This is a genomic window from Bradyrhizobium sp. HKCCYLRH3061 (assembly GCF_051168015.1).
Lineage (GTDB): Bacteria > Pseudomonadota > Alphaproteobacteria > Rhizobiales > Xanthobacteraceae > Bradyrhizobium.
Window position 1 is genome coordinate 391971 of the sequence record NZ_JBNPUE010000003.1, and the last position, 57671, is coordinate 449641.

General features: G+C 66.2%; 43 protein-coding genes and 1 pseudogene (1 of these 44 only partly in view). 24 read left to right on the forward strand and 20 right to left on the reverse strand.

What is annotated here, in order from left to right; all coding sequences use genetic code 11:
* Nucleotides 1–121 (forward strand): annotated as a pseudogene (locus ACQR2C_RS08640) (dicarboxylate/amino acid:cation symporter) (its annotated part extends 143 nt beyond the left edge of the window); the annotation flags it as partial.
* A 111-nt stretch (nucleotides 122–232) separates the two neighbouring features.
* Here the strand turns inward: ACQR2C_RS08640 and ACQR2C_RS08645 are convergent.
* Nucleotides 233–3457, reverse strand: coding sequence for an Rne/Rng family ribonuclease (locus ACQR2C_RS08645; protein WP_434880908.1), 3225 nt, complete (start codon nucleotides 3455–3457; stop codon nucleotides 233–235).
* An 805-nt stretch (nucleotides 3458–4262) separates the two neighbouring features.
* On the opposite strand from ACQR2C_RS08645, the gene ACQR2C_RS08650 reads away from it, so the two are divergent.
* The 5 genes from ACQR2C_RS08650 to ACQR2C_RS08670 all read left to right on the forward strand — a co-directional run bounded on the left by ACQR2C_RS08650 (nucleotide 4263) and on the right by ACQR2C_RS08670 (nucleotide 11470).
* Complete coding sequence (locus ACQR2C_RS08650; protein WP_315800433.1) at nucleotides 4263–5579, forward strand: N-acetylmuramoyl-L-alanine amidase; 1317 nt, start codon at nucleotides 4263–4265, stop codon at nucleotides 5577–5579.
* Nucleotides 5580–5809: 230 nt separating this feature from the next.
* On the forward strand, nucleotides 5810–8317 hold the full coding sequence (locus tag ACQR2C_RS08655; protein ID WP_315800153.1) for a penicillin-binding protein 1A: 2508 nt from the start codon (nucleotides 5810–5812) through the stop codon (nucleotides 8315–8317).
* A 127-nt stretch (nucleotides 8318–8444) separates the two neighbouring features.
* A protein-coding gene (prfB, locus tag ACQR2C_RS08660; protein WP_434880909.1) for a peptide chain release factor 2 occupies nucleotides 8445–9579 on the forward strand; the annotation gives its coding sequence in 2 pieces (ribosomal slippage) (nucleotides 8445–8513 and nucleotides 8515–9579; 1134 coding nt in all).
* On the forward strand, nucleotides 9576–10463 hold the full coding sequence (locus ACQR2C_RS08665; protein ID WP_434880910.1) for an NAD(P)-dependent oxidoreductase: 888 nt from the start codon (nucleotides 9576–9578) through the stop codon (nucleotides 10461–10463). Before prfB ends, ACQR2C_RS08665 begins: the two co-directional genes overlap by 4 nt.
* A gap of 83 nt (nucleotides 10464–10546) precedes the next feature.
* Entirely contained in the window at nucleotides 10547–11470 is a 924-nt protein-coding gene (locus ACQR2C_RS08670; RefSeq protein WP_434880911.1) for a DMT family transporter, read from the forward strand.
* An 11-nt stretch (nucleotides 11471–11481) separates the two neighbouring features.
* Here ACQR2C_RS08670 and upp read toward each other — a convergent pair whose 3' ends face one another.
* Nucleotides 11482–12117, reverse strand: a complete 636-nt coding sequence (gene upp, locus ACQR2C_RS08675; RefSeq protein WP_315800151.1) for a uracil phosphoribosyltransferase — start codon at nucleotides 12115–12117, stop codon at nucleotides 11482–11484.
* Nucleotides 12118–12170: 53 nt separating this feature from the next.
* Nucleotides 12171–13898, reverse strand: a complete 1728-nt coding sequence (locus ACQR2C_RS08680; protein WP_434880912.1) for a cation:proton antiporter — start codon at nucleotides 13896–13898, stop codon at nucleotides 12171–12173.
* Nucleotides 13899–13923: 25 nt separating this feature from the next.
* On the opposite strand from ACQR2C_RS08680, the gene ACQR2C_RS08685 reads away from it, so the two are divergent.
* Nucleotides 13924–14478 carry a DUF3124 domain-containing protein gene (locus ACQR2C_RS08685; protein WP_434880913.1) on the forward strand — a complete coding sequence of 185 codons (555 nt, stop codon included), beginning with the start codon at nucleotides 13924–13926 and terminating at the stop codon, nucleotides 14476–14478.
* A gap of 11 nt (nucleotides 14479–14489) precedes the next feature.
* Here ACQR2C_RS08685 and ACQR2C_RS08690 read toward each other — a convergent pair whose 3' ends face one another.
* Entirely contained in the window at nucleotides 14490–16640 is a 2151-nt protein-coding gene (locus ACQR2C_RS08690) for a methyl-accepting chemotaxis protein (RefSeq protein ID WP_315800148.1), read from the reverse strand.
* A gap of 876 nt (nucleotides 16641–17516) precedes the next feature.
* On the opposite strand from ACQR2C_RS08690, the gene ACQR2C_RS08695 reads away from it, so the two are divergent.
* Complete coding sequence (locus tag ACQR2C_RS08695; RefSeq protein WP_434880914.1) at nucleotides 17517–18758, forward strand: LysM peptidoglycan-binding domain-containing protein; 1242 nt, start codon at nucleotides 17517–17519, stop codon at nucleotides 18756–18758.
* 104 nt (nucleotides 18759–18862) lie between these two features.
* Nucleotides 18863–20029: a trans-sulfuration enzyme family protein gene (locus ACQR2C_RS08700; RefSeq protein ID WP_434880915.1), complete on the forward strand. Its 1167-nt coding sequence runs from the start codon at nucleotides 18863–18865 to the stop codon at nucleotides 20027–20029.
* A gap of 43 nt (nucleotides 20030–20072) precedes the next feature.
* Here the strand turns inward: ACQR2C_RS08700 and ACQR2C_RS08705 are convergent, their stop codons facing one another.
* The 4 genes from ACQR2C_RS08705 to ACQR2C_RS08720 all read right to left on the reverse strand — a co-directional run bounded on the left by ACQR2C_RS08705 (nucleotide 20073) and on the right by ACQR2C_RS08720 (nucleotide 25199).
* Nucleotides 20073–22313 carry a TonB-dependent receptor domain-containing protein gene (locus ACQR2C_RS08705; protein ID WP_434880916.1) on the reverse strand — a complete coding sequence of 747 codons (2241 nt, stop codon included), beginning with the start codon at nucleotides 22311–22313 and terminating at the stop codon, nucleotides 20073–20075.
* A gap of 230 nt (nucleotides 22314–22543) precedes the next feature.
* Nucleotides 22544–22933 (reverse strand): hypothetical protein, encoded by a 390-nt coding sequence (locus ACQR2C_RS08710; protein ID WP_315800144.1) that lies wholly within the window; start codon nucleotides 22931–22933, stop codon nucleotides 22544–22546.
* A 109-nt stretch (nucleotides 22934–23042) separates the two neighbouring features.
* A complete protein-coding gene (locus ACQR2C_RS08715; protein ID WP_316178936.1) occupies nucleotides 23043–24407 on the reverse strand; it encodes a M23 family metallopeptidase in 1365 nt (454 codons plus the stop codon).
* A 105-nt stretch (nucleotides 24408–24512) separates the two neighbouring features.
* Nucleotides 24513–25199 (reverse strand): peroxiredoxin, encoded by a 687-nt coding sequence (locus tag ACQR2C_RS08720; RefSeq protein WP_434880917.1) that lies wholly within the window; start codon nucleotides 25197–25199, stop codon nucleotides 24513–24515.
* A gap of 516 nt (nucleotides 25200–25715) precedes the next feature.
* Here ACQR2C_RS08720 and ACQR2C_RS08725 point away from each other — a divergent pair.
* The gene (locus tag ACQR2C_RS08725) at nucleotides 25716–29414 is read left to right on the forward strand and encodes a YhdP family protein (protein ID WP_434880918.1); all 3699 of its coding nucleotides are present in this window, start codon (nucleotides 25716–25718) and stop codon (nucleotides 29412–29414) included.
* Between the two features lie 49 nt (nucleotides 29415–29463).
* Here the strand turns inward: ACQR2C_RS08725 and ACQR2C_RS08730 are convergent, their stop codons facing one another.
* From ACQR2C_RS08730 to tyrS, 3 genes are all read right to left on the reverse strand, one after another.
* Nucleotides 29464–31161: a methyl-accepting chemotaxis protein gene (locus ACQR2C_RS08730; protein ID WP_316215723.1), complete on the reverse strand. Its 1698-nt coding sequence runs from the start codon at nucleotides 31159–31161 to the stop codon at nucleotides 29464–29466.
* Nucleotides 31162–31304: 143 nt separating this feature from the next.
* Nucleotides 31305–32564, reverse strand: a complete 1260-nt coding sequence (locus ACQR2C_RS08735) for an MFS transporter (RefSeq protein ID WP_316215724.1) — start codon at nucleotides 32562–32564, stop codon at nucleotides 31305–31307.
* Nucleotides 32565–32619: 55 nt separating this feature from the next.
* Nucleotides 32620–33873 carry a tyrosine--tRNA ligase gene (tyrS, locus tag ACQR2C_RS08740; RefSeq protein WP_315800138.1) on the reverse strand — a complete coding sequence of 418 codons (1254 nt, stop codon included), beginning with the start codon at nucleotides 33871–33873 and terminating at the stop codon, nucleotides 32620–32622.
* A gap of 194 nt (nucleotides 33874–34067) precedes the next feature.
* On the opposite strand from tyrS, the gene ACQR2C_RS08745 reads away from it, so the two are divergent.
* The gene (locus ACQR2C_RS08745) at nucleotides 34068–35171 is read left to right on the forward strand and encodes an anhydro-N-acetylmuramic acid kinase (protein WP_315800137.1); all 1104 of its coding nucleotides are present in this window, start codon (nucleotides 34068–34070) and stop codon (nucleotides 35169–35171) included.
* Nucleotides 35172–35252: 81 nt separating this feature from the next.
* Nucleotides 35253–35930, forward strand: a complete 678-nt coding sequence (locus ACQR2C_RS08750) for a glutathione S-transferase family protein (RefSeq protein WP_434880919.1) — start codon at nucleotides 35253–35255, stop codon at nucleotides 35928–35930.
* 156 nt (nucleotides 35931–36086) lie between these two features.
* Here ACQR2C_RS08750 and ACQR2C_RS08755 read toward each other — a convergent pair whose 3' ends face one another.
* Together ACQR2C_RS08755 and ACQR2C_RS08760 are read right to left on the reverse strand one after the other, a co-directional pair.
* Nucleotides 36087–36734, reverse strand: a complete 648-nt coding sequence (locus ACQR2C_RS08755; protein WP_008971476.1) for an alpha/beta hydrolase — start codon at nucleotides 36732–36734, stop codon at nucleotides 36087–36089.
* A 333-nt stretch (nucleotides 36735–37067) separates the two neighbouring features.
* Nucleotides 37068–37919 carry a LytTR family DNA-binding domain-containing protein gene (locus ACQR2C_RS08760; RefSeq protein WP_316215727.1) on the reverse strand — a complete coding sequence of 284 codons (852 nt, stop codon included), beginning with the start codon at nucleotides 37917–37919 and terminating at the stop codon, nucleotides 37068–37070.
* A gap of 116 nt (nucleotides 37920–38035) precedes the next feature.
* Between ACQR2C_RS08760 and ACQR2C_RS08765 the strand changes: the two genes are divergently transcribed.
* From ACQR2C_RS08765 to ACQR2C_RS08800, 8 genes are all read left to right on the forward strand, one after another.
* Nucleotides 38036–39199 (forward strand): cysteine desulfurase family protein, encoded by a 1164-nt coding sequence (locus ACQR2C_RS08765; RefSeq protein WP_434839487.1) that lies wholly within the window; start codon nucleotides 38036–38038, stop codon nucleotides 39197–39199.
* A gap of 84 nt (nucleotides 39200–39283) precedes the next feature.
* Entirely contained in the window at nucleotides 39284–40780 is a 1497-nt protein-coding gene (gene sufB / locus ACQR2C_RS08770; protein WP_434839488.1) for a Fe-S cluster assembly protein SufB, read from the forward strand.
* A gap of 114 nt (nucleotides 40781–40894) precedes the next feature.
* Nucleotides 40895–41647, forward strand: coding sequence for a Fe-S cluster assembly ATPase SufC (gene sufC / locus ACQR2C_RS08775; protein ID WP_315800132.1), 753 nt, complete (start codon nucleotides 40895–40897; stop codon nucleotides 41645–41647).
* Between the two features lie 19 nt (nucleotides 41648–41666).
* The gene (gene sufD, locus ACQR2C_RS08780; protein ID WP_434880920.1) at nucleotides 41667–42980 is read left to right on the forward strand and encodes a Fe-S cluster assembly protein SufD; all 1314 of its coding nucleotides are present in this window, start codon (nucleotides 41667–41669) and stop codon (nucleotides 42978–42980) included.
* A complete protein-coding gene (locus ACQR2C_RS08785; protein WP_434880921.1) occupies nucleotides 42977–44224 on the forward strand; it encodes a cysteine desulfurase in 1248 nt (415 codons plus the stop codon). The genes sufD and ACQR2C_RS08785 overlap by 4 nt, the downstream gene beginning before the upstream one ends.
* Entirely contained in the window at nucleotides 44221–44592 is a 372-nt protein-coding gene (locus tag ACQR2C_RS08790) for an SUF system Fe-S cluster assembly protein (RefSeq protein WP_315800129.1), read from the forward strand. Before ACQR2C_RS08785 ends, ACQR2C_RS08790 begins: the two co-directional genes overlap by 4 nt.
* Before the next feature lie 61 nt (nucleotides 44593–44653).
* Complete coding sequence (locus ACQR2C_RS08795) at nucleotides 44654–45043, forward strand: HesB/IscA family protein (protein WP_434845987.1); 390 nt, start codon at nucleotides 44654–44656, stop codon at nucleotides 45041–45043.
* A gap of 117 nt (nucleotides 45044–45160) precedes the next feature.
* Nucleotides 45161–45718: a TfoX/Sxy family protein gene (locus ACQR2C_RS08800; RefSeq protein WP_434880922.1), complete on the forward strand. Its 558-nt coding sequence runs from the start codon at nucleotides 45161–45163 to the stop codon at nucleotides 45716–45718.
* Between the two features lie 31 nt (nucleotides 45719–45749).
* Here ACQR2C_RS08800 and ACQR2C_RS08805 read toward each other — a convergent pair whose 3' ends face one another.
* The 3 genes from ACQR2C_RS08805 to ACQR2C_RS08815 form a co-directional block, all read right to left on the reverse strand.
* A complete protein-coding gene (locus ACQR2C_RS08805; protein WP_434880923.1) occupies nucleotides 45750–46817 on the reverse strand; it encodes a GGDEF domain-containing protein in 1068 nt (355 codons plus the stop codon).
* A gap of 347 nt (nucleotides 46818–47164) precedes the next feature.
* Complete coding sequence (locus ACQR2C_RS08810) at nucleotides 47165–48631, reverse strand: DEAD/DEAH box helicase (RefSeq protein WP_315800126.1); 1467 nt, start codon at nucleotides 48629–48631, stop codon at nucleotides 47165–47167.
* 132 nt (nucleotides 48632–48763) lie between these two features.
* Nucleotides 48764–48931 carry a hypothetical protein gene (locus ACQR2C_RS08815; protein WP_315800125.1) on the reverse strand — a complete coding sequence of 56 codons (168 nt, stop codon included), beginning with the start codon at nucleotides 48929–48931 and terminating at the stop codon, nucleotides 48764–48766.
* A gap of 179 nt (nucleotides 48932–49110) precedes the next feature.
* Here ACQR2C_RS08815 and ACQR2C_RS08820 point away from each other — a divergent pair, with 179 nt between their 5' ends.
* Complete coding sequence (locus tag ACQR2C_RS08820; protein WP_434880924.1) at nucleotides 49111–50607, forward strand: caspase family protein; 1497 nt, start codon at nucleotides 49111–49113, stop codon at nucleotides 50605–50607.
* A gap of 9 nt (nucleotides 50608–50616) precedes the next feature.
* Here the strand turns inward: ACQR2C_RS08820 and ACQR2C_RS08825 are convergent, their stop codons facing one another.
* From ACQR2C_RS08825 to parE, 4 genes are all read right to left on the reverse strand, one after another.
* The gene (locus tag ACQR2C_RS08825; RefSeq protein WP_434880925.1) at nucleotides 50617–51396 is read right to left on the reverse strand and encodes an SDR family NAD(P)-dependent oxidoreductase; all 780 of its coding nucleotides are present in this window, start codon (nucleotides 51394–51396) and stop codon (nucleotides 50617–50619) included.
* 14 nt (nucleotides 51397–51410) lie between these two features.
* Nucleotides 51411–51596 carry a hypothetical protein gene (locus ACQR2C_RS08830; protein WP_009027935.1) on the reverse strand — a complete coding sequence of 62 codons (186 nt, stop codon included), beginning with the start codon at nucleotides 51594–51596 and terminating at the stop codon, nucleotides 51411–51413.
* A 202-nt stretch (nucleotides 51597–51798) separates the two neighbouring features.
* Nucleotides 51799–52572, reverse strand: a complete 774-nt coding sequence (locus ACQR2C_RS08835; protein WP_316236562.1) for an outer membrane protein — start codon at nucleotides 52570–52572, stop codon at nucleotides 51799–51801.
* 238 nt (nucleotides 52573–52810) lie between these two features.
* The gene (gene parE, locus ACQR2C_RS08840; RefSeq protein WP_316215734.1) at nucleotides 52811–54874 is read right to left on the reverse strand and encodes a DNA topoisomerase IV subunit B; all 2064 of its coding nucleotides are present in this window, start codon (nucleotides 54872–54874) and stop codon (nucleotides 52811–52813) included.
* A 271-nt stretch (nucleotides 54875–55145) separates the two neighbouring features.
* Between parE and ACQR2C_RS08845 the strand changes: the two genes are divergently transcribed.
* The 3 genes from ACQR2C_RS08845 to argC all read left to right on the forward strand — a co-directional run bounded on the left by ACQR2C_RS08845 (nucleotide 55146) and on the right by argC (nucleotide 57575).
* Nucleotides 55146–55676: a DedA family protein gene (locus ACQR2C_RS08845; RefSeq protein WP_315800121.1), complete on the forward strand. Its 531-nt coding sequence runs from the start codon at nucleotides 55146–55148 to the stop codon at nucleotides 55674–55676.
* A gap of 245 nt (nucleotides 55677–55921) precedes the next feature.
* Nucleotides 55922–56572: an FMN-binding negative transcriptional regulator gene (locus tag ACQR2C_RS08850; RefSeq protein WP_434880926.1), complete on the forward strand. Its 651-nt coding sequence runs from the start codon at nucleotides 55922–55924 to the stop codon at nucleotides 56570–56572.
* A 10-nt stretch (nucleotides 56573–56582) separates the two neighbouring features.
* The gene (gene argC / locus ACQR2C_RS08855) at nucleotides 56583–57575 is read left to right on the forward strand and encodes an N-acetyl-gamma-glutamyl-phosphate reductase (protein ID WP_434880927.1); all 993 of its coding nucleotides are present in this window, start codon (nucleotides 56583–56585) and stop codon (nucleotides 57573–57575) included.
* The last annotated feature ends 96 nt before the right edge of the window (nucleotides 57576–57671 follow it).

Consider the following 57671-nt stretch of genomic DNA (forward strand, 5'->3'; position numbering starts at 1 on the left):
CACCGGCAACGGCACGGCCGCCGTGTTCGTCTCGTGGCGGGAAGACGAACGCGACCATGATCTCCTGCAGAGACGGCTCAATCAGCAGATCGATCCGTCGGATGTCGAGACGGCCGTGACGTGGCTTGAGCGGCCTCCGGTCGTCACGGCCAGGAACGATCGCCATACGCCATATGAAAAACGCCCGGCCATCTGGCCGGGCGTTTTGCATTGAAGCGTCGGAGAGCGGGGGCTACTGCCCGCCACCGAAACGGCGGGACCACCAGCCGGCCCGGCGCGGGGCCGCAGGGGACGAGGAATCGGTGGCCGCCGGCTCGGTGGCAACCGGTTCGGACGCCGCGACATCGGCAGCCGGAGCGGGCGAGCTGCTCTCGGCGACGTTGACGGCCGAAACCGCGCTCTCCGGCCTGGGCTCGGTGAGGAAGCTGACCTTCTCGCGAACCGTCGAACGCCGCGGGGTCTTCTCGGATTCCGTCTTCGGAGCCTCGGTCTGCTGCACTTCGGGTTGACCGGGAGCAGCCTGGGGCATTGGCGCGGAGGCGCCAGCGAGGGGCTCATCGGCCTCGGTTGCGGCCGACGCCTGGACCGGCGCCGCGGGTTCTGCCGGCTCTTCCTCGTCGTGGTGGGAAGCGCCGTTGCCGTCGAAATCGGCCACGGCGGCTTCTGCCTCCGATGCCGAAGCTGGCGCGAGCTCGTCGCCGATCGACGCGGCGAGACCTTCTTCCGCGCCACCGCGCCGACGGCGACCGCCGCGACGTCCACGCCGGCGCGGACGCCGCTCGCCGCCAGGCTGATCCGTCTGCTCGCCCTGGGCGAACGCAGGCTGTTCCTCCGACTCGTCGTCTTCGCCGTCGGAGTCCTCGGCTGACTGGTCGGCGGCAGGGCCCGGCTCCGCGGGCTGCAGTCCGGCCGTTCCTTCAGGCAGCGCGCCCTCGCGGGTCTCGCTGCCGCGGCCGCGCCGACGCCGGCGCCGCTTGCGACGCGCGCCGTCCCGCTCGCCTTCGACGGCGCTGCCGTCGGCCGTGTCCTCGGACAGGCCTTCGGTCTCCTCGGTCTCGACCTCGGATTCCGTCTCGATGTCGAACGGTTCTTCCTCGTCGTAGATGTCCTCGGCCGCCAGCGGTGGGGCTGAGGCCTGCGCCGCGAGCAGCGCCTTGGCGGCCTCGAGCGTATGCACCTGCTCGCCGCGATCGATGATGAAGGATTGCTGGCCGCTCACGCTCGGGTCGGCGATGACGGCGAGCGAGACCTTGAAGCTGTTCTCGAGGTCGCGCAGATGGCCGCGCTTGTGGTTGAGCACGTAGAGCGCCACCTCGGTGCGGGTGCGGACCACGAGGTTGTGGGTCGCGCCCTTCATCAGCGTTTCTTCGAGGCTGCGCAGCAGTTGCAGCGCCACCGAGGATACCGAGCGCACATGGCCGGTGCCGCCGCAATGCGCGCACGGCTCGGTCGAGCTTTCCAGCACGCTGGCACGGATGCGCTGGCGCGACATCTCCAACAGGCCGAAATGCGAGATCCGGCCGACCTGGATGCGCGCGCGATCCTGCCGCAGGCAGTCCGACAGCTTGCGCTCGACGGAGCGGTTGTTGCGCTTCTCGTCCATGTCGATGAAGTCGATGACGATCAGCCCGGCGAGGTCGCGCAAACGGAGCTGCCGCGCCACCTCCTCGGCGGCCTCCATATTGGTCTTGAGAGCGGTGTCCTCGATGTGATGCTCGCGCGTGGCGCGGCCGGAGTTCACGTCGATCGAGACCAGCGCCTCGGTCTGGTTGAGCACGATATAGCCGCCGGAGCGCAGCTGCACGGTCGGCGAGAACATCGCGTCGAGCTGGCTCTCGACGCCCATCCGCGAGAACAGCGGCTGGCCGTCGCGATACTGCTTCACCGCCCGGACGTTGGTCGGCATCAGCATCTTCATGAAGTCGTGCGCCTCGCGGTAGCCGTCTTCACCGGCCACCAGGATCTCGTCGATCTCCTTGTTGTAGAGGTCGCGCAGCGAGCGCTTGATCAGCGAGCCCTCCTCGTAGACCAGCGTCGGCGCCTGCGACTTCAAGGTCATGTCGCGGACCGTTTCCCACAGCCGCAGCAGATATTCGAAGTCGCGCTTGATCTCGGGCTTGGTGCGGTTGGCGCCGGCGGTGCGCAGGATCACGCCCATGCCCTCGGGCACGTCGAGGTCCTGCACCACTTCCTTCAGGCGCGAGCGGTCCTGCGCGGAGGTGATCTTGCGGCTTATGCCGCCGCCGCGGGCGGTGTTGGGCATCAGCACGGCGTAGCGGCCGGCGAGCGACAGATAGGTCGTCAGCGCGGCGCCCTTGTTGCCGCGCTCCTCCTTCACGACCTGCACCAGCATCACCTGGCGGCGCTTGATGACCTCCTGGATCTTGTACTGCCGGCGCGGACGGAAGGTGCGCTCCGGCACTTCTTCCAGCACGTCGTCGCCGCCGACGGATTCGACGAGCTCTTCCTCGATCTCCTCGCCGTCGTCCTCGTCGTCCTCGTGGTCGCCGGACACGGCCTCAGAGCCGTTCTCGTCGCCGGGCACGATGGTGACGCCGTGATCCGCGTGCTCGGCCATGGGAGCGACGTCATCGTCGTGATCGTGCTCATCGTGATCATGCTCGTGATGGTCGTGCTCGTGATGATCGAGCTCATCATGCTCGTGCTCGCCATCATGATGCTCGTCATGACCGTGGCTCTCATGGTCATGCTCGTCGGCGTGCTCGTCCGCTCCGAGGACGGGGCTGGCTGCCTCGGTGGCGGGCGCGTCGCCGGTCTGCGCGACTTCGCCAGTGGGCTGCTCGGCGGCGGCGTCGTGGGCCTGCGCGGCGACGGCATCATGCGGTTCTTCGGCATGGCCGTGCGATTCGTCGGCTGCGCCTTGTTGAGCTTCGCCCGGCGCGTCCTGGTCGTGGGTCTCGACCGGGCCCTCGGAGAAGCCTTGCGCCTCGGTCGCGTCGGCGTGCGGCTGATCGTCCTGCGCATAGGCGTGGTGCTCAGGCGCCTCGTGGTCGGCCTCATGCCCCTCGGTCTGGGCAGGGAGGCCCGCCTCGGCGGCCTCGACGATCTCGCTCTGGACGCGTTCGCCGCTGCCGCGGCGCCGTGAACTGCGGTGCCGGTTGCGGCGGCGATTGGAGCGGTTCTCGCTTTCCTCTTCGGCTTCGCGGTGCGCGCGCTCCTCGGCTTCGATCAGAGCCTGCCGGTCGGCGACTGGGATCTGATAGTAGTCCGGATGGATTTCGCTGAAGGCGAGGAAGCCGTGGCGGTTGCCGCCATACTCGACGAAGGCGGCCTGCAGCGAGGGCTCAACGCGGGTAACCTTGGCGAGGTAGATGTTGCCGCGGAGCTGCTTGCGTTGGGCCGTTTCGAAATCAAATTCCTCGACGCGGTTGCCGCGGACGACAACGACCCGGGTCTCTTCCGGGTGGGTAGCATCGATCAACATCTTGTTGGGCATATTGGAACTCTTGGAGGCGACGGGCGCGATTGGCCGCGAGCGCGTGGCGCGCTGTCGGATGACGCGACGGTCCACCTGATTCGGGGGTGAGGGGAAGGCCTAAACGCAGCTGGTCGCGCCGCGCCAACCCTGATGCCGGCGGGGCGATTGGCCGGGCGGGGGTCTGGCCCCGCATCGGCGCGGATCGTCCGCTGGTCATGGTTGGCAACTCAGTCTGGCGCATCAAGCGTCGGCCCGTCTGGAATATGTGGGCGGCAGCGGGTGCCGCCTTCTCTGTTGCCGAAGGCCAGATTGCGCCGAAACGCTTGCCTGGATCGAATACCCACCCTGTAACGGGCGCGGTATCAGGCTATACCGTGTCTGACCTGGTGCCCGGGCGGTCTCTGCGAGGAGGCGCCCTGACAGGCGCCACTCGGCTCGTGACCGGCTCTCCGTTGCGGCCGCGCGGGATCGCGCAGGCTTTGGTGGAGCGTCGGAAAGGCGCTGGAATCTCCGCCACGATCAAGGACTCGATACCGAGCACCCCGATCACGAAGCTTCCGGCGTTTCACCGGAGGTTGAACGCGACACAACCGGCAGTAAGGATTAGCCTTCAGCCCTTCGTACATACGAGGAATGGTCAGGTCGCGCAAGCGAAGCGTCGCGGAACCGCAACAATCGGTGGCCTTTAACGAAAATGACAAAATTTGGCGATTAACCCCTGGGATTGGTTGCGGTAAGACGATCCCGCGGAGGCATCGATTTGGCAGTTGGCCGGGCGAATTACCTTTCCTTGCTGGGATGCGCGTCACTGTGCGTCACGCAAATGTTATGCGCGGCCGCCATTCCGGCCCGCGCCCAGAGCGGGCCGGTCGGCCAGGTTCCGCCTGCCGTAGTCGGGCCCGGGTTCCCGATCGCCACCGATGCACGGGTCGCCGGCGATTCCCGACAGACCCGATTCGTGCTCGATCTCGACCGGACGGTGCCGTTTCGAGCCTTCCTGCTCAGCGAACCCTATCGCGTCGTCGTCGACCTGCCCCAGGTCAGCTTTCATCTGCCCACGGGAGCCGGGACCAGCGGCCGTGGTCTGGTGAAGGCGTTCCGCTATGGGATGGTGATGCCTGGTGGGTCCCGCATCGTCTTCGATCTCACCGGCCCGGCCCGAATCGCCAACTCCACGGTGCTGGATGCCGCCAACGGCCAGCCGCCGCGGCTGGTGCTCGAACTGGAGGAGGTCGACGAGGCGACTTTCGCCCGCGCCATCGGCAGCGACAGCCGGGCCAGGCCTGCCGATTCGGGTTCCGCGACGGCGTCCGTCGCGGTCGCAGGGAACCCCGCGCCGGCAGTCCGGCCGCCGCCGACGACGGTCGCCATCGCCACCCCTCCGACGGATGGCCCGCCGGACACCCGGCCCGTGGTCGTGATCGACCCCGGTCATGGAGGTATCGACTACGGCACGCAGGGCGGCGAGGTGCCGGAGAAGAATCTGGTGCTCGCCTTCGGCCAGGCGCTGCGCGACCGGCTGGAACGGTCGGGCAAGTTCCGCGTGGTCATGACCCGCGACGACGACACCTTCATCCCGCTCGGAGACCGGGTCCGCATCGCCCAGAAGCAATCGGCGGCTCTGTTCGTCTCCATCCACGCCGACGCGCTGCCGCGGGGTGAGGGCACTGCGCAGGGCGCGACCATCTACACGCTGTCGGACAAGGCGTCCGACGTCGAGGCGGAACGGCTGGCCGAGACCGAGAACCGCGCCGACCAGATCGGCGGGGTCAATCTGACCGAGGAGCCGGCTGACGTCGCCGACATCCTGATCGATCTGGCCCGCCGGGAAACACGCACGTTTTCCAACAGGTTCGCCCGTGTGCTGATGAACGACATGAAGACGGCGGTGCATATGCATAAGCGCCCGCTGAAATCGGCCGGTTTCCGCGTGCTCAAGGCGCCCGACGTGCCATCCGTGCTGGTCGAACTCGGCTATGTCTCCAATAAGGGCGATATGGGGAACTTGGTCTCCGACGCATGGCGGTCGCGCACGGCGGACGCAATGGCGCGGGCGATCGATGCCTTTCTGGCCAAGCGCATTGCCAATGCGGGCCCCGAGAGGCCGGACAAGCCGGTGGCGGTCCGCGCAAAGCCCTAGTTTGGCCACAGCAACATCCGTATAAACGTGCTGCGAGGCACCCGGAATCAGTGAGGATTCCTTCTCGGCAGACTTGTGATAGGCTTGACCGCTGATAGGCTTGACCATGCGTTTCTCTGGCATGGGTCACGCGGCATTGCAGCCGACCGTGTGATTTTTGGCGGTAGCGCCCGTGGGTGCGCCGCGTCCGAGCCGAGAGACGAAACAAGAGTTGGAACGGATATTCGCCGATGCGCTTTCTGGTGCGGTTTTTGGGCTTCCTGTTCGCGGCCGGTACCGTCTTGTTCCTGGTCGGTGTGGCAGCAGCGGCCGGCCTGATCTGGCATTTTTCCAAGGATCTGCCTGACTACTCCCAGCTGCAGGATTATGAGCCGCCGGTGATGACGCGCGTGCACGCGGTCGACGGCTCGCTGGTCGGTGAATATGCCCGGGAGCGCCGGCTGTACCTGCCGATCCAGGCGGTTCCCAAGCTCGTGATCAACGCCTTCCTCGCCGCCGAGGACAAGAACTTCTACGAGCATGGCGGCATCGATTTCACCGGCATGGCGCGCGCTGCCGTGGTCTACGCCCAGAACTTCGGCTCGAATCGCCGTCCGCAGGGCGCCTCCACCATCACCCAGCAGGTCGCCAAGAACTTCCTGTTGACCAACGAGGTGTCGTTCGCCCGCAAGATCAAGGAAGCGCTGCTGGCGATGCGCATCGAGCGCACCTACTCGAAGGACAAGATTCTCGAGCTCTATCTCAACGAGATCTATCTCGGCTCCGGCGCCTACGGCATCGCCGCGGCGTCGCTGGTCTATTTCGACAAGTCGGTCAACGAACTGACGGTGGCCGAGGCCGCCTATCTGGCGGCTCTGCCGAAGATGCCGGGCAGCCTTCATCCGATCCGGAACCGCGACCGCGCCATCGAGCGCCGCAACTACGTCGTCGATCGTCTGCTCGAGAACGGCTGGATCAAGCAGGCCGACGCCGACAAGGCGCGCAAGGATCCGCTGACGATCGCGAGCCGCAACACCGGCGCCCACATCTTTGCGGGTGAATATTTCGCCGAGGAAGTGCGCCGTGACATCTTCGAGCGCTATGGCGAGAAGAAGCTCTACGAGGGCGGCCTGTCGGTCCGGACGACGCTCGATCCGAAGATCCAGGTCATGGCGCGCAAGGCCATGGTCGCCGGACTCGTGAGGTACGACCAGGAGCAGGGCTATCGCGGAGCCGTCTCCAAGCTCGACACGTCGGGTGATTGGGGTGTGAAGCTCGCCGATATCAAGTCGCTCTCCGACATCTCGCCCTGGCGGATGGCCGTAGTGCTCGAGACCAGTGACCAGTCCGCCCGCATCGGCTTCCAGCCGCCGCGCGAACTCGGCGGCGCCGTCAGCAAGGAACGCCAGACCGGCCTGATCACGCTTGACGGCGTGAAATGGGCGCGGGCTGCGACGGCCAACGGCCGCGGCAAGGTGCCGACGTCGGTCGCCCAGGTGCTGCAGCCGGGCGACGTGATCTATGCCGATCCGCTGTACAAGGAAGGCAATCCGGTCGAAGGCCAGTATCGCCTCGAGCAACTGCCCGAAGTGTCCGGCGCGATGGTTGCCATGGACCCGAACACCGGCCGTGTGCTCGCGATGGTCGGCGGCTTCTCCTTCGACCAGAGCCAGTTCAACCGCGCAACGCAGGCCTACCGGCAGCCCGGATCGTCATTCAAGCCGATCGTCTATTCTTCGGCGCTCGACAACGGCTATACGCCGTCGACCCAGGTCGTCGACGCACCGATCGAGATCGACCAGGGGCAGGGCGGGCAGGTCTGGCGCCCCGACAACTTCTCCAACGGGAAATATCTCGGGCCCACGACCTTGCGCAACGCGCTGCGTCTGTCGCTGAACACGGTGACCGTGCGTCTCGCGCAGGACGTCGGCATGCCGCTGATTTCCGAATACGCCAAGCGGTTCGGAGTCTATGACGAGCTGCCGAATTACTTGTCCTACGCCCTCGGCGCCGGCGAAACCACGGCCATGCGCATGGTCACCGCCTATTCAATGATCGCCAATGGCGGCCGTCGGGTGAAGCCGACCTTGATCGACCGCATCCAGGACCGCTACGGCCACACCATCTTCAAGCATGATGCCCGGGAGTGCCGCGGCTGCGACGCCCCGGACGGCTGGAAGAACCAGAGCGAGCCGCAGCTGGTCGACCGCCGGGAGCAGGTTCTGGATACGATGACGGCCTACCAGATCACCTCGATGCTCGAGGGCGTGGTGCAGGCGGGCACGGCGACCGTGCTGAAGGAGGTCGGCAAGCCGATCGCCGGCAAGACCGGCACCACCAACGAGGCCAAGGACGCATGGTTCGTCGGCTTCTCGCCCGACCTCGCCGTCGCGATCTACATGGGTTACGACAAGCCGCGGCCGCTCGGTCGGGGTAACGCTGCGACCGGCGGTCATCTGGCCGCACCGATCGCAAAAGACTTCATGAAGCTCGCGCTGGCCGACAAGCCGGCCACGCCCTTCAAGATCCCGGCCGGCATCAAGCTGGTCCGTGTCGATGCCAAGACGGGCATGCGCGCAAGCCCTGGCGACGGCGGCCGCACGATCATGGAAGCATTCAAGCCGGGTACGGCGCCGCCGGACAACTACTCCGTCATCGGTGTCGCCGACGCCGATGGACGCGTGATGCCGTCGCAGAGCGGCGGCCAGCCTGATGCTGGCAGCTTCATCATCCGTCCAGGCACGGGAAGCCTCTATTAGGCTATTGGGCCGGCTGAAACTGATGCCGTTGCGGCGCGGAGCGATTGCGCTTTGCGCCGAGCGCCGTTACATCCCCCTGTGAGAGACGATGCTGCGGCGCTTGGAGCCGTGGCCTGAAGAGAGCGACATGCGCGCGGAAATCGAGAAAATCGTAGAAGAGATCAAGCAGTCGGTCGGGCTGCTGAGGAGGCATCTTTGACGTCGAGACATCGACGGCAAGGCTGGCCGAGCTGAATAAGCTCGCCGAAGACCCCAATCTCTGGAACGACCCCCAAAAAGCTCAGCGGCTGATGCAGGAGCGGACCTCGCTGGAGGACTCGCTCACCGGCATCGGCAAGGTCGAGCGTGAGCTCAGCGACAACATCGAGATGATCGAGCTTGGCGAGGCCGAGAGCGATCCCGGCGTCGTCACTGAAGCCGAGAATGCGCTGAAGGAGCTGAAGAAGGAGGTCGCGCGGCGCGAGCTCGAGGCGCTCCTGTCCGGCGAGGCCGACAAGTTCGACACCTATCTCGAGGTCCATGCCGGCGCCGGCGGCACCGAGAGCCAGGACTGGGCGCAGATGCTGCTGCGCATGTACACGCGCTGGGCCGAGACCCACGGCTTCAAGGTCGAGTATCTCGAGGAATCGCTGGGTGAAGAGGCGGGCATCAAGTCCGCGACCATCCAGATCTCCGGGCACAACGCTTATGGCTGGCTGAAGACGGAAGCCGGCGTGCATCGCCTGGTCCGGATCTCGCCGTTCGATTCGAATGCGCGGCGCCACACCTCGTTCTCTTCGGTGCAGATCTTCCCGGTCATCGATGACAGCATCAAGATCGACATCAAGGAGTCCGACGTCCGTGTCGACACGATGCGGTCGGGCGGCGCCGGCGGCCAGCACGTCAACAAGACCGAATCGGCGGTGCGGCTGACGCACATCCCGACCGGTGTCGCGGTGGTCTGCCAGGCCGGCCGCTCACAGCACAAGAACCGGGCCCAGGCCTGGGACATGTTGCGCGCGCGGCTCTACGAGATCGAGCTGAAGAAGCGCGAGGAGAAGGCGGCGGCGGATCAGGCGGCCAAGACCGAGATCGGCTGGGGCCACCAGATCCGCTCCTACGTGCTGCAGCCCTATCAGATGGTGAAGGATCTGCGCACCGGCGTGCAGACGTCGGACACCGCGGGCGTGCTCGACGGTGATCTCGACGAGTTCATGGCCGCGACGCTGGCACAGCGCGCGTTCGGCACGACGCCGGGCGCCGCAATCGAGGACGTGGATTGAGCGCGGCGCGCGTTGCCTTCATCGGGCTCGGGCGGATGGGTCACGGCATGGCCGGCCGCTATCTCGATGCCGGCTATTCCGTGGCGGTCTGGAATCGGAGCAAGGCAAAGGCCGAGGATCTGATCGCGCGCGGCGCGCGCTGGTCGACCTCGCCGGCCGATGCGGCGATCGATGCCGTCGCCGTCGTCACCATGGTTGCGGATGACGACGCCTCGCGCGCGGTGTGGCTCGGGCCGGATGGCGCCGCCGCCACCATGCGGGTCGGCACGATTGCGATCGAATGTTCGACCGTATCGCGTGATCATACGCTGCGCCTGTCGCGCGAGCTGAATGCGCGCGGCGTGACATATCTCGACTGTCCGGTGACCGGGCTGCCCGACGCGGCCGCAAGCGGCAAGCTGACCCTGCTGATCGGCGCCGACGCCGCCGATCTCGACCGCGCCCGGCCCTATCTGGCGCCGATCGGCTCGACCATTCGCCATTTCGGACCGGTGGGCACCGGGACCGTCTACAAGCTGATCAACAACCTGCTTGGCGCGATGCAGATCGCGGGTCTCGCCGAGGGGCTCGCGATCGCCGAGCAGGCCGGGCTCGACATGAAGCTCGTGCTCGAGGCGATCCAGGGCGGCGTCGCGGCGAGCCCGCAGGTGCTGCGCCACGCCCCGCGCATGGTCGCGCGCAACTTCGCCGACGCGAGCTTCACCGCAGCACTCCGTCACAAGGATGCAGCCTATGCGCTGCAGCTCGCCGAGGAACTGCTCGGTGAGCGCCCAGTCATGGCCCAGGCGGCCGTCGATGCCTATGCGCGGGCGAAGGCGGCGATGCCGGATGAGGACGAAGGCCGCATGATCGAGCTGATCTCGCGGCCGAAAGACCCGCCGTAGAGCGCGACGCTGACGGAAAGCGGGTGGATCACGCTCCGCCTTGTTTGCAACGTTCACGCCGACATTGAACCACGGTTGCCGTGATGACATCCCAGAATGAGAGCATGGACGCGCGGGACTGGTCGCTGCTCGGCCTGCTCTCGCTGCTGTGGAGCGGGTCGTTCATCTTCAACGGCCTCGCCTTGAAGGAATTGCCGCCGCTGACGCTGGTGCTGCTGCGCATCGTGCTGGCGGCTGCTATTCTGCTGCCGGTGGCGCGCCTGCGCGGGCTCGGTTTTCCCAGGGGGATGGTCGGTTGGCTGCCGTTCCTCGCCGTGGCGCTGTTCAACAATGTCGTGCCGTTCTGCTTGATCGTGATCGGCCAGACGTTCATCACCTCCGGTCTTGCTGCGGTGCTCAACGCGACCACGCCGCTGTTCACCATCGTGGTAATGGCTGCCGCGGGGGATGAAAGGCTGTCGGTCCGGCGGGCTGCGGGCCTGATCGTGGGCCTCGTCGGCGTCGTGATCCTGCGAGGCGGATCGGGGCTCGGCGGCTCGGCCGGCGGCTACGGCATTCTGTTCGGTCTTGGCGCATCGCTCAGCTACGGCATCGCCGCACTGCTGGTGCGCCGCCATCTCGCTCATTCGCCGCCGCTTGCAACCGCCACCTTCCAGCTCTCGGCTTCGAGCGTGATGATGCTGGTTATCGCCGGCCCGGTCGACCAGCCCTGGCGTCTTCCACTTCCCGGACTTCAGACGTGGCTCGCGGTCATCGGGCTTGCGGCGCTGTCGACAGCGTTCGCCTACATCGTGTTCTTCCAGATCCTGCGCCGCTCCGGGGCGACCAACGTGATGCTCGTGACGTTGTTGATCCCGTTGACGACGATCCTGCTCGGGTCGCTGGTGCTCGGCGAAAGCATCTCGTTGCGGGAGATCAGCGGTGCGCTGGTGATCGGGAGTGCGCTGCTGGTGATCGATGGTCGCATCCTCAGTGTCATTCGCCTTTCACCGCGACCGTCCTGCTGAACCGTTCACGATCACTTCGTGCCGAACATCCGATCGCCGGCATCGCCGAGACCGGGCACGATGTAGGCGTGGTCATTCAGCTTCTCGTCGATCGCTGCGGTCCAGATCGGGATGTCCGGATGCTCCTTCTCGAACTTGGCGATGCCTTCTGGTGCCGCCAGCAGGCAGACGAAACGGATGTCGCGGGCGCCGCGCGTCTTGAGCAGCTCGGCAGCCGCGCAGGCGGAGTTGCCGGTCGCGAGCATCGGGTCCATCAGGATCACCGTGCGGTCGCTCAGGTCCTGCGGCGCCTTGAAATAATACTCGACGGCCTGCAGCGTGTTGGGATCGCGGTAGAGCCCGATATGGGCGATGCGCGCGGACGGCATCAGCGCCAGCATGCCGTCGAGGAAGCCGACGCCGGCGCGCAGGATCGGCGCCAGGGTGAGCTTCTTGCCGGCGATCTTCGGCGCCTTCATCGGGGCGATCGGCGTTTCGATGTCGACGAGCTCGAGCGGCAGGTCGCGCGTGACCTCATAGGCCAGCAGCATGCCGATCTCGTTCAGGAGCTCGCGGAAGCCCTTGGTCGAGCGGTCACGCTCGCGCATCAAGGAGAGCTTGTGCTGGACCAGCGGGTGATCGACGACGTGAACGCTCGTGTTTGCCATGATTCAAGTCCAGCGGGATCAGAGATTGTGTCGGAGATGGATACGCGCCCGGCTCATGGCAGCACCTCGCGGCGGTCGGCGAGCATCGCCTCGGCCTGGCTGCGGCGCTCGGAGAGGAGCCCGGCGCTGGCGTCCTGGATCAGGTTGAGCAGCACCTGCGCATCGCTGAGCCGCGGCACGGTCACATAGTCGGCGCCGGCATCGTAGAGGTCGTTGACGTCGGCGAGCAGGTCGGCGGTCGCGACGATCTTGGCCGTTGCATTGATGCTGCGCACGTGGCGCACCAGCTTCTCGTTGTTGGCGCCCTTGAGCAGCGAGTCCGGGATGCTCAGGATGATCAACTCGGCCTGGCCGACCCCCGCGTGAATCAGCGTGTCGACATTGCTGATGTCGCCATAGGTCACCTGGATGTCGCGATCGGACAGGGTGCGGAAGACCACCGGGTTGAAATCGACCACGCCGATCTGTTCCAGCAGCGCCGGCTCATTGCGCTCGATCTCGCTGAGGAGGGCGCTGGCCGTGCGGAAGAAACCGAGGAGAACGATCGGCCGTCCGGCGCCGTGCCCGCCCTCATGGCCGGCCTCGCCGTCCTTGCTCGAATCAAGGTCGCGCAGGCCGATCCGCTTGAGCAGCGGGATGCTTCGCCGCGCGATCGGGTCGGAGCGCACGATGACGAAGGTCGAGAGCACCGCGAGCAGCACGAAGGCGAAGGACGCCGCGCTCGACGTGCCGTTCTTGAGGTGGCCGGCGGCGGCGCCGGTCTGGATCACCACCAGCGAGAATTCGCTGATCTGGGCAAGGTTGAGCGCCGGCAGCAGGCTGGCGCGCAGGCCCTGCCGCATCATGTAGAGCGGCGTAAAGGTGGTGAGCAGCCGGCTCGCCACCGTGAAGAGCGCGATCACCAGCGCCAGCCCGACCACGGACAGCGTCGGGATCGGGATGGTCATGCCGAGCGCGACGAAGAACAGCGTGATGAAGAAATCGCGCAGCGTCGTGACCTTGGCGGTGACGTCGAGCGCGTAGGGGAAGGTCGACAGCGAGACGCCCGCAACCAGCGAGCCCATCTCGCGCGACAGGTGCAGCCTTTCCGCGATCTCGCCGATCAGGAAGCACCAGGCCAGCGCGCCGAGCAGGATCAGCTCGGGGGTGCGCGCGATGCGGTGGAACACCGGCGGCAAGACGTAGCGGCTGAGCAACAGGGCGATCGCGACCAGCGTGCCGGCGCGGGCGAACGACAGCAGGATCACGCTGACATGGAGGTCGTCGAGGCTCGGCTGCACCGCCAGAAACAGGATCGCGAACACGTCCTGCAGAACCAGCACGCCGAGCGTGATGCGGCCGGGCAGGGTGTCGAGCTCGCGCTTCTCGTACAGCACCTTGACGATGATGACGGTCGAGGACAGCGCGCAGGCGACGCAGAGATAGAGCGCGTCGTAGCTTTCGGCACCCATCCGCATGCCGATCGCGACGAAGAACAGGATGCCGAGCGCGGCACCGCCGAGCAGCTGGACGCCGCCGGCAATCAGAATCACCGGGCCGGCGCGGATGATCTTCTTGAGGTCGATCTCGAGCCCGATCATGAACAGCATGAAGATCAGGCCGAGTTCCGAGATCACGGAAATCGACTCCTGGGACTTGACCCAGCCGGTGCCGAAGGGGCCAATGGCGAAGCCCGCGACCAGATAAGCGAGAATCGAGGGCTGGCGCCATCTGTGCGCCGCCAGTCCAAGCACCCACGCAAACAGGATGCAGAGCGTGATGTCGCCGATCAGTTCATGCATGAAGCAACCCCCGAGGCGGCAACTTATGTCGGGCCGCCGCGCAAGGAAACCCGCAATCTGTCACATCCGGACCGGCGCATTCGCGCTGCTGCTCATCGCAGCTGTTGCGGCCGGCGCGGCGCAGGCGGCCGACGACGTGACCACGACTTTCGCGAGCTCGCTGACGCCAGTTCCGGCGGAGCCCGTCACGGTCACGGGCGCCGTCTACGTCCCCGTCTATTCCAGCGTCGCGATGACCCCGGGCCGGGTCCAGGCCGATTTCTCGGTGACGCTGAGCATCCACAACGCCTCCGAGCAGCGGCCTCTGATCGTCCGGCGCATCAACTATTACGACACGGCCGGCACGCTGGTGGAGGCGCATCTGCGCGAGCCCGTCGCCTTGAGGCCGTTCGCGACCGTCGAGATCTTCGTACCCGTCAAGGACACCCGCGGCGGCACCGGTGCCAATTTCGTCATCGACTGGGCCGCGACCGGTGAGATCGCCGAGCCCGTCGTCGAGGCGCTGATGGTCGGCGGCATCGGCGCCGGCCATTACGCCTTCATCAGTCAGGGCCGCCCGATCCGGCTGACCGGGCGGTGAGGCGGGGCGGCTCAGGCCGCCCGCACATTGTCGAGGAATCTGTCGACCTCCTGCCGCAGCCGGTCGCTCTCCTGCGACAGCGACTGCGCCGCCGACAGCACGCTTCCCGACGCGGAGCCGGTCTGCGAGGCGCCGCGCTGGACGTCGACGATGTTGGTGTTGACCTCGGTGGTGCCGCGCGACGCCTCCTGGATGTTGCGCGAGATCTCCTGCGTCGCCGCGCCCTGCTGCTCGACGGCGGCGGCGATGGTCGAGGAGATTTCCGACAGCCGCTCGATGGTCGTGCTGATCTCCCGGATCGCCGACACCGATTCCTGCGTCGCCGCCTGGATGCCCGAGATCTGCTGGGCGATCTCGCCGGTCGCCTTCGAGGTCTGCTCGGCGAGCGCCTTGACCTCGGACGCAACCACCGCGAAGCCGCGGCCGGCATCGCCGGCGCGCGCCGCCTCGATGGTGGCGTTCAGCGCCAGCAGGTTGGTCTGGCCGGCGATGGTGTTGATCAGCTCGACCACGTCGCCGATCCGCGCGGCCGCCTTCGACAGCTCGTTGACGCGGTCGTTGGTGGTGCGCGCCTGATCGACGGCGCCGTTGGCGATGCGCGCCGATTCCTGGACTTGCCGGCTGATCTCGGTCACCGACGAGGTCAGCTCCTCGGTGGCCGAGGCGACCGACTGCACGTTCGTCGCGGCCTGCTCGGACGCGGCGGCCACGGTGGTGGCGAGCTCCTGCGAGCGCGTCGCGTTCGAGGTCAGCGTGCCGGCGGACGTCTCGAGCTGGGACGAGGCCGAGGACACCGTCTGCACGATGCCGCCGATCGCGCTTTCGAATTCGCTGGCGAGCTTGTTCATTCCGGCCTTGCGCTTGACCTCGGCCGAGTGCTGCACAGCCTTCACTTCCTCGCTGTTGAAGCGGACGATGGCCTGCACGGTCTGCAGGTTGCGCAGCGCCTCGCCGATCTCGTCGTCGCGCTCTACCGGAATGCGGTTGTCGAGCTTGCCCTGGCTGATGTTCTGCATCGCGTCGTTGAGCACCTTGAGCGGCCGCAGCACCGCGCGGATGCTCTGCAGGCTGAACGTGGCGCCGATTCCGATGCCCGCCAGGATCATCACCGAAATGATCGCGAGCACCACCAGATATTGACTCTCGGCCTCCTCGTAGAGCGCCTTGCCTTCCTTCACCTGGATCTCGACGAGCTTGTCGAGCTCGTGCTTGGCGGCCTCGAACAGATCATGCCCCTTGGTGGCGATATGCTGGCTCGCTTCGTCGAACTTGCCCTGCTCGAGCAGAGCTAGGCCTGGCCTGATGCCTTCCTCCAGATAGGCCTTGCGCCTGATCGCGAAGGCATCGGCGACAATCTTCTCCTCCGGGGTCAGGTAGCTCGCCATGTAGTCGGCCCAGACCTTGGTGATCCTGGCGCTGTTTCCGTCCACCAGCGCCCTGATGCCGTCAATCGGCTTTCCGGCCTTGCCGTTCGCCGCCGCGGACTGTTGCGACGACATGTTCTGCAAGGTGCGATCGTTGATCTCGAACAATTGCGCCAGCGGAATCGTGCGATCCTCGTACAGCGACTTCATGGCGACATTGGTGGAGCGGGTCGAAATCAGGCCGGCTGCGCCGATGATCAACATGAACACGCCCAGCACCGCGGCCAAGGTCGTCAGGCGCGCTTTGAGCGTACCCGTGAACAGCGACAGGCGGTCGAACACCGAGCGGCGGCGGATGATGCCCGCGCTGATGGTGTAGTCCTGCGCCTTGTTCTGGTTGAGAAGCCCGTACACCTTCTCGGCCTCGGCGCGCTGCTCAGCCGGCAGCTTGGTGCGGATCGAGGTGTAGCCGGTGATCTCGCCATTCTCGCGGATGGCCGACGCGGTCGCCTGCACCCAGTAGAAGTCACCGTTCTTGCGGCGGTTCTTGACGGCGCCGGCCCACGGCTTTCCTTGCTTCAGCGTGTCCCAGAGGTTGGCGAAAGCCGCCTCCGGCATGTCGGGATGGCGGATGATGTTGTGCGGCTGGCCCATCAGCTCGTCGGGAGTGAAGCCGGCGGCATCGACGAACTGCTCGTTGAAATAGGTCAGCTTGCCCTTCAGATCGGTGCGCGAGACGATGAGCGTCTCGTCGGTGATCGGGTATTCATGGGTCGTGACCGGTAGATTCTTGCGCACGGATATCAACTCCACCTGCCCATTGAATCGGATTCGGAATTTGAACTTCGGACGAACGCGAGAAGGCGGTCCGATCGTTAAATGTTGCGTAAAAGATGGGCACCGTAAGACTACGCGTTGTGCATTGCGATGGTTCGAGAGCCGGATACCGTCTCAAGCAATCAGCAATAGAGCATGCGAAATCCCTCGTAACGCACGGGCGTCCGAGCTTTCGGCAGCGAGCCCTCGAGACGAGGGTGCAGGGAATGCCGGGTGAAGGCCTCACCCATGGCCCGCCTGCGAAAAAAATGCAGGCGGCAGGTACCACAGGCAAAGCCGTAACCGGCATTCCCTGCGCGATGGTTTTAACGACTTATACGCGATCTCCCCGGGGACCGGGCTTTCTTGCCCCCGTCATCCGCACCAGCGCATCTGCACCGGCACGAACTTGGCCTCAGCATCGGGAGGTCAGGACCACGCGACTTCATCGTTCGCGGCCGCCATGCCCGTCGTGCATCGCAGCCCACGTCCACCGCATCCCGCCCCAACGTCCGTGACGACGCGTACGCCCCTCGCAACGAGGCGGGATGCGCGGATCATACACGACTTCTGGAAAAAAGAAATAGGAAAGTTTGTGATTGTCGGGCTCTGCCGCATTCTCAGACATGCTCTGCAACGGGGGCCTGGTTCGACACTGCGGGCTCGCGGCTGATTGGCGCTTTGCCGATGCGCGGGGAAGTCACACCTCGCAAGTTGACTGGGAAGTTGGGCGGCTCGATCGCTGCCCCCAGCCGCGGGGCAATGGCATTCCGCCCTGTATGATGCTATGTGCAAAGCAAGATTCCCGCTGACGGAGCCGTCGTCTCCGCGCCTCGTTTGCACAGGACGGATCACCGCATGAGCATCGGAAACGGCGGACGATTGATCTGGGGTGGCGGCGCCGTTGCGGCGCTCGCGATCGCGGGCCTGGCCATTGCGTTCGCGCAGGGCTTCGGTCTCGACCTCCCGATCTTCAAGCGTGAGGGGACGTCTGCGAGCCGGACTGGCGCGACCGCGCCGAGCGCTCCGACAGACGGTCCGCCCGCTGCTCCGCAGCGCGCTGCGGCGGCTGAGCCGGGTGCGGCAGACAAGGGCGGCGCGAGCCAAGCCGCGGCAGCGCTCGCCAGCGCGCAGCAACAGGCCAGCGGACTGGCTGCGCTGCTGGCGCCGGTGGCGCCGCCGGCGGCCGAGAGCGATGGGCCGTCGTTCGACGTCGTCAGCGTGGAGCCGTCGGGCGACACCGTCGTTGCCGGCCGTGCGGCGCCCGGCGCCACTGTCGAGTTGCTGCGCAACGGCGAGCCGCATGCGCGAGTGGTGGCCGATCGCTCGGGGCAATTTTCCATGGTGCCGCCGCCGCTGCCCGCCGGGACGTTCGAGTTGACGTTGCGGGCCAAGCAGCCGGACGGCCGCGAGATCTCGTCCAAGCAGAGCGTCGCGGTGGTGGTCGAGGCCGGCAAGCGCCCGGCCACCGTCGCGGTGATCGCGCCGGACCAGCCGACACGCGTGCTGTCGAAGCCGGCCGCATCGGTGCCGCTGGCGGTCGCGGTCGAGGCCGTCGACTTCGAGCCGAACGGCAATCTGCGCGTCGGCGGCCGCGCACGGCCCGGGGCCACCGTCCGGATCTATCTCAACGACCGGCTGGTCGACACCGCGACGGCCGGTGCAGATGGCCGCGTCGCGACGACCATCAAGGATGCCGCCTGGGCCGGCAAGGACCGGCTGCGGCTCGACGAGGTGGATGCCAAGACCGGCGCCGTGCAGGCGCGGGCCGAGGTGCCGTTGAATGTGCCGGAGGCGCTGACCACGGCCTCGCTGCCTGCGGCGGGGGGCCAGGGGCAGGGAAGCGGCGGTGCTCCCGGCGCGCGCACGCAGCTTGCATCGGCGTCGCCGGCCGACCTGAAGGACGTTGCCGCGTCACCCGCGCGCAGCGGTGCGAGGACGATCACCGTGTCACGCGGCGACAGCCTGTGGCACATCAGCCGCCGGCTCCTCGGCGAGGGCACGCGCTACGCAGTCATCTACCGCGCCAATCGCGAGCAGATCCGCCGGCCGGATCTGATCTATCCGGGCCAGGTGTTCGTGCTGCCGGCGAAGCGCTAGCTGCGCAGCACAAAGGATTTCGACTTCTGTACGTGCTTGCACCTGAGCGCGCTGCTCGCGCCGTTGCGCTAAGATGGCCGTCAGCATTGTCTCACGAGGTTTCCATGCACGATCTCACCCGCTGCGTTCAGCACCCCGCCGTGTCGCACGACGGCTTCAAGTCGCTGGCGGTTCCGACCCATCGCGCCTCGACGATCGTCTATGACGAGCCGCAGGACTTTGCGCGGCGCGCCGAGCGTGGTCTCGACGGTTACACTTATGGCCTGCATGGCACGCCGACGACGCGGACCCTGGAGGCGCAGATCAGCGCGCTGCATGGTGGCGAGCGCACCGTGCTGGTCCCGTCTGGACAGGCCGCGGTCGCGATCACGATGCTCGCCGTGCTCAAGCCCGGCGACAAGGTGCTGATCCCCGATCACGTCTATCCGCCGGTGCGTCATCTGTGCGCGAACTATCTCGCCGCGCGCGGGATTTCGCATGAGGTCTACGACCCGCTGGTCGGCGGCGGCATCAGCGATCTCATCGATGCCAGCACGAAGCTGATCTGGCTGGAATCGCCGGGCTCGGGAACGATGGAGGTGCAGGACGTTCCGGCCATCGCGCGGGCCGCAAAGGTGCGCGGCGTGCTCACCGGCTGCGACAACACCTGGGCGAGCCCGCTGTTGTTCAAGCCGCTGGCGCATGGCGTCGATTTCGCGGTGGAGGCGCTGACCAAATATGTCGGCGGTCATTCCGACCTGCTGCTCGGCTCGATCACCGTCAAGAACCTGAGCTTGCGCAAGGCGCTCAAGGACGTGCTGGGCGTGCTCGGTGTCGGCGTGTCGCCGGATGAGGCGGCGCTGGCGCTGCGCGGCATCGAGACCATGGGAGTCCGCATGGCGCATTCGGGTCGCGTCGCGCGTGAGTTTGCCGAGCGGCTGCAACAGTCGCCGGCGGTCGCGCGCGTGCTGCATCCGGCGTTGCCGTCCTGTCCCGGCCACGAAATCTTCGCGCGCGACTTCAAGGCTGCGAGCACGGTGTTCAGCGTCGTCATCAGGCCGGAGTTTACCGCGCGGATCTATCCGGCGCTCGGACATCTCAGTCTGTTCGCCATCGGCGCCTCCTGGGGCGGCACCCACAGCCTGATTGCGCCGATGGATGTCACGGCCGATCGCACGGTGCACGCATGGAATGCCGCGGAGGGATTGGTGCGGCTGAGCATCGGGCTGGAGGAGCCGGGCGATCTGTGGGAGGACCTGTCGCGATTCCTCGACGCGCTCGAAACCTCCTGAGACATGCCGGCCCGCGGTGTTCGCGCCGCGGGCCGGCCCGTCGTCAGAAGTTCACGCTAAGCCGCGCATTCAGCGACCGGCCAGGGCCCTTGACGGCGTAGCCGTAGGCCGCGGATGAGCCCATCATCGACACCACTTGATAGTCGACCAGATCGGCGCCGCCGAGCGGCAGGTCATAGGTCCGGTTGAACAGGTTGTCGACGCCGAGATCGAGCCGCACGTGCTGCCACTGGTAGCCGGTGCGCAGGTTGACCAGCGCGTAGGACGGCGTGGTCAGCTCGTTGCGGACCTGGCTCACGACATTCTTGGAGCCGACGAGCTGCAGCTCGACCGAATTGGTCCAGCCGCCGAGATGATGATCGAGCGCGAGCTTCGCGTTGACCGGCATCATGTGGTAGAGGTCGACGCCGTCGGTGCGGTAGCCCCTGACGTAGCCGATCAGGCCACGGATCTGGCCGTGGCCGTAGGTCAGGTCGTCCCAGACCGTCAGGCGCCCTTCGACATTGACGCCGACCAGCGTGGCGTCGTGGTTGGCGAACTGCAGATAGACGAAGCCGGTATTTGTCGTCAGGTTGGCGGGGTTGCTGGCGAGGCAGCTCGCCGTTTTGCAGCGGTCGACGTCGATGTAGTCCTGCACGTAGCTGGCATAGGGCGTCACTTTGACGTCCCACAGCTTCTGCGCCGGATCGTGCCAGCCGGCGGTGAAGCTCACGGTGTGCGCCTTCTCCGGCTTGAGGTCGAGGTTGCCGACATAGCCGTTGCCGTCGCCGAACCAGCCGATCATCTGCATCGCCATCGCATTGGTCGACCAGGCGTAGCGCTCATACAGGTTCGGCGAGCGCGTCTTGCGCGCGAAGCCGAGCTCGAACTGGCTGATCGCGTCGGGCTCGTAGCGGACGAGCGCGGAGCCGTCGAGATGCACGTCGGTCCGGGCATGGTCGGCGGCGTTGAACGCCGCGGCATCGGCGCCGTACATCATCGCGTTGTAGCCCGAGACGTTGCCGGTGTTCATCCGCACGACGTCGTTGCGCAGGCCGACGATCGACGTCCACTGCCGATCCCAGTGCCGCTCCCATTCGACGAAGGTGCCGATGCGGTCGCGCTGTCCGCCGTTGATGTTGATGAAGCTGTTCGGCCCCATCATCATCGACCCGGCAACCGGGCTCCACCAGTCGTCGAGCCGGTTGAGCGCAAGCTCGTTGCCGACGCGCAGGAGGTCCTGGCCCGACACCGGCAGCGTCGCCTTGATCGCGTAGCCGCCGTCGAGGCCCTTGGTGTCCATCGGCATCGAGGCGACCTTGTCGGGCGCGATGAAGCCCATCGTGTGCCGGATCTGATGCACGAAGGCGGACGCCTCGATCAGGCCCCAGTCGAACGTGCCTTCGTAGCGGCCGTTGGCGAACAGGCCGCGGTTGTAGACCATGTCCATGTACTGGTTCACATAGCCCTGGTAGGGGATGAACTGGCCGCCCACCTGGAACGTGAACAGGTTGCCGAAGCTGCGCTTGGAGATGCTGATGGCGTGGTTCTGCGTCTCGTACAGCGTCGACTTCACGGTGGTGCCGTCGCCGGCCTTGTAGTTGCCGGACCTGACCCAGCCGCCGGTGTAGGTGACGCTGGTGTCGCGGTTGGCGGCCGTGGCCGTCGCATCGACGCCATAGTCGTTGCCGTTGCTGCGGAAGAAGCTGGCGATTCGGGTGCTGGCGATCCAGCCGTCGGTCGCCGCGAAGGCGGGCGGTGCGGTGGTGACGTCGATGCGGCTGCCGATGTAGTCGCCGCCGACCGAGACCGGGCCGATGCCGAGATAGGCGCGCATCTTTGCGATCATCGCCGGATTGACGAAGGACAGCGGCGGATTCATCTCGTTCGGGCAGGCCGGCGAGATCAGCATCGAGTTGATCGCGACCTGGAGCCGGTCGGCGCCCATGCCGTTGATCGCGGGCAGGCTGGAGACGCCGCCGGCGCCCCAGGCTGCGCCGCCCGGCAGGTCGGTGACGAGGCCTGCCGAATCGCTCGAGGAGAGACCGCGCTCGAAGCCGGCCTGCGGCGGCAGCGTGCGGCTTGCAGCTGTTGGGCCGGTGTCTTTCTGCTGCGTGGCGGCTTCCGTGGCGTGTGGGGCCGGTGCGTGAGTCTCGCGGCTTGCCGCAGGCCGGGGACGAGGCTTGGCCGTGCGCTGACGCGCGGGGTCGACGGTGACGGTCGGCAGCGACGCCGCGGGGCGCGCGCTGGCGGGTTCAGCGGCGGAGCACAGCAAGGCTGTCGCCGCGAGCAGCGCCGACGACATCGGTCGCGGAGGTAAAGAGGCAGTGGGCGGCTTTGAGCCTGAAAGGACGTTCGACATGGAGAACTCTGGAGGATGCTGCGCAGATATCTGCGGATGAGATCGGGAGCTGGGCACGCGCCAACGGCGCCCGGCTGATGATGCCAAGATGTGCGTGCCATCACGCTGCGGCTCCGTGAGAGCGGAGGCGGCATGTGGCGCAGCGATGTGTCTGAAGATGCGGCGACCGCCGCTCAGGCGAGCCGAGGTGGCGCGCGCGCCCGGTGCCCGGCGTCGACCTCGGCAGTCGCGCGCCACAAGGGCGCGATCGGTTCGAACGCAACGCCAAGGACGCGCCGGAGGCTGACCGTGGGTGCGTCGGGCGGCGGCAGCAGTGCGAAAGCCGGGGTGACGCAGAGCGGACAATGCGCCGCTGACGCCGCAGCCGGCGCTTCCGAGCTGTCGGCGCCCCCTCGAGCGTTGTCGATTCGCTCGTGACAGATCTCACCGAATACGAAGGCGAAGCTCGGCGGCAGCCAGGCGTTCAGGCTCACCGCCAGCGTGACCTGCAGCGCCAGCACATAGGCCATCGCACAGGCGACGGCGCCCGTCAGATGTTTGCTGTGTGATGAAATGCGACGCACGGCCCTGAAATCCCCGCAGGATGCTTAGCATGTCTGCGGAACAGCACCAATTGCGATCGCGCAATGCCGTTGCGCGTTGGTCGCGCGTCGGCTTGCCGGATGAGCGATCTTACCCGGCGCTCAGCCGCACGCCGGCGCGCAGGAATTTCTGCGGGTCGACGGCTTCGCCGTCGATGCGGGTCTCGTAGTGCAGATGCGGGCCGGTCGAACGGCCGGTCGAGCCGACCTCGCCGATGATGTCGCCGATCTTCACCTGCTGGCCGACCTTGACGTTGATTTCGGAGAGATGGCCGTAGCGGGTGGAGAGGCCGTTGCCGTGATCGACCTCGACCATGCGGCCGTAGCCGCCGGCCCAGCCGGCATTCACCACTTTGCCGTTGGCGGTGACGCGGACCGGATCGCCGGTGGCAGCACGGAAGTCGAGGCCGGTGTGCATCGCGGGGCGGCCGAGGAATGGATCGGAGCGCACGCCGAAGCCGGAGGTGAACTCGACCTCGCCGATCACCGGCTTGCGATAGGGCACCAGCGACAGCGTGCGGTTCATCTTCTCGACCTGCGCGCGGGTGATGTTGATGCGGTAGAGCTGGCGTTCGAACGGACCGGATTCGGCGCCGAGCTTGACCGGAACGAACGGGCCGCCCATGCCGCCCTTTGGCGCGGCCGCTTCGAGCTGGCCCATGTCCAGGCCGAGATCGGTGATGACGCCGCGCATCCGGCGCAGCTTCGATTCCAGCGTCTCCTCGGCCGAGGACAGCATCGCGACCTGCCGCGCCTCGACCTGGTCGAGCGAGCGCGTCAGCCGCGTCAGCACGTTGTCGACACCGGCGAGCTTGGTCGATGGGTTGGGCTGCGCATTCGCCATCACGGGGCTGCGCGATTCGAGCCGGGCCTCGCGGTCCGGCGGCGCGGTGAAGATCACGGTGTCGCTGATCGGCGACGGTTTTGGCGCGGCTGTCGCCGATGGCGGCTCGATCGCGACCGGCGCACGCGCCGGGGCGCGGATCGAGCCGGTGATGTCGGGCATGCTGCCGAGCGCGGTGGCACGTCCCTCGAGCGCGGTCTGGCGCTTGAGGATCTGGTCGAGCTTCTGGTCGAACTGCTCCTGGTCGAGCAGTTGCCGGCTGGTGGCGCGATCGACCTTGGCGCGCAGCTCGGCGATGCGGTCCTCATAGGCGTATTGCATCTCGGCCTGGCGCGCGATCAGCCGCGTCAACACGTCGTCGCGGAACGCGAAATAGGTCGCAGTCGCCGCCGACCACAGCCCGAGCAGGCTGACGGTGCCGACCACGATCCAGAACACCACCGGGCCGATGCGCACCTGCTTGCCGGCATGCACCAGCGTGTAGTCGCTCTGCGATGCGGCCGCGACCGGCGCCGGATGGCTGGCGGGTGCGCGCCGATGATGGTGGGCGTGCCCGCGGTCATGAGGATGGTGCTGGGGATATTCGGCGTGATGGCCGGAACGATACGACATCGGCACTCCCGCGCCGGCTGGAGATCGTCGTTCCAGCGGCGTCATTTACGGGAGCGATTTGACCCCTGCATGGTTAATTTTCCCCCAACGCTCTCCGGCGCATTCTCAGAGCGCGCGCGCCGCCGCCAGCACCGCGTCGGCGTGGCCGTCGACCTTGACGTTGCGCCACACCTTGACGACGCGGCCGTCGGCGCCGATCAAGACGGTGCTTCGGATGATGCCGAGAAACTTGCGGCCATAGAGCGACTTCTCGCCCCAGGCGCCGTAGGCCTCCAGCATCTCATGCTTCTCGTCCGAGATCAGGGGTACCGCGAGATCGTGCTTGTCGCGGAAATTGTCCTGCGCCTTGACCGAATCGGCGGAGACGCCGAGCACTGCGGCGCCGGCAGCGGCGAAGTCCTTCGACAGGCGGGTGAAGTCGATCGCCTCCTTGGTGCAGCCGGGCGTATTGGCCTTGGGATAGAAGAACAGCACGAGCTTCTGGCCGCTGTAGTCCGCCAGCGAGACGGTTCCGCCGCCATCGCGCGGCAGCTTGAACGCGGGTGCCTTGGCGCCCTCGGCAAGGCCCGTTCCGCTGGCAGCCGGCGCCGCGGGCTTGGCCTTCGCAGCGGCGGCCTTCGTGGTCGGCGTCTTGGTGGTCGGCGTCTTGGCGGAGGTCGTCTTGGCGGCTTTCGTCACGGCCGGTTTGGCCGTCTTCTTGGTGGCCTTCTTGGCCGCGGTGGCGAGCCGGTTCCCGTCAATCGTCCCGTAGGACGCCGGGTTGGAGGATTTCTTTCGTGATTCCTTCGACATACGCCTTCCTTTCGTCGCTTTCGGCGGCTCAAAAATGAAAGTATCTCGGTTCTTGTCCGGTGTCCCGGGATCGATCTGGCATCCGTGCTTCGCGGCGCGCAGGGGATTGCGCCTCTTGCGATGAAGCGAAGATCATGGCTACCAGCAGGCGTGAGCACCAGCGCAGTTGAGCACAGTGCAATGACGACTCTCGTACCGTCTCCGGATCAGACGTCCCCGCCACAAATTTCGTCCGGCGGTGGAGAGGCGCCGGTCCGCTGGCGCGAGCAGGTGGGCAAACCTGACGGCGGCGGGGTATAGTGACGAGGATTCCGCGCGTCGTCCGCGCCGCCGGCGAAGCGCCAGCGGGCGTGTTGACAGCACCCGCCGAAGCGTGACGGGATCATTGGGGCATCGACTCCTGCCGGCAGTGAGCACGCGCGCTGCGTGAACGGGCGGGGCCACACCGGCGACCAACCTGGCCGAGGCCAGATTGGCACGACTATTTCGGACACGAGGGGCCGGCACCGAGAGGCAATGGCAAGACAGACATCACCCCAGCGGCCCCATCTGCAAGCGGACACCCAGGGCCAGCAGTGGGATGAGGCCGACTGGGATGTGGCCGACCAGTATGAGGCTGCCGCCGAGCACGACGAGATGGTCGGGCAGCGCGCCCGGAGCCTGTTGTCGCGGCCCGATTCGGGCGGGAGCACCGGTCGATTCGGCGGGGCGCGCCCGCGTCTGCCGGGCGGCCGCGTGGCCAAGCGGGTCGTCATCACGCTGGCATCTCTCATGCTGCTCGTCGGGCTCGGCTTCGCCGGCCTGTGGCTGCGGCTCGGTGCGGGCCCGATCAGCCTCGACATAGCGACGCCATGGCTCGCGGCGGCGATCGAGGACAATATCGGCCACGGCAATACCGTCGAGGTCGGCGGCACCCAGATCGAGCGCGCCGGCCGGATCAGGATCGCGGTCCGGATCCGCGACATCATCGTGCGCGACCAGGATCACGCCATCGTCGCCAGCGCGCCCAAGGCCGAGGTGCGGCTGTCCGGCGCCGCGCTGCTGATGGGCCAGCTGCGCGCCGAAAGCCTCAAGCTGGTCGACGCCGAGCTCGCGATTCGCATCACCCCGGACGGCACCGTCACGGTGTCGACGGGGGAGACCAACAAGCCGCTGGCGACGGGCGTCGCCTCCAAGCGCGATGCCGGCCTGCCGCCGACATTCCCGCGGCCGGGACAGGCCGCGCCATCGCCTGGTGCACCGGGACCGCAGGCCGGCCCGCAGCCGTCGGCGCCGGCCACTTCGACTTTGCCGGCGACCGCGGCGCCGAACGGCCTGCTCGCCGGCCTGGACTGGCTCGACAGCCTCAGCCTGACCGGGCTCGATGGCCAGAACCTGAACGAGATCGGGTTGAAGAACGGCGTGCTGGTCGTCGACGACCAGCAGCGCGGCAACAAATGGACGTTCGAGAACATCAGCCTCAGCCTGCGCCGGCCGTCCGGCGGCGGCGTGGCGCTGAGCCTCGGCGAAGAGGGCGCCAGGCCGTGGTCGCTGCGCATTCTGGTCGGGCCCCAGGCCAACGGCGTGCGCACGGTGGACATCAAGGCTGACAAGGTTTCCACCAGCAACATCCTGCTGGCGATGCGACTCAAGGATCTCACCTACATGGCGGACCTGCCCATGACCGGCGAGATCAAGGGCGAGCTCGCGCGCGACGGGCTGCCGACCTATCTGCGCGGCAAGATCAACATCGGCGCGGGCAAGATCATCGACACCGATACGCCCGACTATCCGATGGCGATCGATTCCGCCGAGATCAGCATGGAATGGGACGCCGGACGCCGCGTGCTGATCGCGCCGTTGAAGGTGATCTCTGGCGCCAACCGCATCACGCTCAACGCCAATCTCGAGCCGCCGAACGACACCGCGAACGACTGGCGGCTGGGTCTCAACGGCGGCACCATTCTGCTCGGCGCCATCGAAAACGAGCCACCGCTGATCTTCAACCGCATCTCGATCAACTTCCGCTTCGACACCGAGGGCAAGCGCGTGCTGCTGACGCAGGCCGAGGTGTCCAACGGTGAAATCGGCGTCGCCGGCACCGGCAGCGTCGAGTATGCCGGAGAGCCGCGGCTGAAGCTCGGCTTCGCCGCGACGCCGATGCCCGCGCTGGCGATGAAACGGATCTGGCCGGCGCTGATCGTGCCGGAGGTGCGGGCCTGGATCATCGAGCGCATCGAGCGCGGCTCGGTGCAGCGGATCGACGTCGCGGTCAATTCGCCGACGCGCAACCTGCCGCGCAAGGGGCCGCCGATTCCCGACGATGGTCTCGACGTCAACATCGTCGCCACCAATGTCACCGTGCATCCGGTCGACGGCCTGCCGTCGGTGCGCGATGCCGACGTGAAGGCGCATGTCACCGGCCGCACCGCGACGGTGACGATCGGGCAGGGCGTCGCGGATACGCCGGCCGGGCGCAAGCTCAACTTCTCCGACGTGGTGTTCGAGGTGCCGGACATGGCGCCGAAGCCGTCACCCTCGAAGGTGCGGATGCGCGTCGAGGGCCAGGTCGCCGCGGCCGCCGAGATCCTCGCCTCCGACCGGCTCAACGATCTGTCGTCGATGCCGATCGATCCCAACCAGACCAAGGGAACGTTCCAGGCCAGCGTGAATCTCGCGATGCCGGTCAAGGGCGAACTCACCAAGGCCGACACCAGCTACGCGGTCACGGCCGACCTCAACGGCTTTGCCGCCGACAAGCTGGTGATGAACCAGAAGCTCGAGGCCAACACGCTCAAGATCGTGGCCAACACCGCCGGCTATCAGGTCAAGGGCGACGTCAAGATCAACGGCCAGCCGGCCACGCTCGACTATCGCAAGCCGACCGAGGGCGACGCCGACATCAAGATGCAGGCGATCCTCGATGATGCGAGCCGCGCCCGGCTCGGCATGGATCTGGGCACCGCGATCACCGGCAACGTGCCGCTCAAGCTCAACGGCAAGATCGCGGGCTCCGCCGATCGTGACAGCCGGCTCGGTGTCGAGGCCGATCTGACCCAGCTCAAGCTCGACAATTTGCTGCCGGGCTGGGTGAAGAATCCGGGCAAGGCGAGCAAGGCCACCTTCAACGTGGTCGCCAAGCAGCAGTCGACCCGCTTCGAGGACATCAACATCGAAGGCGGTGGCGTCTCCATCAAGGGCTCGCTGGAAGTCGACCAGAACGGCGACCTGATGAACGCCAACTTCCCGACCTATTCGCCGTCGGAAGGCGACAAGACGCAGCTCAAGGCCGAGCGCGGCCAGGACGGCGTGCTGAAGCTGTCGATGCGCGGCGACGTGTTCGACGGCCGCGGCTTCCTGAAGTCCGCCATCTCCGGGACCAACAAGGACGCCGACAAGAACAAGGCGCGCTCGAATCTCGACTTCGACGCCGAGGTCAAGCTCGGCGCCGTCGCCGGCTTCAACGGCGAGGCGCTGCGCAGCGTCGACGTCAAGCTCTCCCGGCGCGGCGGCGCCTTCAAGAGCTTCAACCTGACCGGCAAGGTCGGCCGCGACACGCCGGTCACCGCCGACATCCGCGTCGGCCGCGAGGCGCCCAGCTCTGATCCGCGTGCGCGCCGTCAGGGCCGCGAGGTGATCTATCTCGTGACCAACGATGCAGGTGCGCTGCTGCGCTTCGCCGACACCTATTCCAAGATGGCCGGCGGCGAGCTGGAGCTGGCCATGGAGCCGCCGACGGCCGATTCCAGCCCCAAGGAAGGCCTCGCGATCGTTCGCAACTTCACCGTCAGGGGTGAGCAGGCGCTGGACCGCGCCGCTTCCGGTGCGGCCCAGGGCGCGTCACAGGGCATCGCCTTCACGATGCTGCGCGCAGAGTTCACGCGGCAGAACGGGCTGCTCTCGATCCGCGACGGCGTGGTCAAGGGGCCGACGCTCGGCCTGACCATCGAGGGCAGCATCGACTACAACGTCAACCAGGTCCGCGCCTCCGGCACGATCGTGCCGCTGTACGGGCTGAACAACATGTTCAACCAGATCCCGATCGTCGGCCTGTTCCTCGGCGGCAGCAATGAAGGTCTGTTCGGCGTGACCTACGAGGTCGTCGGCACGCCGAGCCAGCCGGTGGTGCGCATCAATCCGATCTCGGCCATGCTGCCGGGCGTGACGCGCAAGATCATGGATTTCAACACCGGCAAGCAGCAATACCCGCCGGCGGAGCTGCCGCCGAACAATTGATGCTGCCGGCCGTCGGCGTCGGCGACGTCAACAGAGCGGATCGATGCGGTCAGGCCGCTCTGACGCCAGCAAGGAAGGTGTCGACCTCGCGGGAGAGCTGCTCGGCCTGCTTGGAGAGGTTGCCGGCGGCGATCAGCACGTGGCTCGCGGCGCTGCCGGTCTCGTTGGCTGCGGTCGAGACGCCGCCGATATTAGCGGTGACCTCACGGGTGGCCTGCGCGGTCTGGGTGACGTTGCGCGCGATCTCCGCGGTGGCCGTTCCCTGTTCCTCGATCGCCGATCCGATCGTGGCCGCGATCGCGGACACTTCCTCGATGGTCAGGGTGATGCCGTCGAGCGCGCCGACCGCTTCCCGCGTCGCGTTCTGGATCTGGGCGATGCGGTCGCCGATCTCCTGCGTGGCCTGTGCGGTCTGGCTGGCCAGGCTCTTCACCTCCGCTGCGACCACCGCGAAGCCGCGCCCGGCTTCGCCGGCGCGCGCGGCCTCGATCGTGGCGTTGAGCGCCAGCAGGTTGGTCTGGCCCGCGATGCTGGAGATCAGCTCGGCGACGTGCTCGATCTGCTTGGCGCCGTCGGCCAGGGCGCGGACGATCCCGTCGGTATGGCGCGCGCTTTCGACGGCGCGTCCGGTAACCTCGGCCGATTGGGCGACCTGACGGCTGATCTCGGTGATCGACGAGGTCAATTCCTCGGCGGCGGTGGCGACCGTCTGGACGCGCGAGCTCGCTTCAGTCGCGGCGGAGCTGACGGCGGTCGCGCGCGCATTGGTGCTCTCGGCGGTGCCGGTCATCGATTTCGCCGTGGCCTCGAGCTCTCCGGCGCCGGACGCCATCAGGGCCACGAGCTGGCCGACGGAGGCATCGAAGCGGTCGGCCATCGCGATCAGCGCGTCGCGCTTGTCCGCTTCGCTGCGCTGCTTGGATGCGGCCTGCTCATGCTCCAGCATGCGGGCGGTGATCGCGGTCTTGCGCAGTACCTCCAGGGTCTCGGCCATGCGGCCGATCTCGTCGCCGCGTTCGGTCTCGGCGACCGGCTGCTCGAGCCGCCCGCCGGCGATGTCCTGCATGCGATCCTTCAGCCGATGCAGCCCGCCGACCACGTTGTGCGAGATCAGGAAGGACAGGATGCCGAGCAGCACGAGCAGCGCCGCGCCGATGCCGGCGAGCCGCATCAGCAGCGCATAGACGTCCGCCTCGATGTCGTCGACATAGAGCCCGTAGCTCATGACGATGTTCCACGGCGCGAAGGCGCGGACGAAGACGACCTTCCGCAGCGGCTCGGTCTGGCCGGGCCGCGGATAGAGGTAGGAGGTCGTGCTGCCTTCGGGTCTCTGCTGCGCGGCCTTGATCTGCGCATCGGCGATCATGACGCCGTTGGCGTCCTTGGTGCCGAGGATCTTGCCCTCCAGTTTCTCGTTGGCGGCATTCAGCAGAAGCGCCGAATCTGCCGCGTTGTAGGCGATCGGATAGCCCTGGCCGTTGTTGAACGTCATTCGTCGCGCAAGATAGCGGAACTTGTTCTTGGCCTCGTCCACCGACATCTTTCCTGCCGCGACCTCCGTCTGCAGCGTCTCTGCGAGACCGTAGACGAGGTCCACCGCGGTGTGCATCTGGGTGATGCGGTCTTCCAGCATCCGCGCGCGGCTGAGCCAGCCGGAAACGGCCACGATCGCGATCACCGTCGCGATCGCAAGGATCACCATGCTTGCGAGCTTGGTACGGAACTTCATGCGGCTGAGCAGTGTCACGGCGTCCTCTTCGTTCTTGTTGCCGAAACAACTATCATCAAGCTGCTTACTAATCATGAATGCGTGGTCGTTGCGCGCCGTCCACTATGTGGACGGGCGGCACTCGGCGCGCGCAAGCACACCGTATTTGGACCGTGCGCCAACTACGTGCGAAGGGCGGGAACGACCAGGAACGGGACCATGCCGATGACGACGCTGACGAGCGCGAGCAGAATGACGGCATCATAGCCGTGAGTGAGATCGTGGATGACGCCGCCGCTCCACGATCCCAGCGCCGAGCCGAGCCCGCTGCCGATCGTGATCGTGCCGTAGATGGTGCCGAGTCGCCTGCCGCGGAAGATCTTCATCGCGGTGGCCGACAACAGCGGCCCGCGCGAGCCGATCATGCTGCCGAAGCAGACGACGAAGCCGGTGAGCAGGAAGATGTTCGGCGCAAATTGCAGCGCCCACAGCATCAGGATTCCTGCGATCGATACGGCGTAGGAGAACAGCACGGATGGCCGCCGCCCGATCAGCCCGTCGAGCGCGGAGACGCCGAGCATGCCGAACAGCAGCACCACGCCCGAGAAGCCCCAGGCGGTGGCGGCCTGCAGCGGCGCAAAGCCCGCATCGATCAGATAGGCGACGACCTGCGGCGCGATCGCATACATGCCGATGGCGGTGAAGAAGAAGGTCGAGAACAGCGCCCAGAAGGCGTGGTGGCGCAGCGCGCGCGACAACGTCCAGGCGTCATCAGCGAGCTCGTCGCTGATCGGCCTGGTGATGTGAGGCGCGCCGGCGGCGAACAGCCGCCACGGTAGCAACGCCAGCGGCACCAGCAGACTGAAGGCTGCAGCGCCGAACGCCTGATAGGTGCTGCGCCAGCCGATGGCGTCGATCAGCAGTTGCGAGCCCGGCAGCAGGATCAGCACGCCGGCGCCGGTCGCCGAATAGATCACCGCCATCGCGGTCGGCAGCTTCTTGCCGAACCAGCGGCCGAGCAGGATCGAGTTGGGGACGTTGCCGATCAGCGCGATGCCGATGCCGACGCACAGGCCGATGCTGATCTGGAACTGCCACAGCGCCCGCGCGTGCGCCGCGGCCGTGAAGGCTGTGCCGAGCAGCAGGAGGCCGAGCGCATAGACGGCGCGCGGCCCGGTGTGGTCGAACAGCCGTCCGATCAGCGGCGCGGCGAGGCCGCCGGCGAGCGCCGTCAGCGAATAGATCGAGACCACCTCGGAGCGGTCCCAGCCGAAGCCGTCGGAGATCGGCTTGAGGAAGACGGTAAAGCTTTCTCCCAGCCCGCGGCCGAGCACCGACAGCGCGAAGCACAGGCCCAGCACCACGAACGCCAAGTGCGTTCGTGGTCGAGCTGTCGGGCTTTCCTCGGCTTGCGCAGGCTCTTGCGGCGCGCTGATCGTCATACCGTCAGGGAGCGCCTTTCGGCGTTCCCTGACAAGCAGGCAAAAACGAATGCGGCTATGCAGGCTTGACCAGCACGTGGCGCTTCTTGCCCAGCGACAGCTTGATCACGCCCTCGCTGGTCAGCGCCGCCGGCGTCAGTGCCATCTTTTCGTCGGTCACCGCGACGTCGTTGACGCGCAGGCCGCCGCCCTTGATCTGCCGCCGCGCCTCGCCGTTGGAGGCGACGAGGCCGGCCTTGACGAAGGCATTGAGCACGCCGAGGCCCGCGTCGAGCTCAGCCTTTGCGACCTCGACGGTCGGCAGGTTCTCGGCGATCGCGCCTTCCTCGAAGGTGCGGCGCGCGGTCTCGGCCGCGGTCCGCGCCGCTTCTTCGCCGTGCAGCAGCGTGGTCGCCGCATCCGCCAGCGCCTTCTTGGCCTCGTTGATCTCGGCGCCCTGGAGCGCGCCGAGCTTTTCGATCTCCGACAGCGGCAGCGTCGTGAACAGCTTGAGGAACTTGACGACGTCGGCGTCCTCGGTGTTGCGCCAGTACTGCCAGAAATCATACGGGCTGCACTGGTCGGCATTGAGCCAGATCGCCCCCTGCGCGGTCTTGCCCATCTTGGCGCCCGAGGCGGTGGTCAGCAGCGGTGTCGTCAGCGCGAAGAGCTGTTCGGTGCCCATGCGGCGGCCGAGCTCGACACCGTTGACGATGTTGCCCCACTGGTCCGAGCCGCCCATCTGGAGCCGGCAGCCGGTGCGGCGCGCCAGCTCGACGAAGTCGTAGGCCTGGCAGACCATGTAGTTGAACTCGATGAAGCTCATCTCCTGCTCGCGCTCGAGCCGCAGCTTCACCGAGTCCATGGTCAGCATGCGGTTGACCGAGAAGTGCCGGCCGATGTCGCGCAGCATCTCGATCCACTTGAGCTGGGTCAGCCATTCGGCGTTGTCGAGCATGATGGCATCTGTCGCGCCGTCGCCGTAGCGCAGCACCTTGGCGAACACGCCGCGGATCGAGGCCTTGTTGGCCTCGATCTCCTCGACCGTGCGCATCGCGCGGGTCTCGTCCTTGCCGGAGGGATCTCCGACCATGGTCGTGCCGCCGCCCATCAGGGTGATCGGCTTGTTCCCGGTCTGCTGCAGCCAGTACAGCATCATCATGGTCAGGAAGTTGCCGATGTGCAGCGAGCGTGCGGTGCAGTCATAGCCGACATAGGCGGTCGCCTGGCCCTTGGCGGCGAGCGCATCCAGGCCCTCGAAATCCGAGCACTGATGGATGAATCCGCGGCTCTGCAGCACGTTCAGGAAATCAGACTTGAAGCCAGTCATTGTCGGCGACTCTGAGCATTTGTTTACGGTATTGACCTGATGTCGCGGCGGGGTGCGGTAGGGCACATGCCGCGGATACGGGCGTTGTGGCATTATAAGATGCGCCGGGCTTGTACAAGCATGGGCGCGGCCCGGGCGGGACCTCAAATCGGCCGTACTTGGCAAGCAGGGCAGGGTTTTCGGGTTCGACTGCAATGATTCTGACCGCACTTGGCCTCATGAGTGGCACCTCGCTCGACGGGGTGGACGTGGCCCTGATCGAGACCGACGGGCGGCAGATCAAGAGGCTCGGCCCCACGGGCTACCGGGCCTATGGCGCCGCCGAGCGCAGCCTGCTGCGCGAGGCGCTCGCCGATGCGGTGCAGATCGAGCGGCGCGAGGCGCGTCCCGGGCGGGTACGCGATGCCGAGCGCGCCGTGACGGTGGCGCACGCCGAGGCGATCGCCGCGTTCCTGGCGCAGCACCGGCTCAAGCCTGAGGACATCGACATCATCGGCTTCCATGGGCAGACCGTGCTGCACCGCCCGGAACGCCGCCTGACGGTGCAGATCGGCGATGCCGCCGCGCTCGCCAAGTCCGTCCATATCCCGGTGATGCACGATTTCCGCGCCGCCGACGTCGATTTCGGCGGGCAGGGCGCGCCGTTCGTGCCGGTCTATCACCGTGCCCTGGCGCAATCGCTGTCACGCCCCGGGCCGATCGCCGTGGTCAATATCGGCGGCGTCTCCAACATCACCTATATCGATGGCGACGACGTGCTGATCGCCTGCGACACCGGTCCGGGCAATGCGCTGCTCGACGACTTCATGCACCGCACGACCGGCCAGGCGTTCGATCAGGATGGCCGCGTGGCGGAGCAGGGCAGGCCGGACGAGGCCTGGATCACGAGCGCGCTCGACATGCCCTTCTTCGCGCTGCCGCCGCCGAAATCGCTCGACCGCAACGATTTCGCCGCGCTGAAGCTCGGCGATGTGACGCCGGCGGACGGGGCCGCGACCCTGACGGCGTTCACGGCGGCTGCGATCGCCCGCGTCGTTCCGCTGCTGCCGAAGCCGCCGGCGAGTTGGATCGTGTGCGGCGGCGGGGCCCGCAACCATACCATGATGCGGATGCTGCGGGAGCGCGTCGCGCCGGCGAGCGTCGAATCGGCCGATGCGCTGGGCTGGTCGGCTGACGCCATCGAGGCCCAGGCATTCGGCTTCCTGGCGGTGCGCGGCATGAAGGGCCTGCCGCTGAGCTATCCCACCACCACCGGGGTGCCGTTTCCGATGACCGGCGGAGTGATCGCGCGTCCATGATCCATGCAATTGCATGAATCTTGACAGTTCCATGCGTGTGCATCTAGTTTGATGCATCTGCATCAAACTGCCGAGGATGTCATGTCGCCCTCCCTGAAGCTGATCAGCCACAAGCTCTGCCCCTATGTGCAACGCGCCGTCATCGCGCTCACCGAGAAGGGTGTCGCGTTCGAGCGGATCGACATCGATCTTGCCGACAAGCCCGACTGGTTCCTGAAGATCTCGCCGCTCGGCAAGGTGCCGGTGCTGGTGGTGCCGGCGCCGCGGGGCGAAGTGGCGGTGTTCGAGAGCAACGTGATCTGCGAGTACATCGAGGACGCGCAGCCCGGAGCTAGGCTGCATCCCGATGACGCGCTCCAGCGCGCGCAGCATCGCGCCTGGATGGAGTTCGGCTCGGCGATCCTCGGCGATCTCTGGGGCCTGGAGACGACGCAGGATGCTGCCGTGTTCGGCGCGAAGCGCGAGGCGCTGACGGCGAAGTTCGCCCGCGTCGAGGACGCGCTGGGCGAGGGACCGTATTTCGATGGCGTGCGCTTCAGCCTGGTCGACGCGGTGTTTGCGCCGGTCTTCCGCTATTTCGATGTGTTCGATGGCTATGCCGATCTCGGCATCTTTGCGTCAACGCCGAAGGTTCGGGCCTGGCGTGATCAGTTGGCGCAGCGGCCGAGTGTGAGGACGGCGGTCGGCGCCGATTATCCGACGCTGCTGCGCGCGTTCCTTGTGAGGCACGACGCTTATTTGTTGAAGCAGGCTGCTTGAGAAAGTACGCGAGGCGTAGGGTAGGCCAAGCGATCAGATCGGTGCAAAGCGCTGATCTGATCGCGTGCCCACCATTGGCTCAGCATGCACACATGAAGTCGGTGGGCACGGCGCGTTGGACTCGCCTTTGCCCACCCTACAGAACATCGCCCGGCCTCACCTCACATTGGCGAGGCGCATGTCCAGATAGGCCGTGATCGTCTCCATGAGCGGCTCGAGCTTGCCGTCGAAGAAGTGGTTGGCGCCGGGGATGACCTGCTGGTCGATCACGATGCCCTTCTGCGTCTTCAACTTCTCGACCAGCGTGTTGACGTCCTTGGGCGGCACCACCGCATCGCGTTCGCCGTGCACGATCAGGCCCGAGGACGGGCAAGGCGCCAGGAACGAGAAGTCATAGAGGTTGGCGGGCGGCGCGATCGAGATGAAGCCCTCGACCTCCGGGCGGCGCATCAGGAGCTGCATGCCGATCCAGGCGCCGAACGAGAAGCCGGCGACCCAGCAGGCGCGAGCCTCGGGGTTGATGGTCTGCGCCCAATCGAGCGCGGAGGCCGCATCGGACAGCTCGCCGGTGCCGTGGTCGAACGAGCCTTGGCTGCGGCCGACGCCGCGGAAATTGAAGCGCAGCACCGAGAAGCCGCGATGCGCGAAGGCGTAGTAGCACTGGTACACGATCTGATGGTTCATCGTGCCGTGGAACTGCGGATGCGGATGCAGGATCATCGCGATCGGCGCGTTCTTCTGCTTCGCCGGATGGTAACGGCCTTCGAGGCGGCCGGCCGGACCGTTGAAGATGACTTCAGGCATCAGAGAATCCTTGGCAGAGCGTCGACCGACTTCGTCCATGCTTCATCTGGCGCCTCGCCGAAGAGTTCAGCAGGGGACATCAGCAGGAAAAGTGGTGATCGAGCGCCATCCGTTCGCTTGGACGGAGCGGCGCTGGCGTGACTGGAAGTTGGCCTTCTAGCATGGAGCGCAGGGCAAAAAGCAAGGATTTTCAACGCCCGGCGAGGCGGCTGCGGCAGGGATGCCGAGCGCGCCCTCGAAGCGGCTGCGGGCCGAGGCGGCCGCGGAGCGTGCCCCGAATGCGCCTGCAATTCGATGAAAATACAGGCGTTTTCGTCGGCAGCCGCGGCCGCTTCAGCGCGCCGCCACCACCGTCTGCTCCAATGGCGCAACCGCGCTGCGATAGCGGCGGCTGCCCTGGACGGATTGGCCGCCGTCGAAGGTCAGGTCGAACTCGCCTGATGGCAGAACCGAAAGCGCGGTGACCCTGGTCATGTTGACCAGCCGGCCGCGGTGGATGCGCACCAGCGCGAAGCGGGCGAGTTCGGCCTCGGCGGCCGACAGGGTGCCGCGGATCAGATGTCGCCTGCCGTCGGCCATGGCGTATTCCACGTAGTTGCCGGCCGCAGCGACCCACAGGATGTCGGCCGGCGCGACGCGGATGCGGCTCGCGCCGTCGCGCAGCCAGAGCGTGGCAGGGGCAGGAGGCTCGGATCGCCGTGTCGGCTCTTGGAGGGCGCTCGCGCGATAGCCGTCATATAGCCAGAGCGTGGCACCGATGAGCAGCGCCGTCATGACGTCCTTGCGGAACTCGTACACGATGGTGGCGAGCGAGAACTGGAAGTCGTAGGCGCCGCCAGCGCCCCACATCAGCAGCTTGCGCAGCATCACCATGCCGGTGATGTGGAGCAGGGAGAAGACGATGACGGCGGCAACGGCGAGCGCGATGAGACGGACAGGGGCGGCCGGGCCCCGCCGGATCAATCGAACGGTGACGACCAGCAGCGGCGCCAGCAGGATGATGACGATGATGCTCGTCATCTCCCACAGCAGCTGCTTTTCTAGATCATAGGCGGCTCCCCGCCTGACGGCATCGTGGGCGGCCGAGAGGGCGTTGACGACGCCGATGCCGAGCGAGAGCCCGGCCATGATGGCGTAGAAGCTCCGATCATTCGGACGCAGCATCGAGCCGACAAGCTTGTTCATGGCACCGGACCCGCTATCTCAATCTCGCGCCCGACGATACCACGCTGGCCGTCGCGCATCATCATGGTGCCGACGAGCCATGGTCGTTCGTGGCCCGAGTTGATATGAACGGACCGATGGCCGACAGGATCTATCTCGACTGGAACGCGACGACGCCGCTTCGACCGCAAGCGCGCGCGGCGGTGATCGCCGCCATGGACCTGGTCGGCAATCCCTCGTCGGTTCATGCCGAAGGCCGCAAGGCGCGGCGGCTGATGGAGGAGGCCCGCGAGGTCATCGCCCGCGGGCTCGGTACCGTTGCGCGCCGCGTCGTGTTCACCTCCGGCGGAACCGAGGCCAATGTGCTCGCTTTGAGCCCAGGTCTGCGGGCGCCGGCCGGCCCGGTCGAGCGGCTGCTGGTGTCGGCGGTCGAGCATGCCTCGGTGCTGGCCGGCGGCCGGTTCGCGCCATCGGCGGTGCAGACGATCCCGGTCGATGCCTCGGGCGTGGTCGATCCCGGCCGCCTGGAAGCCCTGCTGGCCGGGGGACCGCGGGCGCTTGTGTCCGTCATGGCCGCCAACAACGAGACCGGGGTGCTTCAACCGGTTTCGAAAGTTGCTGAGATCGTGTACCAGGCGGGCGGCCTGCTGCATGTCGACGCGGTCCAGGCATTTGGGAAAATACCCCTCGATATCAAACAGATGGGCGCGGACCTTGTGACCATCTCTGCGCACAAGATCGGCGGACCCAAGGGCGTCGGCGCGCTGGTTCTGGGCGCCGGCGTGGAGGAGCCGATTCCGGTTCTCCGCGGTGGCGGCCAGGAGCGCGGTCGCCGGGCTGGAACCGAAAACATGGCCGGAATTGCCGGATTTGGCGCCGCAGCCGGCGCTGCCCTGGCTGAGCTCGAGGTCGACCTGCCCCGGATCACGGCGCTGCGCGACCGGCTGGAAACGGGCCTTCGTCAGACCGCCGGCGTGACGGTATTTTCCTCCGAAGCGGCGCGGCTTCCGAATACGACGCTGTTCACGGCGCCGGGGCTCAAGGCCGAGACGGCCGTGATCGGGTTCGATCTCGAAGGGATCGCGGTGTCTTCCGGCTCGGCCTGCTCGTCCGGTAAGGTCCAGCCATCCCATGTCCTGGAAGCGATGGGCGTCGGTTCCGCAGCGGCGCAGGGAGCGGTGCGCCTCAGTCTGGGCTGGTCCACGACCGAGGCGGATGTCGATCGCGGCCTGCAGGCTTGGCGAAAGCTGTCATTGACCCTACTTAAAGGTGGCGACGAAACCGTGCTTGAGCGATTCTAAGGGCGTGATTTCGTCCGCGAAACGTCGTAAGACGGTTCCAGAACGTGTCCACCGCGGTCCTTGAAACCGCGAGCGGAGGATGGAATGCCAGCCGTACAAGAGACGGTCGACCGCGTCAGGCGGATCGACGTCGACCAATATCGTTATGGGTTCGAGACACTCATCGAATCCGAGAAGGCTCCCAAGGGGCTTTCCGAAGACACGATCCGCTTCATCTCGGGCAAGAAGAACGAGCCCGCCTGGATGCTCGAATGGCGGCTGGAGGCCTATCGCCGCTGGCTGACCATGCAGGAGCCGACCTGGGCGCGCGTCGACTACCCCAAGATCGACTTCCAGGATCTGTATTATTACGCCGCGCCCAAGCCGAAGAAGCAGCTCTCCTCGATCGACGAGATCGACCCGGAGATTCTGAAGACCTACGAGAAGCTCGGCATTCCGCTCCGCGAGGTCGCGATCCTCGAGGGCGTCGAGCCGGTGCCCGGCGCTGGCAGCCCCGAGAGCCGCAAGATCGCGGTCGACGCCGTGTTCGATTCGGTGTCGGTGGCGACGACGTTCAAGGAGGAGCTGAAGAAGGCGGGCGTGATCTTCATGCCGATCTCGGAAGCGATCCGCGAGCATCCCGAGCTGGTGCAGAAATATCTCGGCAGCGTGGTGCCGACCTCCGACAATTTCTACGCGACCTTGAACTCGGCCGTCTTCTCCGACGGCTCGTTCGTCTATATCCCGCCGGGCGTGCGCTGCCCGATGGAGCTGTCGACCTATTTCCGCATCAACGAGCGCAACACCGGCCAGTTCGAGCGCACGCTGATCATCGCCGACAAGGGCGCCTACGTGTCCTATCTCGAGGGCTGCACCGCGCCGCAGCGCGACGAGAACCAGCTGCACGCGGCGGTGGTCGAGCTGGTCGCGCTGGATGATGCCGAGATCAAGTACTCGACGGTGCAGAACTGGTATCCGGGCAATTCGGAAGGCAAGGGCGGCATCTACAATTTCGTCACCAAGCGTGGCGACTGCCGCGGCGATAATTCCAAGATTTCCTGGACCCAGGTCGAGACGGGATCGGCGATCACCTGGAAATATCCGAGCTGCATCCTGCGTGGCGATAACTCTCGCGGTGAATTTTATTCGATCGCGATCTCGAACGGCTTCCAGCAGGTCGACTCGGGCACCAAGATGATCCATCTCGGCAAGAACACGTCGAGCCGCATCATCTCCAAGGGAATCGCTGCCGGCAAATCGCAGAACACCTATCGTGGCCTGGTCACGGCGCATCGCAAGGCGACCGGCGCGCGCAACTTCACTGCCTGCGATTCGCTGCTGATCGGCGACAAATGCGGTGCGCATACCGTGCCGTATATCGAGGCCAAGAACTCCTCGGCCACCTTCGAGCACGAGGCGACCACGTCCAAGATCTCCGAAGACGTGCTGTTCTACTGCATCCAGCGCGGTCTTTCGCAGGAGGAGGCGGTTGGCCTGGTCGTCAACGGCTTCGTCAAGGACGTGCTGCAGCAGCTCCCGATGGAGTTCGCAGTCGAGGCGCAGAAGCTGATCTCGATCAGCCTCGAAGGTTCGGTCGGCTGAGGCCATATTGCAGCAGGGCCGCGGCGCGGCCCGCTCGTGCTGATATCGATATCATACGTCCTTGGACCCGATGGAATCGGTGCCGCCAGGGCAAGCGTTGAGCGGAAACAGATCATGGCACTACTCGAAATCAACAACCTGCAGGTCCGCGTCGAGGAGCGCGAGATTCTCCACGGCCTGACGCTGTCGATCGACGCCGGCAAGGTGCATGCGATCATGGGGCCGAACGGCTCCGGCAAGTCGACGCTGTCCCACGTCATCGCCGGCAAGCCGGGCTATGAGGTGACCGGCGGCGAGATCCTGTTCAAGGGCGAGGATCTGCTCGCCATGGCACCGGACGAGCGTGCCGCCAAGGGCGTGTTCCTGGCGTTCCAGTACCCGGTGGAGATCCCCGGCGTCGCGACCATGACCTTCCTGCGGACAGCGCTGAACGCGCAGCGCAAGGCGCGCGGCGAGGAGGAATATTCGACGCCGGACTTCCTCAGGAAGGTGCGCGAGATCTCGAAATCGCTCAGCATTCCGCAGGACATGCTCAAGCGCGGCGTCAATGTCGGCTTTTCCGGCGGCGAGAAGAAGCGCAACGAGGTGCTGCAGATGGCGCTGTTCCAGCCGTCGCTCTGCATCCTCGACGAGATGGATTCCGGCCTCGACATCGACGCGCTGCGCATCGCCGCCGACGGCGTCAACGCGCTGCGCGCAGCCGATCGCTCGATGATCGTGATCACCCACTATCAGCGGCTGCTGAACTACATCGTCCCCGACGTCGTTCATGTGATGTCGAAGGGGCGCGTCGTGAAGAGCGGCGGCAAGGAGCTCGCGCTCGAGCTGGAGGCGTCCGGCTACGCCCAGTTCGAAGACGCGGCCTGAGCTCGCGAATGGATCTGTGATGAACGTAGCTTTGGTCAAGAACGACAGCGGTCCGGCGGCGAGCAGCTTGCTCTCTGCCGCTCTGGGCCGTCTGCCCGGCACCGGCAAGGTGGTCGATATCCGGCGCGAAGCCTTCTCGGCCTTCGAGCGCACCGGCCTGCCGCACCGTCGTATCGAGGAATGGAAGTACACCGATCTGCGTGCGCTGATGCGCGAGGTGCTGCCGCTCGCAGGCGCGCCCGACGCGGCGGCGCTGGCACGGGCAAAAGCCGTGCTGGCTTCTGTTGCCGTCGACGGCGCCCGGAAGCTGGTACTGGTCGACGGCGTGTTCGTGGCGGAGCTCTCGGACATCTCGGCCTCCGAAGATGGTGTCAAGGTTCACACGCTGCGCGAGGCGCTGCAGAGCGCCGGCAGCGAGCGGCTGCTGGAGACGACCGTCAACGATGCGATGGTGCTGTTGAACGGTGCGCTCGCGACCGACGGAGTCCTGATCTCCGTGGCGGATGGTGCAAAGCTCTCGCATCCGCTGCAGATCATTCACATCGCGACGGCATCGCAGGCATCGCGTGCCAGTCGCTCGCATCTTTCGGTGGGGAACGGCGCGCAGGCCACCTTGATCGAAAGCGCGATCGCCGCCGATGGCGCCTCGGGCTATCAGGCCAATGACGCCGTGGTCGTCTCCCTCGGTGACGACGCTGCGTTGTCCACCATTCGCCTGATGCGCGATGCCAGGGATGCCGTTAACATCACGTCCGCCAAGTACGAGGTCGGTGCGCGGTCGAAACTCAATCTCTTCAACATGACGACCGGCGGCGCCGTCAGTCGTCTGCAGGGCTTCATCACTCTCAAGGGCGAAGGCAGCGAGCTGATCATCAACGGCGTCAACCTGCTGCGCGACAGGCAGCATGGCGACCTGACGCTGGTGGTCGATCACGCGGTGCCCGGCTGCACCAGCCGCGAGAACTTTCGCGCGGTGCTCGACGATCGCGCCCATTCGGTGTTCCAGGGCCGCATCATCGTCCGCCCCGACGCGCAGCAGACCGACGGCAAGATGATGACGCGGGCGCTGCTGTTGTCCGACGAGGCCGAGGCCGACAGCAAGCCCGAACTCGAGATCTTCGCCGACGACGTCTCCTGCGGCCATGGCGCCACCGCCGGCGCGCTCGACGACAGCCTGTTGTTCTATCTGCAGGCCCGCGGCCTGCCGGAGAAGCAGGCCCAGGCGCTGCTGATCCAGGCCTTCGTCGGCGAAGCCATCGAGGCGATCGAGGACGATTCCTTGCGCGAGCGCGTCATCGCTGCCGCCCAGGACTGGATGGAGGCGCGCGCATGAGCACGCATCCCGCCGTCTCCAACGGATCCTACGACGTCGCCCGCATCCGCGAGGATTTTCCGGCGCTGGCGCTGCAGGTCTACGGCAAGAAGCTCGTCTATCTCGACAACGCCGCCTCGGCGCAGAAGCCGCGCGCGGTGCTCGACCGCATGACGCGGGCCTATACCAGCGAATATGCCAACGTGCATCGCGGCCTGCATTATCTCGCCAATGCCGCCACGGAAGCCTATGAGGGCGGCCGGGAGCGGGTCACGCGCTTCCTCAATGCGCGCCGCAGCGAGGAGATCATCTTCACCCGCAACGCGACCGAGGCGATCAATCTGGTCGCGTCGTCGTGGGGCGGGCCGAACATCGGCGAGGGCGACGAGATTGTGCTCTCGATCATGGAGCACCATTCCAACATCGTCCCCTGGCATTTCCTCAGGGAGCGGCAGGGCGCGGTGATCAAGTGGGCCCCGGTCGACGATGACGGCAACTTCCTGATCGACGAGTTCGAGAAGCTGCTGACGCCCAGGACCAAGCTGGTCGCGATCACGCAGATGTCGAACATGCTGGGCACGCTCGTGCCGGTGAAGGAGGTCGTTCGGATTGCGCATGCGCGCGGCATCCCGGTGCTGGTCGACGGCAGCCAGGCCGCCGTGCACCTCGCCATCGACGTCCAGGACATCGACTGCGACTTCTACGTCTTCACCGGCCATAAGCTGTACGGGCCGACCGGGATCGGCGTGCTCTACGCCAAATACGACCACCTCGTTGCCATGCGCCCCTACAATGGCGGCGGCGAGATGATCCGCGAGGTTGCGCGCGACTGGGTCACCTACGGCGATCCGCCGCACAAGTTCGAGGCGGGCACCCCGATGATCGTCGAGGCGGTCGGGCTGGGCGCCGCGATCGATTACGTCAACTCGGTCGGCAAGGAGCGCATCGCCGCGCATGAGCACGACCTGCTCACCTATGCCCAGGATCGACTGCGCGAGATCAACTCGCTGCGGCTGATCGGCACCGCCAAGGGCAAGGGGCCGGTGATCTCGTTCGAGATGAAGGGGGCGCATGCTCATGACATCGCTACCGTGATCGACCGCCAGGGCGTCGCGGTGCGTGCGGGCACGCACTGCGTGATGCCGCTTTTGGAGAGATTCAACGTCACGGCGACCTGCAGGGCCTCGTTTGGCATGTACAATACGAGGGAAGAGGTCGATCAGCTTGCACAGGCATTGATCAAGGCGCGGGAATTGTTTGCATGACCGACACGGCCGACGTCAAAACTCAGACTGTCGAAACCCATTCGGCGCTGCCGCCGGAGGAGACCGAGCGGCTTTCCACCGAGATCATCGCAGCGCTGAAGACGGTGTTCGACCCGGAGATCCCGGCCGACATCTATGAGCTCGGCCTGATCTACAAGGTCGACATCAAGGACGACCGCAGCGTCGACGTGATGATGACCTTGACGACGCCGAACTGTCCGGCGGCCGGCGAGCTGCCGACCATGGTCGAGAACGCGATCGCCAGCGTTCCGGGGGTCGGCGTGGTCAATGTGAGCATTGTCTGGGAGCCGCAATGGACGCCGGACCGGATGAGCGACGAGGCCCGCCTCGTCCTCAACATGTGGTGAGGCACGACGTTTGAATGGCGGTCGGGATTGATCGAACGCCGGGATTGACCAGATGACCGATATGACGAACACGCCAGTTGCCAGCAAGCCCAAGCCGCGGCCCCGTCCGCAGGTGATGCGGCTGACCGATGCGGCAGCCACGCGCATCCGCGAGCTGACCGATCGCGCCGAGTCCGAGATCATCGGCCTTCGGGTCGGTGTCAAGAACGGCGGCTGCGCCGGACAGTCCTATACGGTCGAATATGCCCACGATATCCGGCCGACCGACGAGGTGGTCGAGGACAAGGGCGTCAAGATCCTGGTCGATCCCAAGGCCGTGCTGTTTCTGCTTGGGACCGAGATGGACTATCAGGCCGACAAGATGCAGGCCCAGTTCGTGTTCAACAACCCGAACCAGATCAGCGCCTGCGGCTGCGGCGAGTCGGTGCAGCTGAAGCCAGCAGAGGTCTGATCGTCCGCTTTCCACCGGGACGGCACCGGACCCTGTCGCGTTCCGGACATTGACACACGCCACCTTCCCGACCGAAAACTCCAGGCGAGCAACTGGGTGTTGGCGGGAGCTGGCGCGATGGACCGCGAATTCCTGACCGATTTGTTTGCCGGCTTCGGTCCGGTCACGATCCGGCGGATGTTCTCCGGCTTCGGCATCTCCGCCGACGGCATCAACTTTGCGCTCGCGCTGCGCAGCGGTCTCTATCTGCGCGCCGATGAGGCCACGTTCGCCAGGTTTGAGGAGGCTGGATCCAAGCCGTTCTCCTACGAGACGCGCGCGCGGACCATGACGGTGCGCTCGTATTGGCAGGTGCCGGCGCATCTGTTCGACGACACCGATGAGTTCGCGGCATGGGCGAGAGATGCGTTTGCGGCGGCGCAACGGGCCGCCTTGAGCAAGCGGACCAGCAAGAAGCGGGCTGCGCCGCCCAGCGAGCCGGTGCCGGCGCGTGGCCGGAGCAAATCCGGAGCGACCAAAACAGCAGCGAAAACGACCAAGCCGGTCAAGACGGGGAAGGTGGCCAAGAGCGTTGGCAAGGGCGCGGACAAGGCGCCCGCCGGCCGCAAGACGCGCAGCTCGACGGCCGTGCGGGGCCGGCAGACGTCGCGCTCAGCATCATTGCGGACGCGCTGATGCTCTCGACGCTCGGCCGGCCAGCTTGCCGTCAGGCAACCTGGCCGCGGGTGGCAGCCGCATATTCGGGATCGTTCTCGCACACCACCTTGTTGCGCCCGCTGCGCTTGGCGGCATAGAGGCAGGCGTCGGCGCGTTCGATCAGCGTATCGGTGTCGTCGCCGGCCCGCAGCAGCGACAGGCCGACCGAGATCGTCACACGTCCCAGGATCTCGCCGGTCGATTTCTTCTTCAGCTCCTTTGCCGTCACGGCGCGGCGGATGTGATCGGCCACCGTCAGTGCGTGCTGCAGCGTGGTGTTCGGCAGCACGACGGCGAACTCCTCGCCGCCGTAGCGCGCGGCGATGTCCTGGCCCTTGATGGCATGCTTCAGGGTCATCCCGACCAGCCGCAGCACCTGGTCTCCGGTGAGATGTCCGTAGGAGTCGTTGAAGGACTTGAAATGGTCAATGTCGAACATCAGCAGCGATAGTGGCTGCTGGGTCGCGAGCCCCGATTGCACCGTCGTCTCGATCATCCGGTCGAAATATTTGCGATTGCCGAGCCCGGTGAGCGGATCGGTCAGGCTCTCGGCCCGGATAACCTCCAGACTGTGCTGCAGCCCGCTGATCTCATCCTTCGACAGCGTCAGCCGCTCTTCGAGGATGCGGTTGGTTTCCCGCATCTGCTTGGTCGAATGGGCTAGCGCCTCGATGATGTCGACCAGTTGCTCGCGGCTGGTGGCCGATGCAAGCCGCAGATCGGCGCCCGCGAGGGTCGCATCGTAGCTCGCCGTCCTGCCGAGAGCATCGCTGAGCATGCTCATGAGGTCATCGATCTCGCCGACGACGCGCGCGCCGACCTTGTCGATGCGGTCCGAGGTCTTGAGATGCGCGAGGTAGGAGTCGTAGAGCTGATCGAGATCGGACTGCGACAGCTTGCCGTTGCGGGACAGAGTCTCGTTGATGATCTCGTTCAGCGGTGCGTTGTAGCCCGTCGCGTAGACGTACCAGATCTCGTAGTTGCGCGGATTGGCCGAATGGCGGAGCGTTCTGATCTGGCTGAGCGCGACTTCGGCGAAGCCTATCGTGCGTTCGTGTTCGTCAAGCGCATTGACCACCACAGGTTCCCCCCAAATCGCCCGCGTCGCCGTCGTCGTCACAGCAATGAAATAAACAATGCCGGCCAAGCTAAAGGACGTTTGTGAACCAGGGGTAAATACGGCCGTAGAGTCCCGGATATGCGCACGAGCCGTTCATCTGGGACCGGCACCGCATATGTTCAATGAGCTGCATAGGATGCTGCGGGAACTTGCTGACGCGAGCTGGAACTATTCGCGCACGCGCGCATGCGCCGAGGGCTCGGCGATGTCGACTCCAGTCAAGTACGACGAATGCAGCAACTGATCATCGCGGACGCGACAGTCCGGGCGGCCGCATGTCGCGCAGCCCGGAATCTTGTACTCGCTCAGGGAAGCGGGGCCCGCACCGGGCGAAGCAGGAACGCCGGCAGATGTGAATGATCGGCAGGCTCGTTGTCGTGGTCGCGCCGCGGCCGCCGCGCTTCATTGCGAGGCTGTTCGTTACGCGGTTGTTCCTTGCGGGCGCTCGGCGCAGCAGGCCGGGGAGAAGCTGCCTGGGCGGCGCGCGGCGCTGCTGGCCGCGGCTCACGATCGCGCTCGCGCGGAGCTGCATCACGATCACGCGATCCCGCATCGCGCTCCCGCGCCTTGCCGCGGCTGCCGCGACGCGCGGCGTCGCGCGGACGCCGCTCACGGCTGTCCTCGTCGCCCGAGGATTCCTGCACCTCGTAGTCGCCTTCGATGGTGGGAATGCCTTGTCCGATCAGCTTCTCGATCGCGACCATCGACTTCTGGTCGGCCGGAGCCACGATCGAGATTGCAGTGCCGGTCCGTCCGGCGCGGCCGGTACGGCCGATGCGGTGAACGTAGTCGTCCGAATGATGCGGCACGTCGAAATTGAAGACGTGGCTGACTTCGGGAATGTCGAGGCCGCGTGCGGCGACGTCGGAGGCGACGAGCAATGGCAGTTCGCCCTTGCGGAATTGATCGAGCGCGGCGGTGCGGGCCGACTGGTCCATGTCGCCGTGCAGGGCGCCGACGCTGAAGCCATGCTTCTGCAGCGACTTGTGAACGATGGCGACGTCACGCTTGCGGTTGCAGAAGATGATCGCGTTGTTGAGATCCTTGGCGTCCCGCAACAGCCTGCGCAGCACCTCGCGCTTCTGATGCGCCTCGCGTCCCGACGGCACCTGCAACTGGGTCACCGTGACGGCTGTCGTCGCCGGCTTGGAGACCTCGACCTTCTGCGGATTGTGCAGGAAGGCTTCGGTGATGCGCCGGATTTCCGGCGGCATGGTCGCGGTGAAGAACAGGGTCTGGCGGGTGAAGGGAACGAGCTTGCAGATGCGTTCGATGTCGGGAATGAAGCCCATGTCGAGCATGCGGTCGGCTTCGTCGATGACCAGCAACTCGACGCCAGTGAGGAGAAGGCCGCCGCGCTCGGTATGATCGAGCAGTCGGCCCGGCGTGGCGATCAGCACGTCGACCCCGCGGGTCAGCTTGGCGTCCTGGTCGCCGAAGGAGACGCCGCCGATCAGCAGGGCGACATTGAGCTTCTGTCCGGCGCCGTAGCGATCGAAGTTCTCTTTGACCTGGGCCGCCAGCTCGCGGGTCGGCTCCAGGATCAGGGTGCGTGGCATTCGCGCGCGGGCGCGGCCCTTTTCGAGGATCGTGAGCATCGGCAGGACGAAAGCGGCGGTCTTGCCGGTACCGGTCTGGGCGATGCCGAGCACGTCGCGGCGCGCCAGCACATGAGGAATCGCCTGTTCCTGAATGGGGGTCGGGTTGGTGTAGCCGGTGGCCGCAACTGCAGCCAACACCTTGTCGGACAAGCCGAGATTGGAAAAAGACATCGAGCCTCTATGTCACGCGCCGATAGGCGACGGGGCCTCTATTCGACGCCGCCGTTAGGAATCGAGGGTAAAAGGCTGTGGTCGCGCTCAACCCCGAAACGGCATGCTCTAAGGAAGCTGGGGGTTTTCTGACTAGCGCCGGCCCGCGGTCAATTTCTCAGGAATCGGATGCGATCCGGCCGCGCTGCTGCGGAAGATAGGGGCGAATCCTGCAAAGTCAATGGAAGAGGGGGGCGAAGTACCGAAAAAGCTTAATGTTTTTGCATTATTTGCAGGCAACCTGTCGTCGAGCTGTCGCATTCGGGTGCTCCGAAGCACTGGCGGCCGGTCGCGGAAAGCGCTCCGGTCGAATTGTCGACGGAATTGCGGCGTGTGTTCGGCGGGGGGAGCAGCCGCGTGTGCCCCGGGGATGAACCGGTGGCGGCGTGCCGTCGACTATCCGAGGGCGGCAGCCCACGCGATGAGTGCAGGGACGGACGATGAGATCGATGCGGATGTGGCTGACGTGCGGGCTGGCGATGCTGGCGGTGGTTCTGGCGCCGGCCGCGCATGCCGAGAAGCGCGTCGCGCTCGTGATCGGCAATAACGACTACCGGTTCGTGCCGAAGCTGCAGAAGGCCGTCAACGACGCGCGGATGATGGGCGACACGCTGAAGCAGCTCGGCTTCAACGTCATGGTCGCGGAGAATCTCAATCGCCAGCAGTTCAGCCAGACGCTGCTGGCGTTCGACAACGCCGTCGAGCCGGGCGACACCGCGTTCTTCTTCTATGCCGGTCATGGCTTCGAGATCGCGGGCCAGAACTTCCTGTTGCCGACCGACGTGCCCGCGGCCACCGAAGGCCAGGAAGAGCTGGTGCGCGACGCCTCGATCCTCGCGGACCGCGTCATCGAGCGGCTGCAGAACAAGAAGGCGCGCACCTCGATCCTGGTGTTCGATGCCTGCCGCAACAATCCGTTCGAGCGCTCGGGCACGCGCGCGGTGGCGGGCGGGGGCGGCCTGGCGCCGATGACGCAGTTGCCCGAAGGCGTATTCTCGGTGTTCTCGGCCGGCCCACGCCAGACCGCGCTCGACCGTCTCTCCAACGATGACGCCAATCCGAACTCGGTGTTCACGCGCACCTTCGCCAAGGAGCTGACACAGCCCGGCGTCAATCTGGTGCAGGTCGCGCAGCGCACCCGCCGCGTGGTCAGCGAGCTCGCCGAGACCGTGCGGCACAAGCAGATCCCGGTCTATTTCGACCAGATGGTCGACGATGTCTTTCTCAACGGCATGGCGAAGGGGCCGGCTGCGGCCGACAAGCCGGCCGAGCCGCAGCAGAAGCTTGCGGCGCTGCCTCCCGTCTCCGCGCCGCGCATTCCGCCGGCGAACGAGAGCCTGAACGCACCGATCGCGATGTTCTCGCGCCACAATGGCGGCTGGACCGTCACCTTCTCGATCGCCGATCCGACGCTCGGCATTTCCTGGCGCATGGGCGACGCAGGAGAGTTTCGCGAGACAGGCTTCATGGACGTGCTCGATCCGCGCACGCGCAAGCGCATGCCCAATCCCTCGATCCAGCTGCCGGCGGATGCGCCCGCGGGCACCATCCAGGTCCGCTATGTCGATGCATCCGGCGAGATGCAGGGACCGTTCCCGATCCGCTTCGAGCCGGAGGCCGCGCTGGTGCACGACCAGCGCAAGATCCTCGACATGACCGCGACGAGCTGGCTGTCGTTCCGCGAGTTCAACGGCCTCCTGGTCTACTACACGCACCTGATGTCGTATCGCTGCGCCATCCGCGAGGTCCGCATCGGCATCGACACGGCGGTGCCGGACAAGGTCCTCAACATGCCCGGCTGCGACATGCGCGATCCCATTGCGATTCCCTCCAACGCCACGCCCTATTTGAAGCTGCCGCCGGCGACGAAGTTCGTCTCGGTGGAGCTGACCTATCGCGATGGCAGCGTCTCCGAGATCAAGAGCTTTCGGCGCTGAGGCGCCGGCTCACGCCATGATCGAATAGCCGCCGTCAACGGGGATGGCTGTGCCGGTGACGAAGTCGGAGGACGGCGAACTCAGGAACGTCGCGATGCCGGCGAAGTCGTCGATGTCGCCCCACCGTGCCGCGGGCGTGCGCGCCAGCACGCGGTCGTGCAGGCCGTCGATCTGGCTACGCGCCGCGCGCGTCAGGTCGGTGTCGATCCAGCCCGGCAGAATCGCGTTGACCTGGATGTTATCGGGCGCCCAGGCGCAGGCACAGGCGCGCGTGTACTGCACGATGCCGCCTTTGCTGGCCGCGTAGGCCGGCGCGAAGCTGGCGCCGAAGATCGACAGCATCGAGCCGATGTTGATGATTTTGCCGCCGCCGCTCGCCTTGAGGGCCGGGTAGGCGGCCTTCGAGCACAGGAACGCGCTGGTGAGATTGGTGTCGATCACCTGCTGCCACTCCTCCAGCTCGAGCACGTGCGGCGGCTTGCGAATGCTCATGCCGGCATTGTTGATGAGGATGTCGATACGACCGAGCTCGCTGGCCACGCGCGCGACCATGGCGGCGACGTCGTCCTTGTCGCTGACGTCGGCTGTGACGGCGATGGCACGGCCGCCGCGACCGGCGAGATCAGCCGCCGCCGCCTGTGACTTGGCTTCGTTGCGGCCGACCACGGCAATGTCGGCGCCGGCATCGGCAAGCCCGCGCGCCATCCCCAGGCCGATTCCGCCGTTGCCTCCTGTCACGATCGCAACCTTGCCACTCAGGTCGAAGCGGCCGCCATGTCGTGTCTCCATGTTGTTGTCAGACGTCAGCAGGTGCCCTGCCAGATCATCACCAGGCCGAGTGCACCCATGCCGACGCCGTAGCCGGCCCATTGCAGCTGGTTGATCATGAAGCTCGTCCGCGGCCATGCCACCACCCCGGTGCCCTGGCCGACCCAGAGCAGGCCGACGGCGAGCAGAAGCAGGCCGCCGATCATCAGGAATCTCCGCATGGCCACTTCCTCCCTCATCGACCGCGTCACGGCATCGGAGACGCTGCTGCCGTCTTTTTTGTGAAGTTTTATGACGAGGAGGCTAGCGGCCGCCGCGGCAGATGACCAGCGGCTCCAGCCGCCAATATCCGAGCCGAAAACAAAAAGCCCCGGATCAACCGGGGCTTTTCGCAGAATGATCGAACGACCGCGTGCGGTCTGCTCAGTACTTGACGGCCGGGCCGGTCCAGTTGAAGCGGTAGACCAGCGAGGTGCTGATGGTCTGCACCCACGGCTTGAAGCTGACCGAGTCGGTCGTCACGAGGTTGCCAGCGTCGGTACGGACCGCGATGTCCTTCCGGTCGTAATAAGCCGCGCGATATTCGGTCTTCATGAACCAGCCCGGCGCCGAGATGCCGAAGATGTTCAGGTTGTTCTCGACGCCGCCGCCAACGAACCAGCCGTTGCGGTTGAACGAGTCGGTGTGGAAGCCGGACGCCGCGCCCGTGAGGGTGGTCAGGCCAGTGCCCGACCAGTGCGAACCGGAGTAGCCGGCGTTGACGTAGGACAGCACGTTCGGCGCAACCAGGTAGCCGACGCGGGCGCCCGCGGCCCAGGCGGTCTCCATCTTGATGCGGCCGGTCAGGGCAGCGAACTGATCCTGCAGGGTACCGCGCAGGCTGCCGAACTGACCATCGGCGAACACGCCGAAGACCCAGGTCGGGTTGACCTGCCAGTCATAGCCCGCGCCGACCGTGCCGAGGAAGCCGTCGCCGCCGACGCGCTGATCGATCGTCACCGGCACGCCGTTGAAGTTGGTGTGCGAGTCGGCATCCCAGAGGCCGCCACCAGCGCCACCGAAGATGTAGAACCCGGTCCAGCTCGGCGCCACCGGCATCATCGGCGCCTTCACATAGGGGCGAGCCGCCAGATCAGCAGCCGAAGCGGCACCCGTGATCGCAACCAGCGCAGTGGCAGCAAGCAAAAGCTTTTTCATATTCAATTCCCCAAGATCGTCGTGTCGCAGGTGCCGGGTTGCGGCGGCGATTCCCTCGCCAGATGTGCCCGAACTATAGCCGATTGGTGCCCAAAAGCTGTTGCAGGTTGAGCACACCGGAGGGGAAAGTGCGCTGCGGGATGCGCGCGGCCCTCGTAAGTCTCTGATCAAACTAGGTGATTGCAGGTTCGCGCGAGTGAATGGAACCTGCAATCGAGGCGTGAAATCGGGTCAAAAGCTAGACGTCGAGCAGCTCGTCGCTGGCGAATTCGGCCTTTTCCGAAATGAAGGCGAAGCGGGCCTCCGCCTTGGTCCCCATCAGCCGCTCGACCGAGTCGGCGGTGCCGTCGCGATCTTCGGCGAGCAGCATCACGCGCAGCAGGGTGCGCTTGGCCGGATCCATGGTGGTTTCCTTCAATTGCGCCGGCATCATCTCGCCGAGACCTTTGAAGCGGCCGATCTCGACCTTGGCGTTGGCATTGAACTCGCGCTTCAGGAGCTCGTCCCGATGGGCATCGTCGCGCGCGTAGAACGTCTTGCTGCCATGGGTCAGCCGGTAGAGCGGCGGCACGGCGAGGTAGAGATGCCCCTCGTCGATCAGCGGCCGCATCTGCCGGTAGAAGAAGGTGATCAGCAGCGAGGCGATGTGAGCGCCGTCGACGTCGGCATCGGTCATGATGATGATGCGCTGGTAGCGCAGATCCTCCTCGCGATACGACGTGCCGGTGCCGGCGCCGATCGCCATCACGAGATCGGCGAGCTGGGCATTCGCCGTCAGCTTGTCCTTGCCGGCCGAGGCGACGTTGAGGATCTTGCCGCGCAGCGGCAGCACCGCCTGCTTCTTGCGGTCGCGCGCCTGCTTGGCGCTGCCGCCGGCAGAGTCGCCCTCGACGATGAACAGCTCGGAGCCCTCGGTGCCGGCATCGGTGCAATCGGCAAGCTTGCCCGGCAGGCGCAGCTTCTTGGTCGCGGTCTTGCGCGCCGTCTCCTTCTCCTGGCGACGGCGGATGCGCTCCTCGGCGCGCTCGATGACGAAATCGAGCAGCCGGTTGGCCTGCACCGGATTGCCCGACAGCCAGTGATCGAACGGATCCTTGACGGCTTGCTCGACGATGCGCTGGGCCTCGGCGGTCGCGAGGCGATCCTTGGTCTGGCCCTGGAATTCGGGCTCGCGCACGAACACCGAGAGCATGATGGCGGCGCCCGCCATGATGTCCTCGGAGGTGATGTTGGCCGAGCGCTTGCCTTGGCCGACGCGCTCGGCGTGGTCCTTCAGGCCGCGCAGCAGCGCGCTGCGGATGCCGGATTCGTGCGTGCCGCCGTCGGGCGTCGGAATCGTGTTGCAGTAGGACGACAGGAAGCCGTCGGCATCAGCGGTCCAGGCGACCGCCCATTCGCAGCCGCCATGGCCGCCGGTGCGGCCCGACTTGCCGGCGAAGATATCCGGATGGACCAGCGTGTCGGCATGGATCGCTGCGGCCAGATAGTCCTTCAGGCCGCCGGGGAAGTGGAACGTCGCCTCGGGCTGGACGTCCTCGATGCCCTTCAGCAGCGACGGATCGCATTTCCAGCGGATCTCGACGCCGCCGAACAGATAGGCTTTCGAGCGCGCCATCTTGAACAGGCGCTGCGGCTTGAACGTCGCCTTGGCGCCGAAGATGGTCGGGTCGGGTTGGAAACGTACCCGTGTGCCGCGCCGGTTGGCGACCTTGCCGACCTCCTCGAGCTTGCCCTTCGGGTGGCCGCGCTCGAAGATCATGCGGTAGAGCTTCTGGTTGCGTGCGACCTCGACCTCGAGCCGGGTCGACAGCGCGTTCACCACGGAGATGCCGACGCCGTGCAGACCGCCCGAGGTCTCGTAGACCTTGGAGTCGAACTTGCCGCCCGCGTGCAGGGTGCACATGATGATCTCGAGCGCCGACTTCTTGGGAAACTTCGGATGTGGATCGATCGGAATGCCGCGGCCGTTGTCGGTCACGGTGAGGAAGCCTTCGGCATCGAGCTCGACCTCGATGAAGGTGGCGTGGCCGGCCAGCGCCTCGTCCATCGAGTTGTCGATGACCTCGGCGAACAGGTGGTGCAGCGCCTTTTCGTCGGTGCCGCCGATATACATGCCGGGGCGGCGCCGCACCGGCTCCAGGCCCTCGAGGACCTCGATGTCACGGGCGGTGTAATCGCCCTCGGCGCTGCCTGCGCGGGCGGCTGGCTTGGCCGGAGCCTTGCCCTTGGCGGCGAACGCCGCCAACGGGTCCGTGACGCCCTTGGCCTTGGCTTTTGCAGCTGATTTCAACGGTTTACCCATGGAATTGGATGTTGCGTGTGCGCAAGATGGAACGAATCGTTGGGCCTGACTATGCCATGGACCGGCATAAAACAATGACCCCGGGAAACAACGACGTTCACCAGCCCGCCACGTTTTGGCCGGTTCCGATCGCCGGATCGCCGCTGTTCACGCGGTTCAGCCGGTTGTTGTGACTTGAAGTGGGCGGGTTCGGTGGCGTACCAGTCTGCGCCATGGAACCGCGAAGGCCTTCAAGCACTTAAGCGCCGCGGAGCAGAAAGGCGTCGAGCAGATGGAAGATTTTGGCCGCGCGGTTGCCGACTTCGTGCGCGACCATCAGGCCTGGGCTGCTCCGATCGTCCTGCTGCTTGCCTTTGGCGAGTCCCTGGCCTTCGTCTCGCTCCTGATTCCCGCCTGGGGCGCCCTGGTCGCGATCGGCGCCCTGATCGGCGCCACCGGGATCAGCTTCTGGCCGATATGGCTGGCCGGTGGAATCGGCGCCGCGCTCGGCGACTGGGTCTCCTACTGGTTCGGCTACCGCTACAAGGACCGCGTCGCCCAGATGTGGCCGCTGTCGCGATACCCGGAGCTGCTGCCGCGCGGCGAGGCCTTCGTGCGCGATTGGGGCGTGCCGAGCATCTTCATCGGCCGGTTCTTCGGCCCGTTGCGCGCGTCGGTGCCGCTGGCGGCGGGCATTTTCGAGATGCCCTACATGGTGTTCCAGATCGCCAACTTCGTGTCGGCGCTGGTGTGGTCGGCGGTGCTGCTGTTGTTCGGCGACATCATCGGGCGCACCATGGAATGGCTGTGGCATGCGGTCTGACGCCAGCCCCGAACGGGCCGGGCCGACGTGCGAGCTTGACGCAGGAACCCTGCGGCCCTATAGGCCTGCCCCCATGATCAACGCAGCGACCAACATGATCGCCGAAATGCGCCGTCGTACCTCCGCGGTACGGGCGATGATCTGCGTCTAGATCACAGCCCCTGCCGCCGGATCCGTCCCGCGGCAAACTTTCTCCTTGCAGCGCGATCGATCAGGCGGCTCCTTCGTCCAGCAGGAGTTTTCCGATGTACACGCCACCGCCCTTCAAGCCCGATCGCGCCGCGAGCCTCGGCTTTGCGGAGGCGCGCGGCTTCGGCACGGTCTGCGCGTGGGACGGCACTAGGCCGATTGCGTCCTCCGTGCCGTTTCACCTGGGGGCGCTGAACGACGGCACGCCGCAGGCGTTCTTCCACGTCGCCCGCGGCAATCCGCTGGCGAAGCTCGCCGACGGCGCGACGCGGTGGCTGCTCGCCGTCAACGGCGCCGATGCCTATGTGTCGGCCGACTGGTACGTCTCGCCCGATCAGGTGCCGACCTGGCTTTATCAGGCGGTGCATCTGACCGGCCCGGCGCGCATCCTGTCGGAGGCGGAGCTTGCAGAGCAGGTGGATGCGGTCAGCGCCAAGTTCGAGCAATGGCTGTTGCCGAAGGCGCCGTGGACCTCGGGCAAGATGAGCGCTGGCCGGCTCGAGGGGATGCGCAAGGCGATCGTCGGCATCGTGATGACGATCGACGAGGTCGAGGGCAGCTTCAAGCTCAACCAGCATAAGTCGGAAGCCGATTATGCGGCGGTCGCGACCCGGCTCGGCGAGCGGCCCGACATCGGCTCGCAACAGATATCGTCTCTCATGCGGCAGGCGCGGCCCCAGGCCTTTGCCGACGAAACCCAGACCTAAGGAGCGTGCCATGACCGTGATCGACAGCAATTTGCCGAAAGCTCACATCACCTCCGGGACTGCGACACGCGCCGTGTTCGTCGACGGCGGCTCGGGCACGACCGGCCTGGGAATCGCCGAGCGGCTCCGGCACCAGCCGGATATCGTCGTGAAGACGATCGCCGAGGACAAGCGCAAGGATCCGGCAGCCAAGCGGGCGCTGATGGCCGAGGTCGATCTCGTCATCCTCTGCCTGCCCGATGACGCCGCCAAGGAGACGGTGGCGCTGATCGACGGCATGGGCAGCTCTGCGCCGAAGGTGCTGGACGCGTCGACCGCCTATCGCGTCGCGCCGGACTGGGCCTATGGCTTTCCCGAGCTCGCCGCCGATCAGGCCGACAAGATCCGCAATGCACGCAAGGTCTCCAACCCCGGCTGCTATCCCACCGGTGGCATCGCGCTGTTGCGGCCATTGGTCGATGCCGGCCTGCTGCCGCAGGACTATCCGGTGACGGTGAATGCCGTCAGCGGCTATTCCGGCGGCGGCAAGACCATGATCGCGGCCTTCGAGAACGGCACCGCACCGAACTTCGAGCTGTACGGCCTCGGCCTCGAGCACAAGCATCTGCCCGAATTGCAGCTCTATTCGCGGCTGACCCGGCGGCCGATCTTCATTCCCTCGGTCGGCAACTACCGGCAGGGCATGCTGGTCTCCGTGCCGCTGCAGCTCGACACCCTGCCGGGCAGGCCGTCGGGCTCGGACCTGCAGGCGGCCCTGGCGAAGCACTATGCCGGCAGCCAATACGTCTCGGTGATGCCGCTCGACGGCGCGGCGGCCAAGAGCGGCCGGCTCGAGCCGGAGGCGCTGAACGAGACCAACGAGCTCGAGCTCTACGTCTTCGCCAGCGACAAGCATCATCAGGCGGTGCTGGTGGCGCGGCTCGACAATCTCGGCAAGGGCGCATCGGGCGCGGCCGTGCAGAACATGCGGCTGATGCTCGGACTGCCCGATCTCGGGAGCTGAGATCGATCTGGATCATCCGGTCGCGGAAGCGCCCGGCACGATCGGCAACATCATGCGACGGCCTGCGTTCCGCGGGCCGCGCTGTGCAATGACGCA

Coding starts and splice junctions, on each gene's coding strand:
- ACQR2C_RS08645 (WP_434880908.1), bottom strand. CDS start 3,457: ATGCCCAACAAGATGTTGATCGATGCTACCCACCCGGAAGAGACCCGG.
- ACQR2C_RS08650 (WP_315800433.1), top strand. CDS start 4,263: ATGTTATGCGCGGCCGCCATTCCGGCCCGCGCCCAGAGCGGGCCGGTC.
- ACQR2C_RS08655 (WP_315800153.1), top strand. CDS start 5,810: ATGCGCTTTCTGGTGCGGTTTTTGGGCTTCCTGTTCGCGGCCGGTACC.
- ACQR2C_RS08670 (WP_434880911.1), top strand. CDS start 10,547: ATGACATCCCAGAATGAGAGCATGGACGCGCGGGACTGGTCGCTGCTC.
- upp (WP_315800151.1), bottom strand. CDS start 12,117: ATGGCAAACACGAGCGTTCACGTCGTCGATCACCCGCTGGTCCAGCAC.
- ACQR2C_RS08680 (WP_434880912.1), bottom strand. CDS start 13,898: ATGCATGAACTGATCGGCGACATCACGCTCTGCATCCTGTTTGCGTGG.
- ACQR2C_RS08685 (WP_434880913.1), top strand. CDS start 13,924: ATGTCGGGCCGCCGCGCAAGGAAACCCGCAATCTGTCACATCCGGACC.
- ACQR2C_RS08695 (WP_434880914.1), top strand. CDS start 17,517: ATGAGCATCGGAAACGGCGGACGATTGATCTGGGGTGGCGGCGCCGTT.
- ACQR2C_RS08700 (WP_434880915.1), top strand. CDS start 18,863: ATGCACGATCTCACCCGCTGCGTTCAGCACCCCGCCGTGTCGCACGAC.
- ACQR2C_RS08705 (WP_434880916.1), bottom strand. CDS start 22,313: ATGTCGTCGGCGCTGCTCGCGGCGACAGCCTTGCTGTGCTCCGCCGCT.
- ACQR2C_RS08715 (WP_316178936.1), bottom strand. CDS start 24,407: ATGTCGTATCGTTCCGGCCATCACGCCGAATATCCCCAGCACCATCCT.
- ACQR2C_RS08720 (WP_434880917.1), bottom strand. CDS start 25,199: ATGTCGAAGGAATCACGAAAGAAATCCTCCAACCCGGCGTCCTACGGG.
- ACQR2C_RS08725 (WP_434880918.1), top strand. CDS start 25,716: ATGGCAAGACAGACATCACCCCAGCGGCCCCATCTGCAAGCGGACACC.
- ACQR2C_RS08735 (WP_316215724.1), bottom strand. CDS start 32,564: ATGACGATCAGCGCGCCGCAAGAGCCTGCGCAAGCCGAGGAAAGCCCG.
- tyrS (WP_315800138.1), bottom strand. CDS start 33,873: ATGACTGGCTTCAAGTCTGATTTCCTGAACGTGCTGCAGAGCCGCGGA.
- ACQR2C_RS08745 (WP_315800137.1), top strand. CDS start 34,068: ATGATTCTGACCGCACTTGGCCTCATGAGTGGCACCTCGCTCGACGGG.
- ACQR2C_RS08750 (WP_434880919.1), top strand. CDS start 35,253: ATGTCGCCCTCCCTGAAGCTGATCAGCCACAAGCTCTGCCCCTATGTG.
- ACQR2C_RS08755 (WP_008971476.1), bottom strand. CDS start 36,734: ATGCCTGAAGTCATCTTCAACGGTCCGGCCGGCCGCCTCGAAGGCCGT.
- ACQR2C_RS08760 (WP_316215727.1), bottom strand. CDS start 37,919: ATGAACAAGCTTGTCGGCTCGATGCTGCGTCCGAATGATCGGAGCTTC.
- ACQR2C_RS08765 (WP_434839487.1), top strand. CDS start 38,036: ATGGCCGACAGGATCTATCTCGACTGGAACGCGACGACGCCGCTTCGA.
- sufB (WP_434839488.1), top strand. CDS start 39,284: ATGCCAGCCGTACAAGAGACGGTCGACCGCGTCAGGCGGATCGACGTC.
- sufC (WP_315800132.1), top strand. CDS start 40,895: ATGGCACTACTCGAAATCAACAACCTGCAGGTCCGCGTCGAGGAGCGC.
- sufD (WP_434880920.1), top strand. CDS start 41,667: ATGAACGTAGCTTTGGTCAAGAACGACAGCGGTCCGGCGGCGAGCAGC.
- ACQR2C_RS08785 (WP_434880921.1), top strand. CDS start 42,977: ATGAGCACGCATCCCGCCGTCTCCAACGGATCCTACGACGTCGCCCGC.
- ACQR2C_RS08790 (WP_315800129.1), top strand. CDS start 44,221: ATGACCGACACGGCCGACGTCAAAACTCAGACTGTCGAAACCCATTCG.
- ACQR2C_RS08795 (WP_434845987.1), top strand. CDS start 44,654: ATGACGAACACGCCAGTTGCCAGCAAGCCCAAGCCGCGGCCCCGTCCG.
- ACQR2C_RS08800 (WP_434880922.1), top strand. CDS start 45,161: ATGGACCGCGAATTCCTGACCGATTTGTTTGCCGGCTTCGGTCCGGTC.
- ACQR2C_RS08810 (WP_315800126.1), bottom strand. CDS start 48,631: ATGTCTTTTTCCAATCTCGGCTTGTCCGACAAGGTGTTGGCTGCAGTT.
- ACQR2C_RS08815 (WP_315800125.1), bottom strand. CDS start 48,931: ATGCGACAGCTCGACGACAGGTTGCCTGCAAATAATGCAAAAACATTA.
- ACQR2C_RS08820 (WP_434880924.1), top strand. CDS start 49,111: ATGAGATCGATGCGGATGTGGCTGACGTGCGGGCTGGCGATGCTGGCG.
- ACQR2C_RS08825 (WP_434880925.1), bottom strand. CDS start 51,396: ATGGAGACACGACATGGCGGCCGCTTCGACCTGAGTGGCAAGGTTGCG.
- ACQR2C_RS08830 (WP_009027935.1), bottom strand. CDS start 51,596: ATGCGGAGATTCCTGATGATCGGCGGCCTGCTTCTGCTCGCCGTCGGC.
- ACQR2C_RS08835 (WP_316236562.1), bottom strand. CDS start 52,572: ATGAAAAAGCTTTTGCTTGCTGCCACTGCGCTGGTTGCGATCACGGGT.
- parE (WP_316215734.1), bottom strand. CDS start 54,874: ATGGGTAAACCGTTGAAATCAGCTGCAAAAGCCAAGGCCAAGGGCGTC.
- ACQR2C_RS08845 (WP_315800121.1), top strand. CDS start 55,146: ATGGAAGATTTTGGCCGCGCGGTTGCCGACTTCGTGCGCGACCATCAG.
- ACQR2C_RS08850 (WP_434880926.1), top strand. CDS start 55,922: ATGTACACGCCACCGCCCTTCAAGCCCGATCGCGCCGCGAGCCTCGGC.
- argC (WP_434880927.1), top strand. CDS start 56,583: ATGACCGTGATCGACAGCAATTTGCCGAAAGCTCACATCACCTCCGGG.